This is a genomic window from Haloterrigena gelatinilytica, assembly GCF_013342145.1.
GTDB classification, from domain to species: Archaea; Halobacteriota; Halobacteria; order Halobacteriales; family Natrialbaceae; genus Haloterrigena; species Haloterrigena gelatinilytica.
The window spans coordinates 4,078,691-4,133,368 of sequence record NZ_JABUQZ010000001.1 but is presented as its reverse complement, the minus strand read 5'-3'; the positions used below and the strand labels follow the sequence as shown (position 1 = coordinate 4,133,368).

Genomic DNA, 54,678 nt, shown 5'->3' with positions numbered 1-54,678 from the left:
CAGATCGCGACGTTCGCGCCGCCGGCCGCGAGCGTCTTCGCGATCGATTCCCCGATACCCTGACTCGCGCCGGTGACGATCGCGGTCTTCCCCGCGACGCCGAACTCCGGTTCGTGCATCGTACTCACTCGCGTCGCCTCGAGTCATAGTCGTACCGATCCGACACTTCGCCAATCCGTCGACAGGCTAGCAATCGCTCGATTCCGCCCGTTGAGTGGCGGGTCTCGAGTGTCGACCGCCCGGTTTGTGACACGGTGGCACACGCCAGCGGCGGTCTTTTCGGCGCCGCTCGCCTCGAGTCGGGTATGGACGCGCGACGGAGCTACGCCGTCGCCCGGGAGATCGTCGCGGTCATCGACGAGCACAACGTGACGTTCATGGCGGGTAGCATCGCCCACGCCGCCTTTCTCTCCCTATTGCCCCTCCTACTCCTGCTGTTTCTCGTCGCTGGCGCGGTCGGCAACGAGTACCTGACCGAACAGCTCGTCGCGATGGCTCGCGACCACCTGAGTCCCGCCGGCCAGGGGCTGGTCTACGAGGCGCTGACTCACGCCTCCGAGCGCGGCGGCGCGTCGCTGATCGGACTCGTCTCGCTGCTGTGGGGGATGTTGCGGATCTTTCGCGGCGTCACGACGGCCTTCGACGAACTCTACGCGGACGGCGAGAACTCGTTTCCGGAGAAGGTCGTCAACGGCGCCGTCGTCTTCGCGGTCATCCTGATCGCCACCGTCGGCGCCGGTTTCGGGACGACGACGCTGGCCGCGATCGACCACCCCGTCGTTCAGGCGGCGACGCCGATCGGCCTGTTCGTCGCCCTGTCGGTCGCGTTCTTCCCGATGTACTACGTTTTCCCGGATCCGGACGTCTCTGTTCGCGACGCCCTCCCGGGAACGTTTATCGCCGCGGGGGGCTGGGTCATCCTCGAGACGGTCTTCGGGATCTACGTGGGGCTGGTAAACACCGTCGGGACGTTCGAGACGTTCGGCGCGGTCATCCTGCTGCTGATCTGGCTCTACGGCAACGCGTTAATTCTGCTGGTCGGCGCGGCGGTCAACGTCGTGATCGGGGGCCACCACGCGGTCGATCGCGAGGACGACCGCGACGCCGACGGCGAGAGCGCGCAGGAGACGGTCGGTGCGTGAGTCGACGTCGGTCGATCGCCGTTCGCTCGCGTTCAGTCGTCCAGAAACGACCGGAGCTCGTCTCGCGTGCCGGTCTCGCCCGTCGCGACGTAGTAGGACGCCGCGCAGTTTCCGAGCGCGAGCGCCGTCTCCCAGTCCCAGTTCCGTGCGCGGGCGACGGCGAGGCCCGCACCGAACCGGTCACCGGCGCCCGTCCGCCGTCGGGGGTCGTCGACCGAGACGTTCTCGACGACCGTCGTCTCCGCCCGCGTCGCGACCGCCGCGTGCTCGGTCTCGTGGAGAACGGCAGCCGTGATCCCCGCCATCTCCCGAACACTCTCGAGGCGCTCGAGGTCGGCGTCGACGCCGGACGCATCCGAGTCGGCCCCGATCGCGGCCGCCGTGTACTCGAGTTCCGACCGGTTCACGCTGTAGACGACGGCGGCCGTCTCGTCGAGGTCGCCGAGCGCCTCGAGGAGGTCGGTCACCGCTCCATGAGATCGCGTGCGCACCGGTCCCGGATCGAGGACGAACGTCCCGGCCGCGAGCGAACCCGCGGCGAGCGTCTCGAGCGCGTCGGTCAGTCCGTCGATCGACGCCCAGTTACCACAGCAGACGGCGTCGGCCGCCAGCGCCTCGACGGCGTCGCCGCTCGGCGCCGCGGCCTCGAGGTCGCCCAGCGACCAGTTCGCGACGTCCGACGACCGCTCCGCGAACAGGAGGGCGTCGTCGTCGAACGGGAACACCGAGACGCGGGACGGGTCGCCCATCGACGTCGCCTCGAACGGCAGGGCCTCGAAGACGGGATCCTCGAGGTGGCCGTAGAGCGTCGGGTCGTCGCCCAGGGCGTGGACCTGCCGGGCCGCGTTCACCGCCTGCCCGCCCGGTTCGCGGGCCTCGCGCTCGATCGGAACCGCGTCCGAGTCCCCGCTGGCGATCCGGTCGCCGAACGCCTCGCGCTCAGCGATCCGCTCGCCCGCCGCGTCGAAGGCGGCGTAGTAGTCGTCGACGCTACCGTCCGGAAACGCCGCCACCCGCCGCTCGCGGTCGTCGGCCGCGAGTCGCTCGGCGAGTTCGTCGTAGCTCATATCGGTCCCCCAACGGCCGTTCGGAAAAACCACCCCGCTGCGGTCGCTGCCACCGTCCGTTCGCCGGTCGTTTCCCCGCCGATCGTCAGTCGTCCGCGCGGGGCAGTTCGATCCGGATCGTCGTTCCGTCCGGGCCCGTCTCCTCGATGTCGATCGTCCCGCGGGAGAGGGAGACGATCCAGTGAACGAGCCAGAGCCCCATCCCGAGGCCGTGGTAGAGGGGTTCGACCGCCCCGTCGCCGGTGATGATCCGCCGCTCCTCGTCGGGAAGGCCGGGGCCGTCGTCGGCGATCCGGAGGCGGACCGTCTCGGGTCGCCGCTCGACGCGGAGTTCGACCGACGGCGATTCCCGGTCGCCGTGGGCGACGCCGTTCGCGAGAAGTTCGTGGATCGCCGTCTCGAGGGCCGGAATCCCGACGACGGTGGCGTCCAGGTCGCCCGCGAGCGAGACGTCGGCGTCGGGGTAGTCGGTCCGGACGCTCCGACACGGGCGACGACAGAGCGGCTCGAGCGCGATCGGCTCCGGCGTCGGCCGCTCGCTCAACAGGCGGACGATCGAGCGGTGCTTGTCGGTCAGGCCGAGCAGCTGGTCGGCCTCCTCGACGATCGTCTCCGCGGCGGCCGCGGTCTCGCCGCCGGACCGCTCGGCGAGCTGTTCGGCGGTCCCCCGGATGATGCTCATCTGGTTGGCGAGGTTGTGTCGCAGGACGCGGTGGAGCACGCGGAGCTGTCGCGTCGCCTCCTTGCGCTCGGTGACGTCCTGCTGGAAGCCGACGTAGTTCGCCACGGTTCCGCGCTCGTCGGCCACCGGGGCGACCGTGACTCTGTTCCAGAACTCGCTCCCGTCGGTCCGGTAGTTGCGGAGTTCGACCGTGGTCGATCGCTCGGCGTCGATCGCCGCGCGCAACTCGTCGACCGGCTCGGCCTCGGTTCGCTCGCCCTGGAGGAACCGACAGTTCCGACCGAGGATCTCTTCGCGGGAGTAGCCGGTGATCCGCTCGAACTGGTCGTTGGCGTAGACGAGCGGATTGTCCGGCCGCGTGGCGTCACAGAGCGTGATCCCGATCGGCGCCTCGTCTATCGCCCGCTTTTTCAACTCGAGTTCCTCCTGTCGCGCCTTGCGCTCGGTGACGTCACGGACGAGCCAGAGGCGGCCGTACTGTCGGCCGTCGTCGTCGCGGACCGGCGTCGAGTACAGCTCGAACGCCCGTCCGTCCTCGAGGGCGACCTCCTCGCGGCTCGTTGCCGACGGCTGCTCGGTCAAGTGTTCGACGCGACGGTGGAACGCCGTCGGATCCGCCAGCTGGCGGCTGATCTCCGCGAGGACGGCGTCGCCTCGCGGCGGCTCCAGCTCCTCGGCCGACACGTCCCACAGTTCCCGAAACCGGGAGTTCCAGGAGCGAAGCGAGCCGTCTTCGCCGACGACGAGGACGCCGTCGGGCATCGCCTCCTGCTGGGCCTCGAGGAGCGAGCGACGGAAAGCGAGTTCGCGTCGCCGCTCGGCGCTGCGGTGGTTGCGCAGGGCGCGGTGGACGACGTCCGCGACGTCGCCCGCGAACCGTATTTCGGCGTCGGTCCACTCGCGCGTCCGGCCGATCTGTTCGTGACAGACGACGCCGATCACCTCGCCCGCCGATCGGAGGGTCGCGTCGAGCAGCGAGTCGATCGCCTCCGGCTCGAGGTAGTTCGCTGTCAGTTCGCGGGTTCGCGGATCCGCGCGAGCGTCATCGGCGCTGATCGTCCGGTGGGTCCGCAGCGCCTCGAAATAGGCGGGAGAGGCCGCCGCGGCGAGTTCCGCGCCGTCGCTGTGGGCGTCCGTTCGACGGTCGTAGCGGTCGACGCAGCGGATGCGCTCGCCGTCCTCGTCGAAGAGCCAGATGCCGACGCGGGTCGTTCCGACGATCTCGGCGGCCGTTTCGGTGATCGTGCGCGCGGCCGCCTCGAACCGTCCGTCGACCACGTCCGCGTCGGTCGTGAGCTCGAGGACCGCCTCCTGATAGCGTCGGCGGGAGCCCCGTCGCCGCGCGTCGGACTCGTCGGTCATCGAGATACGTGCTGTTGCGTGACGGACAGAATGAAGCTTTGGGCCCGTTCGGCCGATTCGGGACTGCCCGCCACGGCCGGTCAGCGCTCCGTTTCCTCGAGGCGCTCCTGGAGCTCCTGGACCTCCGTGACCAGTTCGATCGGCGGCGTCGTGTTCACGTCGATCTCCGCGAACTCCTCGAGGACCGCCTTCGCCTCGGGGTCGACCGTCTCGCCCTGTTGGTCCGTTTCGTTCCGCTCCGCCGGCTCACCGCCGTCAGCGTTCGCCGGCCCGCGGAACTCGCCGTCCCCGAGATCGAAGACGGTCTGGACGGGCTCGCTCGAGGTGCCTCCCTTCGCTTCGATCGCCTTCTCCTCGCGCAGGCGCTCGAGGACGTCTCTCGAGCGCTCGACGACGGGATCGGGAACCCCCGCGAGGTCGGCGACGTGGATCCCGTAGGAGCGATCCGTGGGCCCGTCACGAACCGTCCGGAGGAAGGTCACGTCGCCGTCGCGCTCGTCGGCCGCGACGTGGACGTTGGCGACGCGGGGCAGCTTCTCGGCGAGCCCGGTCAGCTCGTGGTAGTGGGTGGCGAAGAGCGTCTTCGCCTGCACCTCGTTGTGCAGATACTCCGTGGCGGCCCACGCGATGGAGATCCCGTCGTAGGTCGCCGTTCCCCGACCGACCTCGTCTAAGATGACCAGCGACTCCTCGGTGGCGGTGTGGAGGATGTTCGAGAGTTCGCTCATCTCGACCATGAACGTCGACCGGCCCTGAGCGAGTTCGTCGAGCGCGCCGACGCGAGTGAAGATGCCGTCGACCAGCCCGATCTCGGCCGACTCGGCGGGGACGAAGCTGCCGATCTGGGCCAGCAGGACGATCCCGGCGACCTGTCGCATGTAGGTCGACTTGCCGGACATGTTGGGTCCCGTCACGACGAGGAATCCGCGTTCCTCGTCCAGCCGGACGTCGTTAGGGACGAACTCCGTCGTCTGCTCGACGACCGGGTGCCGTCCCTGCTCGATGTCGAGGCGGTCGCCCCGGTGTAACTCGGGCTGGATCCAGCGGTTCTCCGCGGCGTGGGTCGCCAGACTCGCCAGCGCGTCGACGGTCGCCAGCGCCCGCCCGACGTCCTGGAGCAGTTCGGCCCGGTCGGCGACCGCCTCGCGTAACTCCTCGAACAGTTCGTACTCGAGGTCGCCCCGCTGTTCCTCGAGTCGGAGGATCTCGCGTTCCTTCTCCTCTAATTCGTCGGTCGTAAAGCGTTTGGAGTTCTTGAGCGTCTTGATCTCCTCGTAGTGGTCGGGGACGCCGTCGGCCGCGGACTTGCCGACCTGAACGTAGTAGCCGTCGGTCTTGTTCCGGTCGACGGTCACGTGGCTCAGGCCGTACTGCTTCTTCTCGCGTTCTGCGAGCGTATCGAGCCACCGCTTGACCTCCTCGTGGCGGTCGATCACCTCGTCCAACTCGTCGTCGTAGCCCCGCTGGAAGAGCCCGCCCTGCGTCACCGTCGACGGCGGCTCGTCCGCGATGGCCTCCTCGAGGGCCTCCCGAAGCTCACTCGCGGCGTCGCGGTCGGGCCGGTCGACGATGTCCGACAGCGGCGACGCCGCGAGGTCGGGGTTCGACTCGATGGTCTCCGCGAGCGCGGGCAGCACCGCGAGCGTCTGCCGTACCGAGAGCAGATCACGCGCGTCGGCGCTGCCGTGGCTCGCCTTCGAGGCCAGCCGCGCCAGGTCGTAGGCCTCGTCCAGCCGGTCCCGTAACTCGTCGCGGGCCAGCGCCGCCGAGGACAGCGCGGCGACGCTCTCCTGGCGGCGCTCGAGGGTCTCGAGCGACCGTCGCGGTCGCTGGAGCCACTCCTTCAACAGGCGGCCGCCCGCGCTGGTCTCGGTGTGGTCGATCGTCGCGAACAGGGAGCCCTCGCGCTCGCCCTGCATGGTTTCGGTCAGCTCGAGGTTGCGCTGGGTGGTCGCGTCCAGCGTGACGTGGTCGTCGCCGTGGTGGGCCTGAATGCGGGTCATCGAGGCGAGCACGCCGGTGCCGGTCTCTTCGACGTAGTCGAGCACCGCGCCGGCGGCCGCGAGGGTCGAGTCGCCGACGGCGAGCCGGTCGACCGTCTCCTCGCCGAACTGCTCCCGAACGGCGTGGGCGGCTCGCTTGGGCGCGAAGGCCTCCGTCTCGTGGAGCGTCAGGGCGGCGTCGATCCGCTCTCGCACGAGGCCCAGCAGGTCGTCGGTTCGCACGTCGGGCCCCGGCAGCACCTCGACGGGATCGAATCGGTACAGTTCCGTCAGCGCGTCGTCGGCGTCCTCGGCGTCGGCCACGAGGAAGCGTCCCGTCGTCACGTCGGCGAAGGCGAGGTCGTAGCCGCCGTCGCCCGGGGAGTCGGTGCCGTCGACCACCGCCGCCAGATACTGCGCGTCGGCGTCGGTCGTCTCGAGCAGCGTCCCCGGGGTGACGACGCGGACGACCTCGCGGGCGTGGCCGGAGTCGGTCTCGTACTGGTCGGCGACGGCGACCCGGTAGCCGCGCTCGACCAGCGCTTTCAGGTAGGGCGTCAGATCGTCGATCGGCACGCCGGCCATCGGATACGACGAGCCGTGCGAGGACTTCTGGGAGACTTTGAGATCGAGTTCCTCGCTGACGATCTCGGCGTCCTCGCCGAAGAACTCGTAGAAATCGCCACACTGCATCGTCAGCAGATCGGCGTCGGTGTCCTCCTTGAGCGAGAAGAACTCCCCGACGATACCCGTCGCCTCGGTCATACGCGGTGACTGTGCCGCCACCGCTAAAACCATGCGGGTTCCGCCGCGGGCGTCGACTCGAGTGCCCGGCGGACGGCGGGACCGCTCGTCCGACCGCCTAGACCTCGTGCTCTTCTTCGACCTCGGTCAACTGTTCGACCAGGTCGACGATCTCCGTGACCAGCGGGTTGGCCTCCGCGTTCGCCTGCGCGAGGTCGTCGGTCTCGGAGGCGACCTTGGTCGCCGTCTCCATGACGGTGTCGGTCATTCCCGCGACTTCCTCGGTGCTGGCGGCCTGATCGTCGGTCGCGGTCGCGACCTCCCGGATACCCGAGGAGGACTCCTTGACCGCGTTCTCGATCTCTTCTAAGTTGTCGACCGTCTCCTCGACGAGTTCGACCCCGTCCTCGATCTCGTTGTTGGCCGTCTCGAGGCTCTCGACCGTGTCGTGGGTGTCCTCCTGGATCTCGGCGATCATCCGCTCGATGTTGGTCGCCTCCTCCTGGGACTCCTCGGCGAGGGACTTGACCTCGTTGGCGACGACGGCGAAGCCGTCGCCGGCCTCGCCGGCCGTCGCGGCCTCGATCGAGGCGTTCAGCGCGAGCAGGTTGGTCTGGTCGGCGATGTCGTTGATCACTTCGACGATCTCGTCGATCCGCTGGACGCCCTCGCGGAGGTTCTCGACGTCGTCGGTGACCTCGTCGGAGGCGTTTTTCACCCGCTCCATCTTGGTGATCGCGTCCTCGGCGGTCTCGGCGGTGTCGACGGCGATCTCCTCGGCGTGTTCGGTGGTCGCGCTGACCTCCTCCGTGTTCGAGGCGATCTCCTCGACGGTCGCGCTGAGCGTCGACATCTCGCTGGCGATCTCCGAGATCGACTCCGACTGCTCCTCGGTGTAGCCGTCGATGTTGTTGATGCCGTCGTTGATCTCGTCGGCCAGCTCCTCGAAGTCGCCGAGGATCCCCTGGAGCTCCTCGTGGACTTGCTCCCGGCGGCGTTCCTGTTCCTCGAGTTCGGCCAGGTAGACGTCGACGCGCGCCTCGATCGCGAGCTGCTGGTCGATGACCGCCGTCCGGAGGAACGCGAGCGATCGTTCGACGGTGGCGTCGACCGCGTCTTCGACCGCGGGCTCAGCGTCCGACTCGTCGTCGGCCGTCTCGAACTCGGCTTTGACGTCGGCGGCGATCTCGTTGAGCATCCGCTCGTAGACGAGCCCGAACGAGCCGACGTACTTGTCGAGCCCCGCCTCGAGGAACGGGTCGATATAGCCGGTCTGCATGCGCCGCTCGAAGAAGGAGTGGTCGTACTCGCCCTGGCCGAACTCGCGGAGATACGTTCGCTGTTCGCGTTCGACCTGATCCGCCGTCACGCCCTCGTTTCCGAACGCCTCGAGGACCTCCGGCTGGGCCTGGACGTTGTTGTAGTACTCCTGGGGGAGGTCGTCGCTGACCCGCTCGAAGATCTCGGACATCGACTCGAGAATCTCCTCGTCCCGGGGGCCCATCCCGACGAACGATTTCACCTGCTCGACGGTCGCTCGGTCGACGGTGAACGACGCCGCTTCGCCTGCGTTCCGGTCGGGCAGCTGTGAGTTCGAGGGCCCACTGTGTTGTGACATGGATACATCAGGGCCCCTGACCGCCATAAGTGTTCTTGCCGGACAATTACCGTTACCTCGAACAATCGTCGTGAATGACTTGGTATATCCCGTCTACCGGCCAAAAATCAACGTGGATGTGAGAGGAGTTCGATATATTATCAGCCATCAAGTATTTATCCGAGATCCGTAATCGCGTCGATCGGTCGGGTGAGAACGCGCTTTCGACTGGCGACCGTCGACCGCGATCGGACGGGCGGGCCGGCCGATCAGTACAGTTGCCCGCCCGTCGGGACTCCCTCGTCCGGCGACACCAGGATCGGATACCCCTCGTCGCTGGGGACGCCGACGGTCAACGCCTCGGAGTTGAAGCCCGCGATCCGGACCGCGCCGAGGTTCGTCGCGCACAGCACCTGCCGGCCCTCGAGTTCCTCGGGGTCGTAGTGGTGATCCAACTGCGCGGCCGACTGGACCTCGCCGTGTTCCCCGCCGAGGTCGATCCACAGCTTGGTCATCTCCGGCTTGTTCGCCTCGGGAAACGATTCCGCCGCGAGTACCTCGCCGACGCGAATGTCGACGTCGAACGGACTCTCGACCATGCGGCGCGGTACTCGATCCTCGAGAATGAGCGTTCGGTTCCCGGAACCGGCGTGTGCTCGTCGTGACAGCCGGTTCCGGGTTCGGGGTCGACCGCGCTCAGCTATCGTTGCCGGGAGCTTCGACTCGCGTTTCGACCGTTCCGGCACCGTCCCCGGCGAGCGAGAGCGCGAGGCCGATACCGACGTTCGCCATCGTTACCGCGACGCCGATGACGAGCAGCCCCAGCGCGAAACCCGTTTCCGAGGACACCGGCAGTTGCGGGCCCATCACGGCGGTCGTCGCGAGCGCCAGCAGTCCGCCGAACGCGCCGGACCAGAGGCGGGCCGTCGTCCCCCACTCCGAGTTACCCCGTAACAGTCCCGGGATCGCGTCCGCGTGATAGGCCGTCAGCCCGACCCCGATCGTCCAGAACGCGCCGACGTACGCGGCGAGCAACGGCACACCGGCGAGCCAGTAGACGCCTCCCGGGGTCGCGAGTCCGAGCGCTATCGCTGGAAGCCACGTTCTCGAGTCGATCATACGTGTCCGTACGCCGGTATCTATTATAACGCTGTTGTTGGGATGAAAACACGAACTCGTCGGGCCGAGAGCGGACGGCTCGAGGCGCCGACCCCCTATTCGAGCAGCTCTCCGGCCAGCAGCTCGAGGCTCTCGTCCCCGTCGTCGGCCGCGTCGGGAACCACGAGCATGACCTCCTCGATGTCCGCGTCCGCGTACGCCGCGAGGCGGTCGCGGACCGCCGCGGGCGTCCCCGTCGGCGCCGTCTCGACGTACCCCGAGAGGAAGAACTCGCGGGGCTCGGACGGTTCGTCGGGGAGGAAGTCGTCGGCGAATCGCTCGCGTTTCGCCTCGGCGTCGTCGGTCGTCTCGCCGACGAAGACGAACAGTTCGGCCGACTTGCGGATCTCGTCGTAGCGTTCCTCGCTCTCGCAGTGCTCGCGCAGCACGTCGAGTTTGTCGGCGAAGCCCTCGGGCTCGAGCGTGCCGAAGTTCCAGCCGTCGGCGAGTTCGGCGGCGTACCGCAGCGTGAACTCCTCGCCCCCGCCGCCGATCCAGATCGGCGGATGCGGGTCCTGTACCGGCCGCGGTTCGCAGAAGGCGTCCTCGAGGTCGACCTCGAGGTGCTCGCCCTCGTGGCTGTACGTTTCGTTCGTCCACAGCCCCTGCAGGATCTCGACCGTCTCGGCGAGCCGGCGGAGCCGCTCCGCGGGCGGGTCCCGGAACTCGTAGCCGAAGCGGTCGTACTCGTCGGCGTACCAGCCCCCGCCGAGGCCCAGTTCGAGGCGGCCGTCGCTGATTCGGTCGACCTGCGCGGCCATCTTCGCCAGCAGCGCGGGATGACGGTAGTCCTGACTCGTCACGAGCGTTCCCAGCCGGATCTCGTCGGTGGCTTCCGCGAGGGCGCTGAGCGTCGTCCAGCACTCGTGGACTCCCCGCCGCGGGTCGCCGATCCACGACTGGAAGTGGTCCTCGAGCCAGACCGCGTCGTAGCCCAGCGACTCGGCCTCGAGGGCGACGTCCCGGACCGTTTCCGTCGCGGTGCCGTACTGCGGGAGGACGAGTCCGACGTCGAGATCGGTCGCGTCGCCGGCGCCGTCGTCGCTCATCGGCTCACCTCGCCCTCGAGCGCCAGCGCTCGTTCGGCCAGCGTCTCCGGGTCGCTCGCGACGAGTTTCACGAGCGGCTCCTTGCCGATCTCGCCGCGGTCGACGACCGCGACTGGAGCGTCGTCGCGCTCCGCGAAGGCCTGTCGGGCCCCCCAGCCCATCGTGCTCCCCTCGGTCGCCGCGACCTCGTCGGGCTGTTCGTCGCGGTCGTACTCGGCGACCGACCACTCGAGGGCCTCGAGCGCGTCCGCGACGTCGTCGTCGAACCGGCAGTTAACCGCGAACCGGAGGTCGGGGAAGAACTCCCGGGCCGCGAGCAGAAAGCGGGCGACGTGGCTCGAGGCGCCAAAGCGAACCCCGCGGTTGGGCCGGGCGCCCGAGAGCGTGCGCGTGATCCGTCCCTCGACGGCCGCGGTCTCCGCGACCGATTCGGCGTAGGGGGTCGCGCCGGCGACGTTCATCCCGACCTCGGGGACCAGCGCCGACACGTCGGCGTCGACGAAGCGGTCGACGACGGCCTGGACCTCTTCGGCGGTCAGTTCGCGGCTGGCCTCGTTTCGCAGCGGGACCATGTGGTTGACCGCGCCGTGACCCTCGCCGACGTCGTAGTAGTAGCGCACCGCGCGGGCGAGGAACTGCGTCGCGCCCTCGACGGCCGTCTCGAGGGGTTCGACCTTCGCGAGGCGGGCCGCGATCGCCGATCCCAGCGTACAGCCCGAGCCGTGGGTCGCCTCGGTGCCGACCCGCGGGTGCTCGAACGTCCGGACGCCGTCCTCGGTGACGAGCGTGTCCCGGACCGTCTCGCCGGGGACGTGACCGCCCTTGACGAGGGCGGCGTCGACGCCCGTCTCGAGGATCGCCTCGCCGGCCGCGACCGCGCTCTCGTCGTCGGTCACCTCGATACCCGTCAGCACCTCGGCCTCGTCGGCGTTGGGCGTCGCCAGCCGCGCCTCGCCGAGCAGGTCCTCGTAGGCGCGCTCGGCCTCGGGCTCGAGCAGCCGATCGCCCGAGGTCGCGACCATCACGGGATCGACGAGCAGCGGGAAGTCGAACTCGCGGGCGTACTCCGCGACGGTCTCGATGACCGGCGTCGTCGCGAGCATCCCCGTCTTCGCCGCGCCGACCGCGAAGTCGCCGGTGACGGCCTCGATCTGGGCCTCGATCTCTCCCGTCGGCAGGACGTGCGAGGACTCGACGCCGCGGGTGTTTTGGGCCGTGACGGCCGTGATCGCGGACGTGCCGAAGACGCCGTGGGCGGCCATCGTCGCGAGGTCGGCCTGGATGCCGGCGCCGCCGCCGGAGTCGCTGCCGGCGATCGTGAGCGCTACCGGGCGCGAATCGGGTGCTGGCGTTCTCATACGTGGCTCGTATTTTCCGGTTGTACAAAGCGGTCATGGTCGACGATCGTGAGAGTCGACTTTCTCTCCATACCAGCTCGATAGGCAGGCGACGGCGGTGGCGCGTGCGGAGCCGCAGTTCGTGCATCACTCACTGCGGCTCGAACCACGCGAGGGATGAGCGAACGAGTTTACGAGTGAGCGAATCGGGTGGGGAGGGTGTGGAAATCCCCGTTGCCACGATAGCAGGAGATCTATTGTATCGCATTTGCTCCAAACAAGCGTCCTGCTCGTACTGGCAACGGTGAATCGCCTTCCCCTCCCCAGCCGATTCGCTCGTTTCATCTGCTCACGGGCGCTTCGGCCCGTTCGCATGGTATGCGGGACCTCCGGTCCCGCACTACTCGCTCATCCCTCGCGTGGGATCGCCTCGCGGTTCGCGTTTCGCTCACCGCGATGCCGCACGCGCCACCGCAGAACGAGATCCGCGAGGCGACTCGAGCGTCGGCCGCGGGACTACGGAACGGAGCAACGTCCCTACTCGGTCGCCGAAGCAGCCAGTTCGGCGTACGCGCGCCACGAGGGATCGACGGTCGGGTGCGCGAGGCGGTCGCCGTCGACGAGCACTTCGCCGTCGTCACTGGCACTGCTGGATTCTACTCGGCCGATTTCGGCGACGACGGTGTCCCGGTCCTCGAGCGTCGCCACCACGTCGTCTACACCCTCGGGATCGACCGCGAGCAACAGCGACCCGCTGCTGGTCGCGGCCCAGGGATCGATCTCGAGGTGTTCGCACACCTCCCGGACGCCGGGGCGCATCGGAACGGCGTCCCGATCGACCGAAAACCGAGCGCCGGCGCCGTCGGCCATCTCGTTCAACGCGCCCGCGAGGCCGCCCTCGGTGACGTCGTGCATCGCCGTCACCGGCCCCGCGGCGGCCGCCGCGAGGGCGTCCCGAACGCAGTAGACCTCCGCGAGTCGCTCCCGCGCGTCGTCGATCACGTTGGGAGACAGTTCCGCCTCGAGTCTGTCGCCGAACAACGTACTCAAAAGCCCCACGGACTCCACGGCGGGCCCGGTCGTCAGGAGCAGCCGATCGCCCGGGCGGGCGCCGTCGGGCCGGACGATAGCGTCGGGGTCGCCGACGGCCATCGCGGTCGCGGCGCCGACCCACGGGTGGGAGGGATCCGAATAACGAGCGGTGTGGCCCGTCACGACGGCCACGCCGAGGTCGGCGCACTCCTCGTGGATGGTCTCCCAGACGGTCGCGAACTCCGCGTCGGTCATCGTCTCGGGGAGGGTGAAACAGATCGAGAGATGCGACGGCGGGATCCCGCTGACGGCGACGTCCGCGAGCACGAGGTCCAGCGCGAACCGGGCCGCGCGCTCGAGTCCCAACTGGGGCATGATCGAGACGGGGTCGGTCGCGGTCACCAGCGCCTGCCCGCCGATCTCGAGGACGCCGAAGTCGACGCCGTGCTGGGGGCCGACGGCGACGTCGTCGCGGTCCGCGCCGAGGTTCGGCGCGACGCGACGGTCGAAGAACTGCCGATCGATCTTGCCGAGGTCGCTCACGGTCGATGCCTCCGAGCGAGCGGTCTTAGCGATAGTGGTTTCGAGGCGACACGAGACGAGGATGCCGGCTCCGGTACACAGCGCTGTGCGGCCACGCCGTACGTGCGGACGCAACGTCCGTGTCCGCGGGGCCTCTAGCGCTCGCGGAGCCCCTCGCGAAAGAGCGCGACGATCCAGCCGATCGTGATCGCGGCGATCGCCAGTCCGGCGATCCCGAACGGGACGTTGCCGTCGGAGACGCCCGTACGGAGCAATCCGAGACCGAACACGGCGGCAAGAGCGAGCAGGACCCCGAGTATCGCGCGGTGTATCGAGGCGACGAACCGATCGGTATCGGTGGTACTGGCAGCCATACGCTACGATACTCTATGCCGACACATAACTATTAGCTCACCGAAACGAACCGATACGCGACGGCGTTTCGCACCGCTCGAGTCGCCCACGGCCGCGAGCGGCGGTCACGACGACCGACTCACTCGAGTTCGAGGCGATCCCAGCGGGGCGCCGACTCCAGTTGCGGCAGCGCCGACTCGAGGTCCTGTTCGGCGGCGCCGTAGAACCGTTCCCGGCCGACGGGCGTCTCGACTCGCATGACGACGGTGTTGCTCGTCACCCGAAAGATCGTCAGCAGCCACGAGCGGCCCGCCCGGGCCCACTCGCTGTGTCGAACGACGTCCTCGCCGTCGACAACGCGCGATCCGAGTTCCCAACTCAGTCGCGATAAGTGCGGCAGATCGAACGGCACCGCGTCGGGCAGGGAGACGCCCGTGCCGGACCCGTCCTGAAAGCCATGGGTAGCCATACCACGCGATTCGACACTCGAGCGGAAAAAGACATTCATCCGAGCTCACTTATAAAAGAACGCCGACCATGGTCGGCGTTCCGACTCGAACGGGGACGAAACCGGAACGACGAGTACGATCTCGAGCGACCGACGGTGAATCGCCGCAAAAACGAATCGCAAGGCCGGCGGACCGCCGCGCTCGGTTAGTCGCCGGGCGAGGAGCCCGACTCGGGACGGTAGCTCCGGCTGATGACCTTCCAGGAGCCGGTCTCGAACCGGTAGTAGGTGACGACGGCCGGAACGAGCGTCTCGAGGACCAGGGCGGCGTAGAGCGCGCCGATGCCCAGCGGCGTCGCGGCCTCGAGACCCGGCACCGGAACGGCGGCGGCGCCGAGGTAGGCGACGGGGATCGCGAAGACGTACAGCCCCAGCGCCTGCCCGTAGAACGGCCAGTTGGTGTCGCCGCTGGCTCGCAGCGGGCCGGTCGCGCCGCCGCTGATCCCGCGGAAGATGACGCTGACGCAGGCGACGGCGATGAACGTCGTCACCAGCGGGAGGATCGACGGATCGTCGACGAAGACGCGGCCGACCTGCTCGGCGAAGACGAAGACGATCGTCGCGCTGATGAGATAGACGCCGGTGCCGAACCAGAGCACCTCGCGGCCGTAGGTGTCAGCGGAGCGCTCGTCGCCGGTGCCCAGTTCCTGTCCGACGAGGCTGCTCGAGGCCAGCGAGAAGCCCCAGCCGGGGGTGTCCATCAGGTCGCGGACGCGGCGGGCGACGACGTAGGCCGCGAGGACGTTCGGACCGAACAGCGCGACGATCGCGAGCATCGGGAACTGGGCGGCCCGGCGGGCGCCGTTCGTAAAGACCAGCGGCGTGCCGATCGAGAGCACGTCGCGGACGTCGGCCCGCGTTACGGGGGGCCACTCGAGGTCGAGCGTGACGGGGAATTCGCCGATAACCGGGAGACGGCCGGTCGTGAAGCCGACGACGAAGGCGGTCAACACGAGGACGTTCGCGACGACCGTTCCGATCGCCGCGCCGACGACGCCCATCTCCAGGACGAAGATCAACACGGCGTTGATCGCGACGTTGACGACGGCGCCGCCGGCCCGGAGCATCATCGGCGTCCACGCGTCGTCGGCGCCGACGAGGGTTCGGCTCCCGATGAGGTTCAGCCCGGCGAACGGGACGCCGAGAGCGAGAACGCGGAGGTAGTCGGTACCGTAGGCGATCGAGGCGGCGTCGTTGCCGACGAGTCCGATCAACCACTCGGGGACCGTCCCGTAGAGGACCCCGAGCGGCAGCATGATCGCGGCGGTGACGAGCGCGCAGGTCGTCACCGCGAGCGAGAGGTCGCGGACGCTCCCCCCGGTGTAGCGCTGGGAGACCAGACTGATCGTGGCGCCGGCGATGCCGCCGCTGATCCCGAAGGCCAGCCCCCAGTAGGGGGTCGCGAGGCCGACGCCCGCGATCGCCGCCGGCCCGAGGGCGATCCCGACCATCGCGACGTCCGCCGCGGACTTCGACATCCGGGCGAGCCCCGTGACGATCCGCGGCCACGCGAGGTCGGTCGTCCGCTCGACGCGCCGGGAGTCGATCACGCCCAGTCGCGCGAGCAGATAGCCCACCGAGAGCAGCAGCCAGCGGAGGGGATTCGGGACGGTACGCAAACGAGAACTCACAGCGATCCGTTCGTGACCGAGCACTAAATGACTTCATATGTTGAGATGTCTAGGGAGGATATCACACATTCAGCAAGTAGTACACCATCATCGTTCATTATCCATACCTCTCGGTTTTGACATCCGGAGCCCGAAAACGGTGACCGACGGGGCGACGGTTTCCGATCGCGCCGACGCGGACCGCTCGAGTCGTCGCCGCGTTCGACCGACGTTTTTACCGCCGGGCCGCCAACTGCGGGTATGGAACGCAAGGAGTTTCGCGATCTCGCGACCCCCGCAGAGGCGCGGGCGGCGATCGACTCGCTGTCGCTCGAGGGCGGACTCGAGCGCGTCTCGCTCGAGGACGCTCGCGGCCGGGTGCTGGCGGCGCGACTCGACGCCGAACTCGACGTACCGGGGTTCGACCGGGCGAGTCTGGACGGCTACGCGCTCCGGGCCCGGGACACGTTCGGCGCCGACGAGGCCGACCCGGCGCGACTCGAGGTGGTCGGCGAGGTCCACGCCGGCGAGGAACCGGATGTCGCGGTCGAAGAGGGGCAGGCGGTCGAGATTTCGACCGGCGCGGTGATGCCCGACGGCGCGGACGCGATGGTGCCCGTGGAACGAACGGATACGGATGCCGACGGAAGCGAGGTGCTCGTGCGCACGTCGGTCGCGCCCGGCGATAACGTGATGTTCGCCGGCGCCGACGTCGCGGCGGGCGAACGGGCGCTCGGCCCGGGGACGCAGGTCACTCCCCGCGACATCGGCCTGCTCTCGGCGCTCGGGATCGACGAGATTCCCGTCCGCGCACCCCCGACGGTCGGCATCGTCTCGACGGGCGACGAACTCGTCCGGCCCGGCGAGGACCTCCACAGCGACCGCGGCGAGATCTACGACGTCAACAGCTACACGATCGCGGCGGGCGTCGAGGACGCCGGCGGCGAGGCCGTGCTCTACCCTCACGCGGGCGACGAACAGGACGAGATGGAACGCATTCTGCGGGAGGCCGCCGAGGAGTGCGACCTCGTGCTCTCCTCGGGGTCGACCAGCGCGAGCGCGGTCGACGTCATCTACCGGGTGATCGAGGAGCAGGGCGAACTGCTCCTCCACGGCGTCAGCGTCAAACCCGGGAAGCCGATGCTCGTCGGCCGCCTCCAGAACTCCGCGTACGTCGGTCTGCCCGGCTACCCCGTCTCCGCGATGATGGTCTTTCGAACCTTCGTCGCGCCCGCGATCCGCGAGGCCGCCGGCGTGCCGGAGCCGCGGGCCGCGACCGTCGCCGGGACGATGGCCCGAGAGGAGCGCTACGAGGAGGGTCGGATGCGGCTGATGCCGGTCGGCCTGATCGAGGATTCGAACGGCGAGACGCTCGTCTACCCCGTCGACAAGGGCAGCGGCGCGACGACCAGCCTCGCCGAGGCCGACGGCGTCGTCGAGGTCGGCCCCGAGACCGACTACCTCGAGGAGGGCGAGTCCGTCACCGTCCGCCTGTTCTCGCCGGACGTCCGGCCGCCCACGCTGCTTGGCGTCGGCGAGGACGACCCGACGCTGAATCGGTTGCTCGACGGCCTCGAGAACCCCCGCTACCTCTCGGTCGGCACCCGGCCCGGGCTGCGACGGCTCCGCGAGGGCGTGCCGGACGTCGCGATCGCGGCGGGGCCGCTCGACCGGGAGATCAGGGCGGCGACAGCCGCCGAATCGGAGCGCGCCAGCGGGCGCGCGATCGACGCCGAGGAACTCGGTCGCTGGGACCACGAGTGGGGGCTGATAACCCGGGCCGGCAACCCCCGCGAGGTGGAGGGACTGGCCGACCTGATCGAGCGCGACCTGCGATTCGTCAACCGGACGAGCGACTCCGGACTGCGCTCGAGCCTCGAGTCGGCCCTCGAGAGCGTCGCAGCCGACCGCGACGCGAGCGCCCGCGACCTCCGCGAGTCGATCGACGGCTTCGACCTGGGCCTGCGGGCCCACGAGAGCCCCGCCCGAAAGGTCATCGCGGGCGAGGCCGACGTCGCCCTCGGACTGCGCGAGACCGCCGATCGACTCGATCTGGGCTTCGTCCCCGTCGACGAGCAGCCGGTCCGCGCCCTCGCGAACCCCGATCGGACGAGCAAGGAGAGCGTGCGGGAACTCGCCGCCGCCCTCGAGGCTGAGTTCGGGACCGAAGCCGACGACTGACGGGGTCCCGATCCCGGATTCGCCGACTGCGGACGAGCCGCGATCGTTGATCGTACCCCGACGGTATCAACGAGAGCAACAGTCATCTCCGTCTGAACAGCGCTTTTTGTTCCAGTAGCGTGTACGAGTGGTAATGTCCACGATCGCCGAGTTCCGCCTTCCGGCTGCGGAGACGACACTGGGGGTCGCCCTCGAGCACGTCCCGAACGCCACGTTCGAACTCGAGTCCTCGGTGTCGAAGACGCGACCGTCCCTGTGGCTCTCCGACGTCGACCGCGAGCGGGCCGAGGCCGCCTTCGAGGCGGACCCGTCGGTCGCGGGGTACGAACTCCTCGTCGAAACCGAGTCCCGGCTGTTGTACGACGTGAACTTCGTGGACGAGACGGTGCGGCTCAGCGACGAACTGCTCGCCGAGGGCGGTTCCCTGCTGGAGATGTGGGGGACCGACGGCTGGTGGCAGGTACGGGTCCGGTTTCGCGACCGCGACGCCCTCGTCGACGCCTACGACCGCCTCGAGGAGGTCGGCATCTCCGCCGACCTGCGCCGGGTCAGCGACGTCACCGGCGTCACGGACGACGAGACGCAGCTCACCCCTCAACAGCAGGAGGCCCTCGAGGCCGCCCTCGAGCACGGCTACTTCGAGATTCCCCGCGGCATCTCGATGGAGGAACTGGCCGACGAACTGGGGATCTCCCATCAGGCGCTGTCCGAGCGGTTCCGGCGAGCCTACGAGACGCTGGTCGACGACGAACTCCAGCCGGCGAGTAGCCGATCGGACCTCGAGTGACGCGAGCGGTCTCGATCGCCCCGCCCGCTACCCGCGGTCGCGCCCGGCGACGAATGCATGGCAAAGGGTTACGCCCTCGAGCGGTGACGATGGCCGTACATGCTCGAACTCTACCAGGCGGAGGGCTGTCCCCACAGCGCCGAGGTCCGGGAGACGCTCACCGATCTCGGCGTCTCGTACGTGATCCACAATCCCCGGCGGCCGGGTGACGAGGGCGGCGACACGCTCAACGAACAAACGCTGCAGGCGATGGAAGCCATTGGCGGCGAGGACGCGATCCCGTTTCTCGTCGACACCGACCGCGGCGAGACGCGCTACGAGAGCGACGAGATCGTCGACTACCTCGAGACGCACTACGAGTGACGGTCGTCGCGTCGCTGTCGGTCGCTCGAGCGCACTAGTAGCGAATCACGACGTACGCGCAGCTGACGGTCGGTAGTCGACAGCTTTCAGAAACTACGATAGCAGCCGCTCTCGAGTGTTGAAGCGACGGGGTAGGTCAAGGCAGGTGAACCCGCGTGGAAACCACGCGGGCTGAAAGGTGACTGCTGACCGTGCCGTCTACCCTCCCTTTCGCCTATCGTCATAAAACACCTCCGGTACGCGACTCCGATAGGGTCGAAACTCAGTCGCTCGAGGGAATCAGATCGTCGACGAAGATTTCGGTGGGTACGTCGGGCAGCCGCGGGGGGACGACGCCGTCGCTCGAGTCGATGGTGTGGCCGGTCTCGACGTGGTGGTCGATCGCCGCACGCGATCGAGTTCGGGCGGACGGTTCGTCGGTCGCGCTCGTGTGCCAGTCGCAGTGCAGACAGTACTTCATCCGTTGCTATCGCTAGCTGCGACCACGGTCCTGAAGCCTTTTCGGTGTCCGACCGGGGGATCAGAACAGTTCGTCGAACGATTCGACGCGGTAATCGCCGCGGACGCACCGGCCCCGGCGCTCGTGACCGACGCGTTCGACGTGAATCGCGTCGAGGCCCGCGTTCCAGGCCGCGCCGACGTCGCTGGCGCCGTCGCCCGCGAGGACGCCCTCGTGTCCGTTCTCGCCGACGCCGAGCTCGTCCATCACGCGATAGACCGGGTTCGGGTCGGGTTTCCACCCGGTTTCGGGGGTACAACAGAGGCGGGCGTCGAACCAGTCGCGGATGCCGAGGTGGTCGAGCACCGGCTCGCAGAGGAACTCCTGGCAGTGGGTCACCAGCCCCACGGGCTCCTCGAGGTCGGCGACGAACGCGGCGTCGTCGTGGAGATACGTCTGCTCGGCCCGCACCAGCGGATCCTCCTCGTCGTGGAAGGCGGTCCAGAACTCGTCGGGATCGATGCCCCACTGCCGGAGCTGTCGGTCCCGGGAGCCGGTCAACCCGCTCCAGAGAATGTCGGCTTCCCGGTCGGTAAACTCGTACTCGAGTCGCTCGCCGACCCGGTCGAACACGTCCCGGGTGTAGGACCACTCGACGTCGACGAGCGTGCCGTCGAGATCGAGCAGCCAGAAGTCGTACTCGCCGTCCATCGGACACTGTGGTACGAGCGTCTCGAGTAAAGATGTATCGCCTGTTCGCACCCGAGCACGGCGGCCCGTCGCGACCGGTAGTGTGACCCGGGCACAAATATCACACTCAGTAGCGGTAAATCGCACGGTCGTCGGGATAGGTACTATCCACAATATATAATCGAGTGGTACCAGTCAATTATACCATGACGAAGAACGACGATAGTAGTCGAAACGAGACAGCGACTCCGACGGACGCGGTCGACGGCGGCGGATCCGATCTCGACGAATTCCTGCGGTTGCTGGGCGAACGGCGGCGGCGCTACGCGCTGTACGTGATGCGCGAACGGAACGTCGAGGAACTATCCGTCCTCGCGAGACGGATCGCCGCGGAACTGGCCGGGGCGACTCCCGACGCCGTCGACGAGACGCGCCGGAAAGAGGTCGAAACGATGCTCGTCCACGCCGACGTCCCGGCGCTGGCGGCCGCGGGCATCGTCTCGTACGATCGGCGAACCGAAACGCTGTCTCTCGAGCACCTCCCGGAATCGCTCGAAACGGTGCTCGACGCGTGTGCGACGATCGACGGTATCGGCTCGGACGAAGGACGGACGCCCGAAGAGACGTCGAACGATTCCGACTGAGCCGAGTCGTCGGCGACGCCCGCGATCGAAACCGGTGCGGTTCCGGGCTAGTCGTCGGTATCCGTCACTCGGATGCTCGAGCCGAGATACTTCGAGAGCACCTCCGACACGTTGTCGGCGTTAAAGAGTTCGAGGTCGTCGGCGATCGCGTCCTTCAGCGCCGCGAAGTACTCCTCGTCGACCTGTAGCTCGCGAAACGAGACGGACTCGACCGGCTCGCCGAGCCACTCCTCGGCGAGTCGGCGGCCGTAGTCGGCGTCGCCCACCTCGCCGCGCCACAGCGTATCCCGGAAGAAGAGCCAGCCCTCCTCGCCCGGCTCCGGGGCCTCGCGGAAGACGGTGACGGTCGTCTCGGTCGTCGACGGCTCGAGTCGGACCTCGGGCTCGTCGGCCTCGAGGCGGAGCTCGGCGCGGAAGACGTACCGGGCGTCCATCCTCAGGCGTCGCGCTCGGACTCGATCAGCTCGGCCATCTCGATGTCCTGCTCCGTGACGCCGCCCTCCTCGTGGGAGGTCAGTCGGATCTCGACTTCCTCGTAGCGGATGACGATCTCGGGGTGGTGGAACTGCGCTTCGGCTATCTCGCCGACCATCTGGGCGAAGTTGACCCCGCGGAGGTAATCGTCGAACTCGTAGGCGCGAACGATCTCGTCGCCCTCGTGGGTCCACTCGTCGGGCAGTTGCGCGTCGATCTCGTCGTCGGACAGTAGGTCGGCCATAGTCGCTCGAACGGAAGCCAATCAGATAATGATTGTGCCACGGCGTATTGGCCGCGACGGGTCTCGAGACCCCCGCGAGCGGATCGAATCGGGATTCGACGACCGTGACGACAACACTCGCGACAGACGATAACGCGCGTCGCGACCGAATCGATAGCCGGAACCGAGGTCGCGGACGGCCGCGGCGCCGACAAGGACTTATCCACGAGCGGAGTACGTGCTGGCAGTGTAATGTGTGACCGGTCAGGCGACTGCGCGAACGACGAGACGTGCCAACTCGTTCTCAAAAACGAACACACCGGGATCGAGACGACCGAGTACTACTGCAAGGCACACCTCGTCCTCAGAATCTGGGAAGTCGAAGCCGACGATGCGCTCGATATCGTCGACGCGACGAAGCTCTGGCACTAACCGTCAGTCGTCGTCGGTCGCCTCGAGCGGCGAGGCGGTGCCGGTGACCGGTGGGGCGACCGGGCCGTCGTCGCCGGCGAAATCGGGATCGAACAGCTGAAGGGCGGTGTTGATCGTGCTCCAGTCGTCTTCGGCCGCCGCCTCGCGGAGGCTCTTGGTGGGCGGCGCGAGCAACTGGTTGACCAGCGCGTCGGCCATCGACTCGACGACCTCCCGCTGTTCCGCGGTGAACTCCTCGTCCTCGAGTCGCGACAGCGCCGTCTCGAGTTCGCGTTCCTTCATGCGCTCGGCGGATTCGTACATCGCGGCGATCACCTCGTCGGCGCGGGCGCGCTTGTACTGGTCACAGAGCAGGTCGAACTCGCGGTCGACCATCGATTCGACCTCGCTTGCCGCGTCCGCGCGCTGTTCGCGGGTCTCCTGGGTGATCGACTCGAGGTCGTCCAGATCGTAGACGGCGACGGTCGAGAGGTCGCCGGCGGCCGGCTCGACGTCGCGGGGCTGTCCGAGGTCGACGACGACGCGGTTCGTCGCGGCGTCGGCGTCGGCGTCGGCGCCGCCGTCGGTCGCGAGGTGATCCGGCTCGAGGATCGGCTCCTCGCTGCCGGTCGCGGTGACGACGACGTCGGCGCCGCCGGCGACGGTGGAAAGCGCCTCCAGCGGGACCGCCTCGGCGTCGAGTTCGGTCGCGAGGTGTTCGGCGTGGGCGACCGTTCGGTTCGCGACGACGATGTCCTCGACGCCGGCGTCGGCGAGGCTGCGGGCCGCGAGACGGCCCATCTCGCCGGCGCCGACGACGAGCGCGGTCGTCCCGTCGAGGGAGAGCTCCCGGTCGGCGAGTTTCGTCGCCGCCGACCCCAGCGAGACGACCCCCTCGTTGATCTCGGTCTCGGTGCGCGCCCGTTCGCCGACGTGGATCGCCTTCGTCACGGCGGTCTCGAGCATCTCGCCGATGCCGCCGGTGGTCCGGGCGTCCTCGTAGGCGGTCCGGACCTGCCCGAGGATCTGATCCTCGCCGAGGACGACCGACTCGAGGCCGGCCGCGACCGACAGCAGGTGGTGTAAGCTCTCGTCGTGGTCGCTGACGACGACCGCGTCGTCGTCGACCGCCGCGAAGAACTCCTCGAGTGCGGCCCGCCCGACGGCGGCGTCGGTGCCGACGACGTAGGCCTCGACGCGGTTGCACGTCGAGAGCACGTACGCCTCCTCGATCTCCGGTACCGAGAGCAGGTCGGCGACGGCGTCGCGTTGGCTCTCGGGACTCGCGTCCGCGAGGTCGTCGACGCTGCCGCTCTCGTGTGTTACGCGCGCAGCCGTGACGACTCCGGCCGAGATCACGGTCGATCACCCCCCGTAGCTAGTTCCTCGCCCAGCACGTCCTCAATCACTTGACGATAGTTGGAAGTACCGGTACGTAAAGCTGTCCAAAGGTCCGGAGAATTGACGACGTCGGTGACGACCTCCCGCCGTCGCTCGGGCGGGACGTCCCGCGATTTCAGTTCCGTCCGCAACTCGGCACAGACCCGCGCCATCTCCCCCGCGCCGGCGAGCGTCTCCTCGAGGTCCTGCCGGAGGTGCTTGCTCAACGCGGGCGCGGTGCCGCCGGTCGAGATCGAGACGACGACGGGATCCTCGCGCACGGTCGCCGGGACGACGACGCTGCCGACGTCGCGCTCGCCCGATCGATCGGCGCGGTTGACCAGCGCGCCGCGCGCTCGAGTCGCCTCCGCGACGGCCTCGTTGAGCGCCGCGTCGTCGGTCGCGGCGACGACCAGCGCGGGATCGGTTCGCTCGAGCCAGTCGTCGACGGCGGCCGGATCGGGCGCGGCGCGAACCAGTTCGGCGCCGCCGAACTCCCGATCGGCGAAGTCGGGGCTGACGACGATCACGTCGGCCTCGCGGGCGAACCGGCGGGCCTTCCGGGCGCCGACCCGCCCGCCGCCGAAGACGAGTACCGTGGTGCCCGTGAAATCGTGCAGGAGCGGGATCATTCTGGTATCGAACGTTCGTCTGTCATCCGTTACTCGGCCTCCGTGTTCGCATCGGCGCGCTCGTCCAAACGAATACCGGTTTTCTTCAATATCTGTGTGGAGTGCAAGGTATCCCAGTCGTCGGCAGTTACGTCCCAGTAGTCGTCCATCCGTTCCCGAACCTGTTCGATTCGCCGCCGGCTCTCGGCCTCGCTGCGACCGTGGGTCATCGCGAAGAAGTTGTATGGCCAGACGCCCTCGTGGCGCGGACGCTCGTAACAGTGGGTGACGAAGGGTAAGGCGGCGATCTCGGGACCGACCTCCTCGACCCGGTCGTCGGGCACGTTCCAGACCGTCATCCCGTTTTCCGTGTACCCCAGCGCGTAGTGGTTCGGCACGACGCCGATCCGCCGGATCTTCCCCTCCCGTTCGAACCGGTTGATCGTCTCGAGGACCCACTCGGTCTCCTGACCGACGGCGTCGGCGACGTCGGCGTAGGGCGTCTCGGTGAGGGGAAGGCCGTCCTGGACCTCGAGGAGCAGGTCTCGCTCGGCCGGTGAAAGCGTCTCGCTGTCGGCCGTCGCCACGTCGGGGCCGAGATCGGTGCAGTCGACGCCGGCGCGCTCGACGTCCCCGTCGCCGTCCAGCGGACCGTCGACGTAGAACTTCGCCTCGACGCGGAACTCCCGCTGTTTCGGCAAGTTGTACGTTTCCTGCCCGGTTTCGTCTTCGATCTCCGCGAGGACTTCGTCGACGCGATCCTCGTCGGCGACGCTCACGACGAACCAGACGTTCAGGTGGGGGTGCTCGCGCTCGTAGTTGTGTGCGACCTCGCGGTGGGCATTGACCTGCTCGACGATCTCGTCGAACCGGTCCTCGGGGGCGTGCATGGCCACCAGCGTCGCCGCGCCGCCGATCTCCTGGGCGTTGACGAGCGGGCCGAACCGGGAGAGCACGCCGCGCTCGTCCAGGTCGTGGATCGTCTCGAGCAACTCGTCCGCCGTGATGTCGACCCCGCGGTCGCGCATCGCGGCCGCGGCCGGCTCGAAGGGCCGTTCGGTGACCGGGAACCCGCCCTGAAAGGCGTTGACGACCGCCCGCTCGCGCTCCGTGAGGTCGACGTCAGTGGTCATATCTGGATCCTCGGGAGTCACGTGGCATAAGGGAACCGGGACGGTCCGCTCGAAGCGACCGTTCGCGCTCCGAGCGAACCCCGATCGCGGTCAGTCGCCCCGAACGCCGGTGACCTCGTGACCGAGCTCGCGGATGTCCTCGAGGATCCCCTCGTGGTCCGCCGTCGCCCGGTAGTAGACGACGATGTCGAAGCTGCCCTCGCGCAGCAGTTGCTGGCACTCCCAGACGAACTCCTCGTCGTCCAGCGTCAGCCCCTGGTGCTGGTTCGAGGAGAAGTCGGGGTCGTCGTTGCCCGAGTAGACGTAGCAGTCCTCGGGATCGTACCCCGAACGCTCGGCGATGACGTCGCCGACGTCGAGGGTCGCCTGCATCATCTGGACGTCCTCCTGGCCGTCGTAGTCGGTGTGGACGATCGCCCCGTTGAGATCGATCTCGCCGGGCTCGAGCAGTGCCTTGGTCCGCTGGTAGAGGTCGTCGTCGATCGCGTCTGCCATTGTCAGAACCGAGCGGGGCCGAACGGATAGCGGTCACGATTTTCTCGAGGAGCCTGCGTTCTCATGCTGATAGATGCCACACAAGACACATAGGGATAGAAGACCTTTACTCCGGCAATGAAGCGGTGGCTCCGTGAACGCGTCGACGCTGCCTACGAGCGGTTGCTCTCGCGAGAGATTTCCGGCGCACCGACCCACGTCGCGGTGATTCAAGACGGGAACCGACGGTACGCCCGCAGTAACGGCGACGACGCTCCCGACGGCCACCGCGAAGGTGCGAAGACGACCGAACGGGTCCTCGAGTGGTGTCAGGACATCGGCGTCGAGGAACTGACGCTGTACACGTTCTCGACCGAGAACTTCAATCGGCCCGACGAGCAAAACGAGGCGCTGTTCGACCTGATCTGCGAGAAACTCCACGAGTTCGCGGACGCCGATCGCGTTCACGAGAACGAGGTCTGTATTCGCGCTATCGGGAAGACGGAACTGCTCCCCGACCGGGTGCAACACGCCATCGAATACGCCGAACGCCGCACACAGGAGTACGACCGGTTCGTGCTCAACATCGCGCTCGCGTACGGCGGTCGGTCGCGGCTGCTCGAGGCCGCCCGCGGGGTCGCCGAGGACGTCGAGCGGGGCGACCTCGACCCGGCGGAAATCGACGTCGAGGACATCGAACGTCGACTTTACGACCGCCCGATCCGGGATGTCGACCTCATCATCCGACCCGCCGGCGAGGAGCGGACCTCGAACTTCCTGCCGTGGCACGCCAACGGCAACGAAGCGGCCGTCTTCTTCTGTACGCCCTACTGGCCGGAGTTCTCCAAGACGGACTTCCTGCGGGGGATCCGGACCTACGAGCACCGCGCCGAGTCCTGGCGGCGGAACCGCGCTCGGCGGGCGCTGGCCCTGCTGGGCGCCGTCAGCGACGCCGAACTCGCGGAGGCGAAGTCGGTCGTCGAGCGGTTCCGCGACTCGCTGCCCACGTCAGAACAGCCCGATCCGGAGGAGTTAGACGCGATCCAAAACGAACAAGGCGACGGCATCGACTCGAGCAGTCGGGCCGCCGACTGATCGGCTGCGACCGCCGACGCACTCGCACTCGCGGTCGCAATAGGGAGCCGCCGCGACCCCAAAAATTTTACCGATATGTGTGGAAAAATAATAACCATGGTAGTAGCTGGCAGCGTCGTCGACATCGAGCGGCTCGCGCAAGTGACGAATTGCTCGATAGAGGCGGCTGCAACCCTGCTCGGGAGTTCGCGGACGCGGATCGCGCTTCGGGTGCTGTCGCGGTGTGACCCGCCGGTCTCGCTCGATCGACTGGCGGCCGACGTCGCCGCGGTCGACGACGAGCGAACCCGGGCGGCGGTCCGCATCACGCTCGTTCACGCGACGCTGCCGAAACTCGAGGACTACGGGCTGCTCGAGTACGATATCCGGTCCGAGACCGTCCATCTGTCGGGCCCCGTCGTCGCGCTCGAGGAGCCGCTGGGAACGCTGCCGGACGGCGACGACCGGCGCCGTTAACGGCCGAACCGACGCGAGCGGTTACAATATTCCCGGACGGCCCGCAGGAAGTCCCGCTTGCGGAAGTCCCGCCAGTTGACGTCCGTGAAGTACAGCTCCGAGTAGACCGACTGCCAGATCATGAAATCCGAGAGCCGCTCGGCGCCGGTCTTGATCACGAGGTCGGGCTCGGAGGGGAAAACGAGGTGATTCTCGACCCGCTCGTCGTCGATCTCCTTGGGCGCCAGTTGCCCGTCCTCGACGTGTTCCGCGAGCGTCCGGACCGCGCTGGTGAACTCGTGTTTCCCGCCCAGACCGATTCCGATGCGAATGGGCGCTTCCGCCGGCGTTCGATCGTCGGGACCGCGGACGGCCACTTCGCGGGGCGCCTCGAGGGTCTCGAGCTCGCGTCGCAGGGCCGGCACCGCCGCGGCGTCGAGGACGCTGACGTAGACGGTCAGCTGGGTGGCGTACTCGAAGGCCCACGCGAAGAAGTCCGTCAGCGTCCCGTAAGCGTCCCGCTCGAGGAGGTCGCGCTCGGTGATGACGAGCGCGATGTGGTCGGGGAGCTCGCCGTCGTGGCGACGGATGCGGAGGCTGAGATACTGTTCGTACAGACCCACGGCAGTGAGTTTCCCGTCCGACCCCATACCGGTTTCGGGTTTTCGCGGGTAGCGATTCCTCGCCCCGGCCGGCGATCGACCCGCCTGTAGCCGACCGGTCGGTCGTCCGAACGGAGAGGTTCCGACGTAACAACCCGGTGAGGCGGGGCAGAACGGCCACAGCGAAGTTCACGAAGGTTCAAGTGAACGCCACAGAAAGGACTCGATATCGTGACAGCACCTGTTCGGCGAGCAGGCGTGTTTGCTGCCCTCTGTACGCTCGCACTCGCCGTTCCGCTCGGCAACCCGCGGGTCGGGGCCGCGATCGCCGCCGTCGCGGTCCTCGGGGCGCTCGCCGTGACCGACGGGCCGCTCTTCGAACTGCTGGCCTATCCGAGCGACTACGAGGCGGGGCGCCTCTACGGCATCGTCACGCTCGTGCTCGCGGGGACCACGCTCGGCCTCATCGCGGTCACGACGTCGATGTCGATCGCGGTCTTCGTCGGGACCGTTCTGCTGGTCGGGTACGGGAACCTCGCCGAGCAACTCGCCCACCAGTGGACCGACCGCGACGTCGTCCACACGGCGGCCTTCTGCGTCGTCGCGACCGTCGCCGCCGTCGTCGGCCAGTCGGCGGCGCGCTCGATCGCCGACGGCGCCGCCTTCGAGTCGCTGTCGCCGGCGCTGCCGACGATGCTCTTCCTCGGAGCCAGCGGCGCGTTGCTGGCGTCGCTGCTCCGGGACATCCTGTTCGCGAACGACGATCCCGTCGTCATGCTCACCGTCGGCCTCCTCGGCTGGCTGCTCGCGGAGCTCGAGCCGGCGCTGGCCCTCACCGGGAGCGAGATCGTCGCCGCGCTCGCGATCACCGTCGCCTTCGGCTACGTCTCCTACGCCCTCGAGACGGCCTCGATCGCGGGGATGCTCACCGGGATCCTACTGGGGCTGTTGACGATCGTCCTCGGCGGCTACGGCTGGTTCGCCGTCCTCATCTCCTTTTTCGCCATCGGCGGCCTCTCCTCGAAGTACCGCTACGAGGAGAAGGCCGAACGCGGCGTCGCCGAGGACAACAACGGCGCCCGTGGCAGCGGGAACGTCCTCGGTAACGCCGCCGTCGCGCTCGGGGCCGTCCTGGGCTACGCGGCCAGTTCGGCGACGCTGTTGCCCGGCGATCCGGAACCGAGCCTGTTTCTGTTCGCCTTCGCCGGCTCCGTCGCCACGGCGATGAGCGACACCCTCTCGAGCGAGATCGGCAGCGTCTTCGAGACGCCGCGGCTGATCACCACCTTAGAGCCCGTCGAACCCGGCACCGACGGCGGCGTCACCTGGCAGGGAGAGATCGCCGGCGTCGCGGGCGCCGCTGTCGTCGCCGGCATCTCCTACGGCCTCTTCGACGCGGTCACGACCGTCGGCGCGGCGATCATCGTCGCCGCCGGCGTCGTCGGCATGACCGTCGACAGCCTGCTGGGCGCGACCCTCGAGGGACGGGTGCTCGGCAACCAGAGCGTCAACTTCCTCGCGACGCTCTCGGGCGCGCTGGTCTGTGCACTGTTGGTCCTGTCGTTTGCCGTGCTCGGCTGAGGAGAACAACGAGCGACGAGAAGCGCGAAAACGAGACGGTCCATCCGCTCGACCGCGACTGACTGGCCTCAGTCGTCGGCGGTACGGAACGAGCGCTCGGCGGTTCTCTCGGTCGACGCCTCGAGGTCGTCGAGCCGACTGTCGGGAACGATGCGGTCGAGTCGGTCGTCGGCGCGCGCCTGCCCGGTGGCGCTGGCAGCGGTCGCCCAGAAGATCGTGAGCATCCAGACGCCGAGCAACGCGAGCGCAGCTGTTACCGGCGGTGCCATTACCGACCGCTCGGCGCTATCGGCATATCAATTACTCGCCTGAGTCCCGTTCGCTGGGAGACTCGCACGGGCCGCGTTAACGGCCACAGGAGTCGCCGCAGCCACGGTCGCCAGTCGACCGTCGAATCCACAGGTAGAGGCCGCTCCCGACGACGACGGCGCCACTCCCGACCAGCAGTCCGGAGACGGTGCCGACGGCCGGAACCGCGACGGGCTCCGGCGGTACGAGCGTGCCGATACCGAGCCCGACGACGACGGCCGCGAGGAACTTCCCGATCCAGAGTGCAGAGACCGACTCGAGCGCTGCTGTCTCCATCTTCTCCGAATTGTCATTCAGTAACACCTTCAGTCTTGGGGACGAGACGGGCGACTCGAGAATCGGGGTCGGACCGCGTCTCGAGGCCGACCGGGGCGACCCGACGGCGGCCGCTACTCCGTGTTCGGCGGTTCGTCCGCGATCTCGTCGATCGCGTGGATCTGAACGCCGGTCGGTCGCTTGGTGAACTGCCCCAGCGAGCGCGCGACGATCCGCTCGACGCCGCGGTCCGCCGCGAGGTCGAGCAGTCGCTGGTCGAGGATCTCGTCGAGGACGATCGTTGCCGGCGCCGTTTCGAGTCCCTCGAGGGTGTCGTAGGCTTCGCTCGCGTCGGCCTCGTCGACGGCGTCGCCGTCGGCGTCGAGAAAGCGGACGCGGCCGGTGTTCCGCCGGACGATCGCCGTCGCGTGACCGTAGACGGTCTCGGGTTCGGCGTCGGCGCCACTGGTATCGTCCCCAGCGGCCGCGTCGGAACCGGTCTCGACCGAGGCCGACGCGTCTGAGACGTCGCGGACGGCACCGTCGTCGACGGTCTCATCCTCGCCGTCCGCGTCGCCCGTCGGCGCCGATGGACTCGCCGTCTCGGGCGGCGACGTCGCGGGACCGTCGATCGCCTGCGACGAGTCGTCGGCGTCGCGGTCGGTCGCCGACTCGGTCGGCGCCGGGGCCGGGGTCGAACTGCCGTCGGTCGCGGCGACGGCCTCGCGGGGCTCGTTCATCCCCGAGACGGTCTCGTAGGGGACCTTGTTCCGCAGGGCGGTGAACAGCTGGTGGTGGTCGAGATCCTCGACGGACTCGCCGGCCGGCGCGAACGCGACGTAGTCGACGTCGCCGACCTGGGAGAGTTCCTCGAGGATGAGGTCGCCGCCCCGGTCCCCGTCGAGGAAGGCAGTGACCGTGCGGTGGTGGGTCAGTTCGGCCACCGCGTCGGGGACGTTGGTTCCCTCGACCGCGATGGCGTTCTTGACGCCGTACTTGAGGAGGGTGAGGACGTCGGCACGGCCCTCGACGACGATGATCGCGTCGCTGTCGGTCACGCGGGGGCCGGCGGGGAGGCCTTCGTACTCGGTGATGTCCTCGACGCGGACGTGCTGGCGGACCTCCGCGAGGATCTCCTCGGAGGACATCACGCTGTCGTCGAACCCCGTCTGGAGCAGTTCCTTCGCGCGGTCGACGACCGCCTTTCGCTTGGCCGCGCGGACGTCCTCGATTTCGGTTACCTCGAGGTCGGCCCGGCAGGGGCCGACCCGATCGATCGTCTCGAGGGCGGCGGCGAGCGTCGCGGTTTCGACCTTGTCGAGGCTGGTCGCGATGGTGAGGTGACCCCGAGACTGGCCGCCCGTGCTGACGATTTCGACGTCGATGCGTCCGACTTTCTGCGATTGGCGGAGGTCGCGGAGATCGAGTTCGTCGCCGAGCAGGCCTTCGGTCTGACCGAAGATCGCGCCGACGACGTCGCTCCGCTGACGACGCCTCGGCCGTAACATCGGCGTGGATGAGATATTTCGACGTGTCTGAGGGCGGCGGCGAGCGTCGCGGTTTCTGACCTTGTCGAGGCTGGTCGCGATGGTGAGGTGACCTGAGACTGGCCGCCCGTGCTGACGATTTCTGACGTCGATGCGTCCGACTTTCTGCGATTGGCGGAGGTCGCGGAGATCGAGTTCGTCGCCGAGCAGGCCTTCGGTCTGACCGAAGATCGCGCCGACGACGTCGCTCCGCTCGACGACGCCCTCGGCCGTAACATCGGCGTGGATGAGATATTTCGACGTGTCTTCCATAGATCTGTCCTCGCTGCGCGGTCCCGCGGTCGGGATCGCGATCGATTTATGTAGGTTTTGGATCGTGACGGGGAAATAGCTGTTGACCTTGCAGAACGCCGAGGATCGAATCGGCCGCCGGCAGAGGTCGACTGGCCGGCGATCGGAACGTCCTCGAGTCGCCTCGAGCGGGACTCAGTACGCCGGGCGATACCAGTACCAGTACCAGTAGGCCGTGACGGCGAGCAAGACGAGCAGGCCGCCGAGGAAGAAGAGCAGTCCGGGCGGCGCGACGTCGAAGATCGCGTCGGCCACGTCCGCGGCGCCGTCGGCCGCCGCGTCGACGGTCTCGTTGTCAGTCGCGTTCTCGCTCGACCCGTTGCCGTCGAGACTCGGCGCGCTGTCGCCGCCGGTCTCGTTGCTGGCGATTCCGAGGTCGTCCGACTGCTCCTCGGCGGCTCCCGTTCCGCCACCGTCTCCGTCCGCGTCCGTTCGGTCGCCGCTCGTTTCGCCGCCGTTCGGTCCGTCGCCCTCGTCCCCGGCAGCGCCCGTCGGCGCCGTCTCGGCGGGCGCGGACTCCGTCACCGACTCGGCCCACCGCGTGAGGGAGTACTGGACGAACAGGCCGCCGGCGGCGAGCAGCGCGACCCCGCCGACGAACCGCGAGAGAGCCTCGCGAAGCCGGCTGGCCGTCGACTCGTCGTTCGTGACGATCAGCGGCCCGTCGGTCGTCGCGTAGACGCTCATCTCGTTGCCCCGCGAGGAGTACCAGGTGTCGACGACCTCGACGAGCCCCGCCTCCTCCAAGTTCTCGAGGTGGTAGCGGACGTTCTGTATCGAGGAGTCGATGGCCTCAGCGACGTCGCTGGGCGTCGCGGGCTCCTCGTCGAGGCGCGCGTAGATCCGGCGGGCCGTCGTCGAGGAGAGCGCGCTGAACACCGCGTCTGCGTCCTCGCCCTCGAGGCCGACGATCCGCGGCTGGCCCTCGGTTTCGGCGGGCTCGGAGCGAAACGGGAACAGCCGGGCCATGTGGTTCGCTTCGTACTCGCGCGGCGATTACTATACGTTTTGTCCTGTCTGAAAGAGCGATTTTACCTTCGGATAACCGGTGACTTGTGCTGTCAAAGAGCGATTTGAGTGCGAAACGGCCGGCGGAGAGCCCTCTCGAGGCGTCGATAACAAAACGTCTTCAATCGCAATGGTTGAAGGGAAACTGTTACCAACGTCGGGCCGAACACTCGGGTATGCGTCGACTGCAACTCCTGGGGTGGACGGCGGTCGGGACCGTCCTCTGTGCGCTGGCGGTCCCGTGGTTCCTCTGGGGCGATTCGACGGTCGTCGCCGGCCTGCCGCTGTGGCTCTGGTGGCACGTCGGCTGGATGGGACTCGCGTCCGTCGTCTTCTGGCTATTCGCCCAGCGAGCGTGGGGCATCGGCATCGAACCCGGACGCGAGGGCGACTCGAGCGACGCGAACGGGTCGGAGACCTCGGGCCTCGAGCACGGAGATCGGTCGTCGCGACCGGCAACGGGAGGTGACCGGCCGTGAGCGTCGCCTTACAGTTGGGGATCATCGTCGGCTACCTGCTACTGGCGCTGGCCGTCGGGCTGGTCGCCTACCGCATGACCGACCGGACTTCATCTGGCGAGATGCTCGGCGATCGATTCGGCTCGAAGCGACTCCGCGGGCTGATCGCCGGCATCAGTTTGTTGTACCTCTTCCCGTACGTGATGCTCCAGCAGGTCGGCGCCGGGACCGCGTTGCAGTCGCTGACCGAAGGCGCGATCCCCTACGCCGCCGGCGCGGGACTGATCACCGCGTTCATGATCCTCTACGTCGTCGTCGCCGGAATGCGCGGGATCGCCTGGACCGACACCTTGCAGGGCGCGTTCATGCTCGTTACCACCTGGGTCGCGACGATCTGGGTGCTATCCGCCGTCGGCGGTCCCGGCGCCGCGACCGAGGCCGTCGCCTCGACGGCAGCGACCGCCGACTTCCTCTCGCTGGGCAGCGACTACTACACGCCACAGTGGATGCTCTCGACGGCGATCACGATCGGCTTCGGGGTCGCGATGTTCCCGCAGGTCAACCAGCGGTTCTTCGCCGCCGGCTCGAAGACGGTGCTCAAGCGCTCCTTCGCGCTGTGGCCGATCCTCTGCGTCCTGCTGTTCGTCCCCTCGTTCATGCTCGGCGCGTGGGCCGCCGGCCTCGAGGTGGCGGTCCCCGAGGGCGAAAACGTCCTCCCGGCCGTCCTCGCGGCGTACACGCCGACCTGGTTCGCCGCGCTGGTCATCGCCGGCGCGATGGCCGCGATGATGTCCTCTTCGGACTCGATGCTGCTGTCGGGGTCGTCGTACTTCACGCGAGACCTCTACCGTCCGTTCGTCGACCGCTCTATCTCGGAGCGCCGCGAAGACTTCCTCGCGCGTTCCGGCGTCGTGATCTTCGCCAGCACCGCGTTCGTCGCGAGTCTGGTCACGCCCGGGACGCTGTTCGAACTCGGCGACGCGGCCTTCAGCGGCTTCGCGCAACTCGCCCTGCCCGTGCTCGTGGCCCTCTACTGGCGTCGGACGACGCGGACCGGCATCACCGCCGGAATCCTGCTCAGCCAGGCGTTCTACCTCGGCAACCTCTTCCTCGAGCCGATCGTCGCCGCCCTCGAGTTCATGACGATCGTCCCGATACTCGGCGAGCTGATCCCGCTCCTGATCGGCCTCCTCACGCTGGTGCTCCGGGGCACGTACATGGGCTGGACGGCCGGCATCGTCGGCATGGGCGTCGGGCTGCTCGTCACCGTCGCCGTCTCGCTGGTCACGACGCCCGCGGCCGACGAGCGACGGGCGATCTACTTCGAGCGGCTGGGCGCGGACTGAACGGCCGGCCGACCCCGTCGCGCCACGACTGACTTCTCGTGGCTCCCTTGCCACTGACACCGGGATTTTGTACCCCGTGGCCGTTGACACGCGCATGGACCTCGAACTCGACGGGAACAGCGCACTGGTGACGGCCTCCTCGAGCGGGCTCGGCTTCGCGAGCGCCGAGGCCCTCGCCGAGGAGGGCGCGAACGTGATGATCTGCGGCCGCGACGAGGAGCGACTCGAGGAAGCCCGCGAGGAACTCGCCGAGGTGGGCGACGGCGAGGTCCGGGCGACGCCGACCGACCTCACGGATCCCGACGAGGTCTCCCACCTCGTCAGCGAGACGGCCGACGCCTTCGGCGGGATCGACCACCTCGTCACCTCCTCGGGCGGTCCGCCGAGCACCACCTTCCTCGAGACCGACGAACAGGACTGGTACCAGGCCTACGATCTGCTGGTGATGAGCGTCGTCTGGACGATCGAGAACGCCCACGAGCACCTCCTCGAGTCCGACTACGGCACGATCACCTGCATCACGTCCCGGACGGTCCGCGAGGTGTCCGACGGGCTCCTGCTGTCGAACTCCGTTCGCCGCGGCGTGATCGGCCTCGTCAAGACCGTCTCGCGGGAGTTCGCGCCCGAGATCCGTGCGAACGCGGTCCTCCCGGGAACGATCGAGACGCCCCGCATCGAGGAACTCATCGAGGCGAACATCGAGCGCGGCGTCTACGAGGACTACGAGGAGGGGCTGGCGGACATGTCGAGCGACATCCCGATGGACCGCCTCGGCGAGCCCCGCGAACTGGGCGACGTCGTGGCGCTGCTCTCGAGTCCCCGCGGGAGTTTCGTCAACGGCGCTTCGGTGCCGATCGACGGCGGGCTGTTGCGGAGCTAATCGCTCGGAGCTTCGTTCGACCGGTTCCGAACAGAACTCGATCAGTAGATCGACGCTGGATACGAGGAATTGTGGGGGCTCCTTGCGATGAGAGCCGTCGCCGAATTCGTTACTCGAACCGGGCCTCGAGCAGCCGTTCGACGTACTTCGCGAGGACGTCGACCTCGAGGTGGACCCGATCGCCGACCGACTTCTCGGAGAGCGTCGTGAGGTCGTAGGTCGTCGGGATGATGGCGACGGTCACCCGTCCCGCGGCCTCGGCGGTTTCACCGCCTCGGTCTCGTTGCGTCGAAGACGCAACGCCTTCGTCTAGATCGGCGACGGTGAGACTGATCCCGTCGAGCGTGATCGATCCCTTCTCGACGACGTACTTCGCGTACCCCTCGGGCAGTTCGAACTCGAAGAACCAGTCCTCTTCCACGGACTCGATTTCCGTCACCGTCGCGACCGCGTCGACGTGGCCCTGGACGACGTGGCCGTCGAACCGGCCGTCGGCCGGCATCGCTCGCTCGAGGTTGACGATATCTCCCTCCTCGAGAGTCCCCAGATAGGTCCGCTCGACCGTCTCGGTCGCAAGGAAGACCTCGAACCACGCGCCCGTCTCGAAGCGTTCGACCGTCAGGCAGACGCCGCTGACGCTGATGCTCTGGCCGTGCTCGAGGCCCGTCGCGACCGCGTCGGCGCCGATGCGGAGCCGGAGGCCGTCGTCGGTCCGCTCGCGGGCGACGATCTCGCCGGTCTCCTCGACGATTCCCGTGAACATACTCGAAGGTCCGAGTCGACGGGTAAAGCCGTTCCGAACTCGGAACTCGTTCCAGTTCTGTGGCGACTCGAGGGTCGCCGACGGCGGTGACGGAGTCGCCGCGCTTTTGACCGCATCGCGCGTACGCCGGGGTAATGGCCGGTATCATCGACACGATCAAACTCGCGGGGACGCTCGTCTTCGCGCTTCCCGCCGCCATGGCCGGAATCCAGTTCCTGATCGACGGGAACACGCTCGTCGGCGCGATCCTGGTCACCCTCGCGGTGTTGCTCGTCGTCATCCAGCATCACATGACGACGCCGTCGGACCTCCCCGAACTGGCCGCCAAACGAGTCGTCGGATCGGTCGTCAGCGAACCGGAATCCGAGGACGAGGACCGCGATATCGTGGACGTGACTCCCGAGGACGAACGGAAGTAGTGTTCATATATCAACAGTTATTCCGCTGGAGCGACTATCGGACCGATAGATGTCGGACCTCGTTCTCGGACTTATTCACGCCGTCAACTTCGTAGTCGAGGGCGTCCTGAGCGTTTACGCTCGAGTAACTAGTTCCGAAGCGGACGCAGACGGCGACGCGACCGACGAGCGCTCGATAACCGACTCCAACGATACCCACTGAGCGCGCCGGTGGCCGCTACTCCTCGAGCAACGCCCGCGGCTCGAGCGAGCGGGATGGCGCCGTCAGATAGGTCGCTCGCTCCCCGGGGTCGCCTTTCGCGAGGAGGTCGGCGATCCGCAGCCATTGGTCCCCCTCGACCCGCACCGCCGACTCGAGTCGCACGACGCTCCCGGGCTCGATCTCGTCCCCGCCCGCGAGCGGTCGCTCGCGAGGCTCGAGCCCGATGCCGCCGACCCGCGTCGCGACGGCGTCTGGGTCCTCGAAGCCGAACGCGCGGACCTCGGCCTCGAGATCGGCCTCGACGGCGGTGACCGATTCGGCGTCGGCGGTCAGCATCGCCGCCGCGGAGCGAAACGACTGGGTCGCGCCGACGTGGGCCCGCCGCTCCCGACCGCCGTCGCCGTCGACGACGAGCGTGCGGACGAGCCCCCCGTGATAGCCGCCCGGACCGCGGGGCGCCGTCTCGAGGACGATCGGCTCGGCGGGGCGGAGCGGTTCGTCGGCCGCGTCGGCGCCGCCAGCGGCGACGGTCGCGTCGCGACTCGAGGGCGCGTGCCCGGGATCGGGATTGACGACGGTGTTGCTCGCGGGAAACGCACCCGCTGCCACGACGCCCTCGTCGATCGCCGTCCGGAGCCGGGACGGAGTCACGGCGTCGCCGTCGGCCACGAGGTGGCCGTCCTCGATCGTCGCGTCCGCGAGCAGTGCGGCCCCTCGACGGATGCCGGCGCCCGCGGCGGTCTGGGCGGCGGCGATCCGCTCGCGTTCGGCCGGCGTCTTCGCCGCGCGAGCGCGTTCGAGGACGTCCGTCGAGGCCGGTTCGAAGCCGGCTTCCTCGAGGTAGAGCGCGGCGTCGTGGGGGAGCCGCGCCGGCGTCAGAACCGTCCCGCCAGTGACGCGATCGGCCAGTTGCGAGGCGAGCGCTCGAGCGGGATGGGTCGACGCGTCGGCGGCCGTGGCCGCGTGCCACTCGCGGGCGTCACCCTCGAACGCGACGGCCGAGAGCAGTTGATTCCGCTCAGCCGGCGGCTGGTCTTCGATTTTTTCGAGCTCCTCGAGCGCCACCTGACAGTACCGGAGCCCCGGATCGCGCGGAAACCCGACGTGAACGAACGCGACGGCGTCGCGGCGCTCGAGGGCGTCGGCGAGACGCGACTCGAGGCGTTCGGCGACGCTGTCGACGGGTGCGGCAGTGTCGACCGCGTCGTTCGCGGTCGAGTCGGCGTCGGTCACGGCGCTTCGGCTTCGACCTCGTTGTCGTCGGACTCGGCGTCCTGGGGCTGCTGGGCCTGCTCGATCAGGTCCTCGAGGGGCATATCGGTCAGCCGGTTGTTGAGCAGGACGTCGATCGGCAGCGTCGGCGCGCCGTCGACTAAGTTCTCGAGGAGGACGAGCCGTTCCCGGGCCCGGGACATGCCGACGTAGAAGACGCGGCGTTCGTTGTCGGTCAGGACGGGGACCGGCGACGTGTTCTTGGTGAACTCCTCGCAGCCGGGGACGTCCTCGGGGTCGTCGACGGTCGCGACCATCTGCTCGACGACCTTCTCGGTGAGGTCGGTGCCGACGATGACGTGGTCGGCCTCGCGACCCTTCGCGGAGTGGATGGTGCCGACGCGGACGCGGTCGGTCTCCATCCCGAGGTACTCGCCGATCGCGAAGTACGAGCGGACGCTCTTCTTCTGGAAGTTAGTCACCTTCCGGACCATGTCAGCCGCCGACGCGGGGCCGGGCATGAACGGCACGTGGTCCGCGACGACGTCGGCGGGGATCATGAGCTCCGCTAAGTCGTCGATGCCGGCCTCCTCCTGGCGGTCGTCGATGGTGTCGAAGAGGTCGTCGCGCTCGTTGGTCCCGAACGCCGACTCCTGGAGCATGTCGGCGAGCCGCCGAGCCTGCAGACCGGTGACGTCCCTGCCTTCGTCGATGGCTTCGACGGCGCGGACGTACTGGGTGAGCCGGTCGGTCCACATCCGCTGGTCGGTCAGCGACGTGAACGGCACGCCCTCGGTGATGAACTCGTCGATGAACTGGAACATCTGGTAGCGCGCCCGGAACAGGATCATGACGGTGCCGTCGGTCTGATCGAGCGTCCGCCGGACGTTCCGGACGACGTCGAGCATCGACGCGTTCGCTCGCGCCTCGACGGCGCCGCCCTCCTTGCGGGGCTTGAGGTCCTTGTCCTGTCGGGTCTCGATGTGACGGATCTCCTTGTTGACCGCGTTGAGGACGTTCGAGGGGAGTCGGTAGGAGTTAGGGAGAATGACGTCCTCGTCGACCTGCTCGTCGAGCAAGAGCGCGGGGTCGGCGCCCTGCCAGGAGTAGACGACCTGGTCGTCGTCGCCGGCGATCAGCACCTGCCGCATGTGGGGTTTCCACTCCTCGTAGACGTCGTACTGCAGCGTGGTGATGTCCTGGAACTCGTCGATCACCAGGAAGTCGACGTTCGGCAGCAGGGAGCGCTGTGCGACCCGCTCGAGCATGTCCGCGAAGCCGATCTTGCCCTCCTCGCCCTTGTAGGAGCGCCAGGCGCGGATCGCCTCGGGAACGTCGATTCGATCGTCGTCGCTGGGCCAGGTCGGGGTGTACTTGTTGCCCTCCTGGGCGTTCGGGTCGATTTCGGGCGGCAGTCGCACTTCTTCGTCGTTCCACTGGAAGGGGACGTCGTACCAGTCGGTGACGTCCCGGCGGGTCCGCTGGAGCCACTGGCTGGTCGCGATGACCTTGTTCCCGATCGTCGTCGATCGGGCGGTTCGGCGACCGGCGCCCGAGTACTCGTCCTCGTACTCGATGCCGTACTCCTCGCAGAACTCCTCCTTGTCGGACTCGCCGATGACGTCGCTTCGGGAGAGGTCCAGCAGCTCGTAGGCCTTCGCGTGCATCGTACAGACGTTGCCCTGCAGTGCGCGGGGACTCTCGCCGAGTCGCTCGGCCAGCCGCTCGCGAACCTCCTGTGCTGCCGCTCGCGTGTACGAGACGACGAGGATATCCCGGAAGGTTACACCCTCCTCCTCGAGGATCTCTTCGACGTGGTCGAGCAGGGCAGTAGTCTTCCCGCTGCCCGGACCACCGAACAACCGGGTCACCTTCGTCTCCGTGGTAGCCATTATCCCTGTTCAGGGTCGCAATACCCATAAGTCACGTGGGTTTTCGTCGGCAAAAATCGACGGCCGTTCGACGACGGAAACGGATCGGTACCGACGGTTAGGGGTTCCGCGGGGAGCGGGCGGTTCGCACGTCGGCTCCGTCGCGGATCTTGTCCTGACAGTCGGGACAGACCCGCGGATCGTCGACGTCGCGCGGCGTGAACACGCGTGCGTAGGCATCCGTTACGAACGCGCCGCAGTTCTGGCATTCCGGCATTGTTCTCAGCGAACTATAGGGTAACCATACGTTATAGTTGTATCGCATATTATGCGTTGAAATTACGGCCAGACGGATGCCTAACTCTCCGTCTTTGGGCCGACGAACGCTGCTCCGTTCGGTTCGACGGACGCGAAAAAACGAGCGACGCGGAGTCGCGTTACGGCGTCGGTTCCCACCCACAGACGGTACAGGTCGTAGCGGACGTGTCGTGCAGGCCGCCACACTCGGGGCACTGCTTCTTGTTATACTCCTGCTCCCACCCGACTCGTTCTACGGTGTGACCGCGGTCCGAGAGGAATTGGTCGATGACGTCGTCACCGCCGTCATTGGGTGAGGTTGCCATAAGTGTGTCAATGGCTGCCACAGTATTAAACGATTGGGTTGGCCCCCACATCTGCCTCGAACGCCGAACACCATCGGTGACCCGACGACGGGGACCGCTCCGATCGGCTCGCCGGCGTTCCAGCCCCACCGGCACGACCCGCGGACTTTTCTCGGTCTCGGCCCAACTAGCCCCCATGAGCGACCTGCGCCTCGATGCGACCCAACTCGATCGCTACTCGAGACACGTCATCATGGACGAGATCGGGCCCGAGGGCCAACAACGGCTGCTCGAGGCCAGCGTCCTCGTCGTCGGGGCGGGCGGTCTGGGCTCGCCGGCGATCCAGTACCTCGCGGCGGCGGGGGTCGGCCGCCTGGGGATCGTCGACGACGACGTCGTCGAGCGGTCGAACCTGCAGCGCCAGATCGTCCACGGCGACGCCGACGTCGGCCGCCCGAAGGTCGAGAGCGCGGCCGACTACGTCGCGGCGTTGAACCCGGACATCGACGTCGAGACCTACGAGACCCGCATCACGGCCGACAACGTCGGCGAACTCGTCGCCGGCTACGACGTCGTCTTAGACGCCAGCGACAACTTCGGCACCCGATACCTGCTCAACGACCACTGCGTCCTCACCGAGACGCCGCTCTCCCACGGCGCGATCTACCGCTTCGAGGGGCAGGTCACGACGTTCACGAACGAGCGCGGGGGAGAAGGCGATTCCCCGCCCTGCTACCGCTGTATCTTCCCCGAGGCGCCCGAGCCGGGTACCGTTCCCGACTGCGCCACGACCGGCGTCCTCGGCGTCCTGCCCGGCACCGTCGGCTGCATTCAGGCCACCGAGGTCGTCAAGTACATCCTCGGCAAAGGAGAGCTCCTCGAGGGGCGCCTGCTCATGTACGACGCGATGGACATGAGCTTCGAGGAGGTGCCGATCCAGTCGAACCCGGCCTGCCCGGTCTGCGGCGACGAGCCCGAGATCGAGTCGGTCGAGGACGTCAGCTACGAGGGGAGCTGCGAGATTTCCGCGGATTGAACGGACACACCGAACTGATCTCTACTCCGGCTACTCCTGCTGAGAACCCGCTGTACAGTGGCGCGCGCTGGATCGCGGTGAGCTATCAGCGAACCGCGAGCCGACATCGTGCGAGGTCTTCGTGAACGGAGTGAACGAAGGCTTGAGAGACGCTCTGTGTCTCTCAGTGGATGAGTGAGTGAGCGGCGTGAACGAACGAATCGGCTGGGGAGGGAGTGGCAATTCCTTATTGCCACGAGAGGCAGAACCTCGCGTTCATCCAAAGCCGTTCGGAAACGCGCCTTGGAATGTCACGGCTGTCTTCACTGAGCGACGTACTGTGAAAAATCGATCCCGCTATTCCGCGTCGTCGGCCAGCCGCTGCTGGCACGCCTCGAGGATCGCGACCTGTCGCTCGAGCAGGTCGCCGGCGATTTCGTCGTTCGCGTCGGCCGTCGCCTCGAGTCGCGCTCGCATCGACCGGAGCAACTCGAGGTGAGACGCGAGCTGCTGCTCGAACTCGTCGGCCGGGAGCTGGGCGTGTGCGTCCTCGAGGTCGCCGATCGACTCCTCCACCGACCGTGACGCTCGACGATCCGCATCGCCGCCACCCAGTAGCGCACCGACGGCGTCGAAGTAGCCGCTGGTCACCGACTGCGTCGCCTCGAGGCCCTGCAGTTGCAGCCGGAGCGGCGCCTCGACCGCGGAGCGGGCGGCGGCCTGCTGGGCGGCGATTCCCTGCTTGACCAGCTCCTGTCCGCCGGTCATCGCGGCCCGCTGTGCCGAAATCATCGCTGCGAGCGGCGAGCCCGATCGATCGTCTCGGCCGCTCGTCTCGGTGTCGGTCTCGGTCTCCGTGTCGCGAAGCCCCGCCTCGTCGACGCGCTCTCTGGCGGCCGCTCCGTCCGCGTGCTCGGCGTCGGTCTCCTGGCCGGCGAGCGCCTCCGGATCGATCTCCGTATCAGAATCTGCGTCCGCGTCGGAGTCGACCGCGGATTCGATGTCGACGTCGGGAACGACGTCCGTCGGCGACGACGACTCGAGTGCGGTCTCGGGCCGGGGGTCGGTCTCGGGACCCGAGCGAGCGTCGACGTCGGGATCCAGTTCCGTCTCCGGGCGGGCGTCGGACCGCGACTCCGCGTCGGCCGTCGCGACCGATTCGATGTCGACGCCCGTATCGACCGCATCGGCGAGGTCCGTCGATTCGGTTCCGCTCGAGGCCGCCTCCCGGTCGTCGTCAGCGGTCGATTCCGCGGCCGACTCGAGGTCGAGGCCGGTGTCGACCGCGTCGGCGACGTCCGCGTCGTCGCTCGAGTCGCTCTCCGTTCGATCCGCGTCGGCGGACCGCTCGTCGTCCTCGGACGCTACCGCGGCTTCGATATCGCTGCCGGCGTCCAGTTCGTCGGCGAGGTCCGTCTCCTCGGTCGACGACTTCGACGCGTCGTCGCTCGAGTCGCTCGATTCCGACTCCGCAGTCGAGTCGGTACCGTCTCCGCCGTCAGCGTCGTCCCCGCGATCGGTGTCGTCCTCGAGGTCGGCATCGGCCGGCGCACCCGTCTCGGCGTGGTCGGGCGCCGACTTGGCCTCGCCGACCGGCGCGTTCTGGACGCCCGCGCGATCCATCTCGCCGGGGGCATCTCCGTCTCGAGTTCCGCTCGTTTCCTCGGGCGACGCCCGTGTATCGGCGGTTTCGGCGTCGAACCCGCTCTCCGTGTCATCCTCGCTCCCCGTGTCAGGCTCGTCGCCGACATCCGGCTCGCGCTCCGTCTCCGACTCCGACTCGTCCCCGCTGCTCGGCTCCTCTTCCGTTCCCAGTTCGTCCGTCTCGAGTGGCTCCACCGTCTCAGTCTCGCCTGCCGTCTCTGACGGATCGCTCCCGTCGGGAGCGTCTATCGAGTCATCCGCCGTCGAGTCGTCGGCCCTACCCATCGGCTCGATCGGGTCGGAGTCGGCGGAAGCGTCCGTCGACTCGTCCAGTTCCGGATCGCCGGACGCGTCTATCGGCTCGCCCATCTCCGGCTCGTCGGGCGTTTCTACCGCCTCGTCGATATCCGGGTCGTCGATCATAGACGGCTCAGCTGGCCGCGTCGTCGTCTCCGACTGCGCGTCGTCGGCTTCGAACGGATCGGGCGCCTCGGTGGGCGTATCGGCGGGCTCGGCGGTCCGTTCGGTTGCGTTCTCCGTCGTATCCTCTCCCTCGTCGGCGGTGTCCCGCTGGGCGGCCCGGCTCATCTCCTCGGCGAGTTCGGTATCGGGGTCGCGCTCCGCAGCGTTCGCGGGTTCGTCGTCCGCTCGAGACACCGGCTCCGCCGCGTCGTCGATCTCCGACGGCGTCGATCCCGCTCTGTCGATGTCCGTTGTCTCGCCCGCCGCGGCCGTCTCGAGGCGGATCGTCTCGCTCGAGATCTCGTCGACGGCCTCCTCGTGGATCGCGACGGCGTCCTCGTGGCCCCCGCTCCAGCCGAGGGCGGCCCTGATCGAGTCGACCAGGCCGGCCCGGGGTTCGACGAGGGCCGTGTCGTCCTCGACGGACGTGACGGTCCCGATCACCTCGCCGGACTCGTTCTCGACGGTTTTCTCGAGATCGTCGTCGGTAAACGTGGCGTTCATGGGAGACTCTCGGGCCGCTCCGAGGCAAGCCACTGCTGCCTGCACCCGCGGGCCGCGTCAGAACCGCCGCCCTGACGGGTCGAGACGGCGGAAACGGTAATCGAGAGAGGGGCGTCAGCGTCCGGGCGGGTCGAACTCGGTCGGTTCCGACTGCGGTTCCGGTCCGGTATCGTCCCTGACGGCCCGGAACGCGCGTCGGTATCTGGCGATCTTCCGGTAGAGGAACGCGCCGATAGCGAGGTCGAACAGGACCACGTAGCCGATAAACGCCGCGCCGAAGGGAAGCGGGGTAGCGCCGGTGATGAGCTCCGGGACGATGCCGACCGTGACGTTGTACGTGCCGTGGATGAACGCGGCGATCAACAGCCCCTTCGTGACGATCGAACCGGCGTGCTCGGGGTTGAACTTCGCGAGTCCGAGGTAGTAGCCCGCGATCGCCGAGTAGATGACGTGACCGGGGCCGACGAGCGCCCGGACGGTCGTCGTTCCGGCGGCGACGGTGAGGAGTCCGCCGTCGGCCGTCGCGATCGCGCCGGAAATGTAGAGGGTGTTCTCGATCGCGGCGAAGCCGAGGCCGGCGACGGCGCCGTAGACCGCGCCGTCGATGACGGCGTCGAACGCCTCGCTCCGATAGGCGAAGAATCGGACCGCGAGCAGTTTCACCGTCTCCTCGACGGGGCCGACGATCAGGTAGAAAAAGAGGATCATCCCGACGGAACCGAGGGCCTGGAGGCTCGGACTGAACAGGGAGTTGACGACGGCAGCGAACGTCGCGAACAACACGGCCAGCACGAAGGTCGCGACGAGCAACGTGAGCGGTTCGTTCGTCGTGATATCCGAGTACCAGATGAAGGCCGCGAGGATCGCCGCCGGAACGACCGAGAGCCCGAAGAAGACGGCGATGAAGATCGATCCCTCCTCGAGGACGAGCAGCGCCGGTTGGACCAGCAACGCGACCGTGATCGCGAACGCGACCGCGAGCACGATCGTCTGCAACCCGTAGTTGATCGCGGTGTAGATCGCGTACGCGAAGCGATCGAGGCGGGATCTCGGCTCCCACGTCGAGACGTCGTACAGATCGGTCGACTCCTCACTGGCTGCTTCGACCGGATCGCGCCTGCGTGCCATATGCGACTGTATACGGGCCGGCCCGGTATAGGTTCGCCACCAGCGACTCCGTGGAGCGTGCCTGCGGTTCCGCCGTCGTCGGGAAAGAACCCGACTCGGAATCCACAAAGGCATCCCCGCCGAACCGACGCGTATGCACTTCGATCAGCGAACCCAGCAGGCGCTTCGCGACGTCGGCCTCGAGACCGACGATCTCCGAGCGGCCTCTGAGGCGGTCGTCGAGGCCGTCGCGGCCGACGCGACGGCGCTCGAGGCGTTCTTCGACGAGCACGACACCGTCTACTCCGACATGGACATGGCTCACTCGGCCTCGGAGTATCCCGAGCACACCGTCGAGTACCTCGACCTGACGACCCACGCCGACGAGATGCGGGGCTGGCTCCGCTTCGACACGTGGGGCGTCTACGTCGAGGACGGCCGCGTGCTGCCCGACGAGTCGGTCGAACTGACGCTCGGCCCGACGATCAACGACCGCGTGCGGTTCGCGCCGGACCGCGAGACGCTGCGGTGATCCCAGTATGGAGTCACCGATGACGACGGGACGCGTCCGCGGCATCTATACTACCGCTATCACGCAGCTGCTCCGCGACCGCGGTCTCGAGGTCGTCCAGGCCTCCGACCCCATTCGGGAGCGGTTCGACGCCTCGTTCGAAGCCGCGCCGGCGGACGTAGCGATCGAGACGACCCGCGACCGACAGGGCGTCGAACTCTCGGGCGAGCCAGACGCGGTCGGAACGGTCGCGAGCGAACTCGAGTCCCTCGCGATCGATAGCTTCCGCTGGGCCGACGCCGTCCCCCGCGGCGCGGTCTTCGACTGCGAGGTCGTCGACGCCGGCGGCGGGGGCGGGGCGACGGTCGACCTCGGCGACGGCCGACGGGGCTACCTCCACTACGACGACGCCGACGGCTACGTCGACTCGGGGAACCGTTACCGCGTCCAGGTCACCGAGCCCGCGCCGCCGTGGACCGACGACGATCCGCGCGTCGAGCCGACCCTCGAAGTCGCGGACGGACTGGTCGCCCTCTCGCGCGATCGGTCCGGCGTTTCAGCGGCACTCCGGGGTGAGCGGGCCGACGAACTCGTCGGCATGACCGACCTCCTGTCGGTCGACGTCCCCGACGGCTGGGGCGTGCGCTGGCAGGGCGCGGCCGCCGACGCCGACCTCGAGGCGATGGGGACCGCCCTCGAGCGGGCGGTCGATCGCGCGCTGGCGCTCGAGGACGCGCTCGCCGACGCGCCCGAGACGCCGGGCGAACCGGGGCGACTCGCCGCGCCGCGGACGACGACGTGGGTCTGGTTCGGCCGCGAGTCGCGGTTCGCGCTGGATCGGATCCGCCGCGAGGTCGAGACGACGATGGCTGGCCACCACCGGACGAAGGCCGCCGACCGGGCCGCGAGCGCGGCCGTCGACTTCGCGGAGGCCGTCTGCGAGTCCCCCGGCGAGAGCGACGACGGCGACGGGTTCCCCTTCGATGCGGTCTCGCGCCAGTTCGGACCGACGACCGGCGACCGTCTCGAGATCGGCCACGGCAAACCCGACGGGCGACTCATCTCGCTCGGCCGCGGCGAGGTGACCGACTGGGACCCCGACGGCTCGGTCACCCTCGAGCGGTCGATGCGCGGCGGCGGCAGCTACGACGCGCTCGGGGTGCCGAAGGAGGAGGGCGATGTCGCCGTCACGAAGTTCCGCGAGGGTCGCTGGTGGTATCCGACGACGTACAGGGACGAAAACGGGACGGCGAAGGGAACGTACGTCAACGTCTGTACGCCCGTCGAACTCTTCCCCGGAACGGCGCGGTACGTCGACCTCTACGTCGACGTGATCCGTCACACCGACGGGACGGTCGAGACGGTCGACGAGGACGAACTCGAGGCCGCGGTCGGCGACGGCCACGTCTCCGAGGAACTGGCCGAGAAAGCGACGAGCGTCGCGGCGGCCGTCGAACGGGCGCTCTCGAAGTGAGGGGTCGGGTGCGGGTCGCCGGAATAGCGCTCAAGCGCCAGAGACGCCGGCTCAGTCAGAGATGCTCGCGATATCGCCTTCGCCGGAGGCCGAGCCAGTCGGCAGCAGGTGAACGTAGTCGTCGAGATCGAGGGCGAACTCGCGGTTCGTCGAGGGCTCGATCCACCGGAACTGGAACTCGGCGCCGTGTTCCTCGCCGCCGTCGGTGACAGTGTGGGTCCAGCGGTCGCGCGGTTCGTGGACCGTCGCGTGGAAGAAGTGCCGGACGTACCGCTTTGGCGGCGACTCGCGGCGCGTCCAGACGTCGGTCGTCAGCTTCGTTGCTCCGTTTAACGTACTGAGACCGCTCTCCTCGAGGACTTCTCTGAACAGCGCCTCTGCGGGCGATTCGCCGGCCTCGAGCGTCCCCTTCGGAATTTGGAGGCCGTCGTGACCCGGCCCCTCGAAGACCAGTAGCTCACCCGACCCGCGAGTGATATATGCGCACGCTTTCTGGACGTACGTTACGTCTGTCATGATGGTAGAAGCCACATCACGTATCCGTAAAAACCCACCACCTGATGTGTTAACGGAGATGAGGGGAATCGGGCGCTCGTCCCGAAATATGGCCAACATCGAAACGCGAACGAGACGATTCCGATTAGTCCGAAACGGTCGCCGCTTCGTCGCCCGCAACGGGGTCGTCGTCATCGAGGTGGGTGAAGAGCGTCGCGAGCGCCGGCCCGGAGACGTTGTGCCAGACGCTGAACAGCGCCGGGATCAGCGCGGCGCCGGCGCTGAAGTGCGCCGTGGCGATGGCTACTGCGAGGCCGCTGTTCTGGAGGCCGACCTCGAACGCGCAGGCCCGCGCTCGATCCTCGGCCATATCGGTCGCGTGGCCGACGGCGTAGCCGGATCCCAGTCCGAGTCCGTTGTGCAGGACGACCGCGAGGAAGACGAGCGCGCCGGCGCCGAGAATCGTCTCGACGTTGAGTCCCACGACGGCCGCGACGATCGCGACGATCGCGACCACGCTGATCGCCGGGAAGACGGAGAGCCCCGCCTTCGCGACGGCCGGCGCGTACCTATCGAGCAAGTGCCGAAGGACCAGCCCGCCGACGACCGGGAGCAGTACGACCTGGACGATCGACTCGGCCATCTCCGCGAACGTGACCGAGATCGACTCCCCGGCCAGCACGACGATCCAGGCCGGCATCACCAGGGGCGCGGCGATCGTCGTCACCGTCGTGATCGACACCGACAGGGCGACGTCGCCCCGTCCGAGGTACGTCATTACGTTCGACGCCGTTCCGCCCGGCGCCGCGCCGAGCAGGATCAATCCGAGGCCGATCTCCCGCGGTAGCCCGAGCGCGACGACGAGGGCGTACGCGATCGTCGGCATCAGAATCCACTGGGCCAGCGCACCGATGGCGACGTCGCGCGGCCGCTCGAAGATCCGCCGGACGTCGTCGGGCGTCAGCGTCAGCCCCATTCCGAGCATGATGATTCCCAGCAGGGGCGTGATATACGGTGCAATCGGCGTGAAGAGATCCGGCTCGTAGAGCGCCAGCGGCGCGGCCATCAGCACCCAGAGAACGAAGTACTTGCTCGTGAACTCACCGACCCGCTCTAGAGAAGACTGCCAGCCCATTTGAATCAGCAATCCGCGTGTCTCGGGCATTAACATTCCGGATTCCGTGTATTTCCGTCTGCCGGACCCGATGCGTCTCGTCAGCCCGAACCATCGACCGTTTCGAGCGCGTCCGTCTCGCTCGGGGAAAACCGGACGCTATCCGTTCGAGATATCGAAACCGCCGTCGAGCGATCGGCGTTCGCAGCGGCGTCAGACGGCGAACTGTTCGCCGGTAACCGATCGACCGCAGATCGGACAGCCGTTCGCCAGCGTCGCCTCGCGCATCGGATCGGTCACCGGAATCGCTCTCTGACAGTCCGGACAGGTGAATTCGTACGTGTTCATGGGCTGTGTCCCTCTCGAGTAGCGGTACGCCAGCGTTCGGGATAGCCACTCAACCCAGATATAGAGGGGTATCAGTAGCTAGTAGCACGGTCTCTTTATTTAGAGTTGGCCGTGAAACTCGCGTTCGGTACAGCACGTTCAGTTATCGGACTTATCTGCTGCCAGGAGGGTGAAAGAAAACGTTGTTCCCTCGTGCGGGTCAGACTCAACCCAGATATCGCCGCCGTGGCGCTTGATAATGCGCTCGCACAGCGCCAGCCCGATTCCTGTCCCCCCGCCTTCTTCTTGTGTGTGGAGGCTCTGGAACACGTTGAAAACACGGTCGGTGTCCGCGGAGTCGATACCGACACCATCATCGCGAACCGATATCGTCCATTCGTCGCCCGTTCGCTCGGACGAGACGTATACTCGTGGTGATTCAGAGCCGCTGTATTCGATGGCGTTGTCTAGCAGATTTTGGAACACCTCCCGGAGTTGGTTGGCGTCGCCTTCGACAGTGGGGAGTGTCTCCGTAACGATCTCAGCGTTCGTCTCCTCAATTTTCAACTGGAGGTCCGCGCGAACGTCTTCGAGAACAGTATCCAACTCAACCGGATCCAAAGGGTCCCCACGCGTGTCGACTCGCGAATATTCGAGCAATCCATCTATCATGTCGCGCATTCGCGTGGCACCATCGACTGCAAACTCGATGAATTCCCGGCCGTCCTCGTCAAGGTCGTTTGCGTACCGCGACTCCACTAACTGGAGATAACTCGTCACCATCCGCAGGGGCTCTTGGAGATCGTGAGAGGCGGCGTAAGCGAACTGCTCCAAGCGCTCGTTAGACTCCTCAAGTTCTTGTTCGTACACCTTGTACTCGAGTTCGTTGCTCACCCAGTTGCTGAGTAGACCGATGAACGAGACCTCCCAATCGGAGAAGGCTTCGGTTTGCGCCTCCATCCCGTAGAAGCAGAACGTCCCGTACACTTCTCCGTGTACGATGACCGGCGTCCCGAGATAGCAGGCGATTCCCCACTCCGGGTCAGCCAATTCGGGAGCCTCAGCCTTCACGTCCTGCAGGACGAGCGTCTCTTCGGTCTCGACGACGCGTGAGCAGTTAGGGAGAGTCTCCAGCGGCGTCGTGTCGCCCGGTTCGAGGTCCACCTCTTCCGGCGCGGCCACGTGTTCGAAGATATACTCCCCGGTATCTTCTTTGACCTGTGAGAGCGTCGCAAACTCAGTGCCGACTGTCGTGCGGACTATTTCAAGGAGCGCCGCTATCTGCTGGGAAAACGGTCGGTCCGGGGCCGCCATCACCTCATTGGCACGCCGGAGAGCGTGCTCACGTTTCTCGAGTTCCTGCTGACGGTTATCCGGGTCGGCGATGTCGCGGACGTACACTGAAAGCCCCGTTTCAGTGGGATAAATACGGACCTCGAACCAACCGTCTTGTGGCGGATAGTGTGTCTCGAATGTGATGGCTTCTTGGGTCTCCATCGCACGTTCGTGCTCCCACTGGAACGTCGAATTGGTGAGCTCGGAAAACTCTTCCCAGATGATTTTCCCGCAGAGTTCCGTTTGGTCTCGCTCAAATAGTGTTGCAGCTTGGTCGTTGCAATACGTGAACTGCCAGTCATCGTTAAGTTCGAAGACAGCGTCGGTTACGCGCTCCAAGACCGCTTCTGGAGAACTTTGATTGGAGGGGTTACTCGACGTCTCCGGGTCCGTCATTGGAACACCTACTGCTTTGAGAGACATGGGTATTACGCAACTCTACATAACGAATCAATCGCTCGGATTCAGTTCCAAGACGGAATAAAGAAACCGTATCATCAACTACAGTTATCAGTAGTCGATCGGTCGTCGCCCGATTCACCTTCCGAGTCTCGACGAACTCGGGACATCTACTTCAGGGTTTCCGGACGAAGGAACGTCACAATGAGTTGTCGAGTACTCTTGACCGGCGCAACCGGGACGCTGGGGACGGCGTTGCGACCGCGCTTGTGCGACGCGGGCCGCGAGGTGGTCGCGGCGAGCCGTTCGCCGCCGACCGACGGCGGGACCGACGTCGAGTGGACCGCGCTGGACCTGGTCGACGGGACGGGAATCCGCGACGCCGTGGCGGACGTCGACGCGGTCGTCCACGCCGCGACCGCACCGCAGGGCGACACCGAGGCGGTCGACGTCCGCGGGACCGAACGACTGCTCGAGGCGGCGGCCGACGCCGGCGTCTCGAACGTCGTCTACGTCTCGATCGTCGGCGTCGACGAGATCCCGTACTCGTACTACGAGCACAAACTGGCGGCCGAACGGGCCGTCGAGGAGAGTCCCGTTCCGTCGACCATCGTGCGGGCGACCCAGTTCCACTCGTTCGTTCACGACATCTTCGAGACGATCGCGCGCGTGCCGATCTGGCCGCTCCCGACCGGGATTCGACTCCAGCCGATCGACGTCGGCGAGGCGGCAGCGGCGATCGCCGACCGCGCGACGCCGGACGCGGCCGGACGGGTGCCCGACGTCGGCGGTCCCGAGATGCTGACCGTCCGCGACCTCGCGGAAACCTATCGCGAGGTTCGGGGCCTCCGACGGCCCATCGTTCGCCTCCCGCTGCCAGGGTCGGTCGCCGCCGGCTTCCGGTCCGGCGCGGCCTGCTGTCCGGATCGAACCGTCGGGACCACGACGTGGGAGACGTGGCTCGAGTCCGCGCATCGCGACCGTCTCGAGGCGGGCGGACGCCGATAGGCGCCGCCGCGCCTGCAATCGTCAGCCTGCTGGTCGTGCTCTACGCACCGATTCCGTTCCTCCCGGAGACGGCGATCGCCGTCCTCGGTCAACTCAGTCAGCTATCGGGGCCGGTCGCGATCCGCTACGCGCTCCGGATGCCCTCCTGACGCCCCGCTGGCTCTCGGCGGGCGACGCGAGTCGAACTATCAAGGTGAAGCGTTAACGTCTCCCACTACCTACGCACACCGATGTCGACGTTAAACGACGAGATGGCCGACGTGCGGTCGGAAGTCGACGACGTCCGCGACCGACTCAGGGAGGACGTCCCCGACCTCTTCGCGTTCGACGTCACGGTCGGCAACATCGCGTACAACGCCAACAGTAACAGCGTCTCGGTCACCGTCGAACCGAGCTCTCGAGCGCGGGAGCAACTCTCGGACGAACTCGGCGGAGTCAACGTGAAGACCGAGGGGCACCTCGAACTCGAGTTCAGGCTGACGAACACCGATCGAGAGTAGTCGCTCCCGCGACGTACTCGAGGGCCGAGAACGCGCTCAGTCAGCTGCCAGCTTGTCGAGGCCGGCCGACTCGATGTCCGCGCCGTCGACGGAGGAGCGAAGCGAGTCCATGCCGTCGTCGCGGTCGATGTCGAAGTCGTTCTCGTACAACTCCTCGACGCGGGCCAGCTCCTCCGCGGAGAGCTTCGGCACGTCGCTGGCGGCGGCCCACTCGTCGATGTCGCCTTTCGTGCGGAACGTCGGGGTCACGGTCGCGACGGGATCGTGGGAGAGCAGCCACGCGATCGACGCCTGGCCCATCGTCCGCTCGCCGTCCCGCTCGAGGAACCGGAGCTTCTCGAGTTTCTCCCAGCCGGTCTCGTACCACTCGTCGGGGCGGAAGCCGCGGTGGTCGCCCTCGCCGAGTTCGGTGTCGGGCGTGACCTGCTCGTTCAAGATCCCCGAGGAGTGGGGGACGCGGGGGATCAGGCTCGTCGACGAGCCCGTCTCTTCGATCGTCTCGAGGAAGTGGTTGCCGACCTCCTGCTCGAGCACGTTCCAGACTAACTGGACGGAGTCGAACTCCTCCTCGATGGCGAGGTCGCCCTCCGCGAGCCAGCCGATCGAGGGGCCAAGCGCGAGGCCGGTCGCGTCGATCAGCCCCTCCTCCTCGAGTTCGTCGAGGAGTTCGAGCACGTCGGGCGTGATCTCGTCGACGTCGGCGTTGTGCAGTTGCAGGACGTCGACGGAGTCGACGCCGAGGCGATCGAGGCTCTGCTCGACGGCGTCCCGGAGGTACTCGGGGTCCATCTCCTTGGGCAGTTCGCCGTGGCCGGCCTGGGGGTTGTTGTAGAAGTCGTAGCCGACCTTGGTGGCGATCGTCACCTCGTCCCGGAACTCCGCGAGGGCCTCGCCGACCAGTTCCTCGCTGCGACCGTGGCCGTAGACGTCGCCGGTGTCGAAGTAGGTGATTCCCTGCTCGACGGCGTACCGGATCATCTCGAGGGCGTCGTCTTCGGAGCGGTCGCCCCACCAGTCGGTGCCGACGACCCACGCGCCGAAGCCGACTTCGCTGACCTCGACGCCGGAGTCGCCGAGTTCCTGGTATTGCATAGTCGTCCGTTCGTATCGAGGGAACTTATGGGATGCGGAATATCGCTTTCCTATTCCCGAAATATGATGGGGGTTGCGTAATCCGTCGACTCGGTCCAGTCGCGGCGCCGCTCCGGATCCAAACGACTCATGGGAGTCGACTGACAATCGACGGTATGGACACGCAGTGGGACCGACGCCTCGAGTACGCCGCGTTGCTACTCGCATTCGTCGTCGTCCCCATCGCAGCGGTCGTCATCCTCAGAGTCACTGCGATCCCGCGATTCGACCCGAGTCGCATCACGAACTGGGCGGTCGGCGGCGGCGTCCTCCTCGCGGTCGCGGCGATCGCGCTTCCGGCCCTCCTGCTCTCGAGGTGGCAATCGGCGCGGCGGTCGACGGGCGAGGAACCGCCGCGGGAGCGCCGTCGACCGTAGTCGGCGGCTCGAAAAGGGGCCCGCTTCCGAACTGAAACGGTATCCGCCTCCGAACGGTCTCCGCGCCCGCACGGACGGTCCGCGAACGGTGTGGGCTCGACTCGAGTTACTGATCTGGATTTCGACTCGAGTTACTCGTCTTCGTCGTCGCCGTCTTCGGTCGCCTCGTCCTCGTCCGTGCTGTCGGCTTCCTCGCCCGGGTCGACCTTCATGTCCGAGGCGTCCTCCTCGGGGGTCTCTTCGGGTTCGGTCGCGTCGGTCTGAGTGGGCTGGGCCTGTTCGGGATCGGGACCCGTCGCCTCGCTGGTCTCCTCGGCCATGGCGGTGTCGGAGACGTCGACCTCGACCGTCTCGTCGTCGTCGGTGTCCCGGCGCGGATCCTCCTCGTCGCCCACGTGGTCCGGTTTGGTGCGCGTCTCTTCTTCGTCCGTCTCGTCGGAGAA

58 protein-coding genes and 2 pseudogenes (2 of these 60 only partly in view) are annotated in these 54,678 nt (G+C 67.5%); 20 read left to right on the top strand and 40 right to left on the bottom strand.

The features are described 5' to 3' along the window. Positions 1-119 carry the start of an SDR family NAD(P)-dependent oxidoreductase gene (locus tag HTZ84_RS20475; RefSeq protein ID WP_174682357.1) on the bottom strand. It extends 679 nt beyond the left edge of the window, so 119 of the gene's 798 nt are visible here — the first part of the coding sequence; its start codon is at positions 117-119; its stop codon lies off the left edge, out of view. A 186-nt stretch (positions 120-305) separates the two neighbouring features. On the opposite strand from HTZ84_RS20475, the gene HTZ84_RS20470 reads away from it, so the two are divergent. Next, a complete protein-coding gene (locus tag HTZ84_RS20470) occupies positions 306-1,142 on the top strand; it encodes a YihY/virulence factor BrkB family protein (protein ID WP_174682356.1) in 837 nt (278 codons plus the stop codon). A gap of 32 nt (positions 1,143-1,174) precedes the next feature. Here the strand turns inward: HTZ84_RS20470 and HTZ84_RS20465 are convergent, their stop codons facing one another. The 12 genes from HTZ84_RS20465 to HTZ84_RS20410 form a co-directional block, all read right to left on the bottom strand. Next, a complete protein-coding gene (locus tag HTZ84_RS20465; RefSeq protein ID WP_174682355.1) occupies positions 1,175-2,209 on the bottom strand; it encodes a PfkB family carbohydrate kinase in 1,035 nt (344 codons plus the stop codon). Positions 2,210-2,294: 85 nt separating this feature from the next. Continuing rightward, positions 2,295-4,253: a PAS domain S-box protein gene (locus HTZ84_RS20460; protein ID WP_174682354.1), complete on the bottom strand. Its 1,959-nt coding sequence runs from the start codon at positions 4,251-4,253 to the stop codon at positions 2,295-2,297. 80 nt (positions 4,254-4,333) lie between these two features. Beyond that, positions 4,334-7,000: a DNA mismatch repair protein MutS gene (gene mutS, locus HTZ84_RS20455; protein ID WP_174682353.1), complete on the bottom strand. Its 2,667-nt coding sequence runs from the start codon at positions 6,998-7,000 to the stop codon at positions 4,334-4,336. Positions 7,001-7,097: 97 nt separating this feature from the next. Then, a complete protein-coding gene (locus tag HTZ84_RS20450) occupies positions 7,098-8,597 on the bottom strand; it encodes a globin-coupled sensor protein (RefSeq protein WP_174682352.1) in 1,500 nt (499 codons plus the stop codon). Between the two features lie 248 nt (positions 8,598-8,845). Then, positions 8,846-9,175: a tRNA-binding protein gene (locus HTZ84_RS20445; RefSeq protein WP_174682351.1), complete on the bottom strand. Its 330-nt coding sequence runs from the start codon at positions 9,173-9,175 to the stop codon at positions 8,846-8,848. Between the two features lie 97 nt (positions 9,176-9,272). Then, positions 9,273-9,695, bottom strand: coding sequence for a hypothetical protein (locus HTZ84_RS20440; protein ID WP_174682350.1), 423 nt, complete (start codon positions 9,693-9,695; stop codon positions 9,273-9,275). 95 nt (positions 9,696-9,790) lie between these two features. After that, complete coding sequence (locus HTZ84_RS20435) at positions 9,791-10,783, bottom strand: TIGR03560 family F420-dependent LLM class oxidoreductase (protein ID WP_174682349.1); 993 nt, start codon at positions 10,781-10,783, stop codon at positions 9,791-9,793. Beyond that, a complete protein-coding gene (gene thiD / locus HTZ84_RS20430; protein WP_174682348.1) occupies positions 10,780-12,141 on the bottom strand; it encodes a bifunctional hydroxymethylpyrimidine kinase/phosphomethylpyrimidine kinase in 1,362 nt (453 codons plus the stop codon). Before thiD ends, HTZ84_RS20435 begins: the two co-directional genes overlap by 4 nt. A gap of 516 nt (positions 12,142-12,657) precedes the next feature. Then, complete coding sequence (locus HTZ84_RS20425; RefSeq protein ID WP_174682347.1) at positions 12,658-13,695, bottom strand: AIR synthase family protein; 1,038 nt, start codon at positions 13,693-13,695, stop codon at positions 12,658-12,660. Positions 13,696-13,829: 134 nt separating this feature from the next. Then, positions 13,830-14,048 carry a hypothetical protein gene (locus HTZ84_RS20420; protein WP_174682346.1) on the bottom strand — a complete coding sequence of 73 codons (219 nt, stop codon included), beginning with the start codon at positions 14,046-14,048 and terminating at the stop codon, positions 13,830-13,832. A 119-nt stretch (positions 14,049-14,167) separates the two neighbouring features. Further along, the gene (locus tag HTZ84_RS20415) at positions 14,168-14,497 is read right to left on the bottom strand and encodes a hypothetical protein (protein WP_174682345.1); all 330 of its coding nucleotides are present in this window, start codon (positions 14,495-14,497) and stop codon (positions 14,168-14,170) included. A 185-nt stretch (positions 14,498-14,682) separates the two neighbouring features. Further along, positions 14,683-16,167 carry an MATE family efflux transporter gene (locus HTZ84_RS20410; RefSeq protein WP_174682344.1) on the bottom strand — a complete coding sequence of 495 codons (1,485 nt, stop codon included), beginning with the start codon at positions 16,165-16,167 and terminating at the stop codon, positions 14,683-14,685. Between the two features lie 240 nt (positions 16,168-16,407). Here HTZ84_RS20410 and HTZ84_RS20405 point away from each other — a divergent pair, with 240 nt between their 5' ends. The 3 genes from HTZ84_RS20405 (at position 16,408) to HTZ84_RS20395 (ending at position 19,477) form a co-directional block, all read left to right on the top strand. Beyond that, on the top strand, positions 16,408-18,327 hold the full coding sequence (locus HTZ84_RS20405; RefSeq protein WP_174682343.1) for a molybdopterin biosynthesis protein: 1,920 nt from the start codon (positions 16,408-16,410) through the stop codon (positions 18,325-18,327). A 133-nt stretch (positions 18,328-18,460) separates the two neighbouring features. Continuing rightward, positions 18,461-19,114, top strand: a complete 654-nt coding sequence (locus HTZ84_RS20400) for a helix-turn-helix domain-containing protein (RefSeq protein ID WP_174682342.1) — start codon at positions 18,461-18,463, stop codon at positions 19,112-19,114. Positions 19,115-19,213: 99 nt separating this feature from the next. Continuing rightward, positions 19,214-19,477 (top strand): glutathione S-transferase N-terminal domain-containing protein, encoded by a 264-nt coding sequence (locus HTZ84_RS20395; protein WP_174682341.1) that lies wholly within the window; start codon positions 19,214-19,216, stop codon positions 19,475-19,477. Positions 19,478-19,739: 262 nt separating this feature from the next. On the opposite strand, the gene HTZ84_RS20390 is transcribed toward HTZ84_RS20395, so the two are convergent. Together HTZ84_RS20390 and HTZ84_RS20385 are read right to left on the bottom strand one after the other, a co-directional pair. Continuing rightward, positions 19,740-19,937 (bottom strand): hypothetical protein, encoded by a 198-nt coding sequence (locus HTZ84_RS20390; RefSeq protein WP_008893862.1) that lies wholly within the window; start codon positions 19,935-19,937, stop codon positions 19,740-19,742. A 60-nt stretch (positions 19,938-19,997) separates the two neighbouring features. Continuing rightward, entirely contained in the window at positions 19,998-20,627 is a 630-nt protein-coding gene (locus HTZ84_RS20385; protein ID WP_174682340.1) for an HAD family hydrolase, read from the bottom strand. Positions 20,628-20,812: 185 nt separating this feature from the next. Between HTZ84_RS20385 and HTZ84_RS20380 the strand changes: the two genes are divergently transcribed. After that, positions 20,813-21,250 (top strand): DUF7344 domain-containing protein, encoded by a 438-nt coding sequence (locus tag HTZ84_RS20380; RefSeq protein WP_174682339.1) that lies wholly within the window; start codon positions 20,813-20,815, stop codon positions 21,248-21,250. A gap of 47 nt (positions 21,251-21,297) precedes the next feature. Here the strand turns inward: HTZ84_RS20380 and lwrS are convergent, their stop codons facing one another. After that, the gene (gene lwrS / locus HTZ84_RS20375) at positions 21,298-21,684 is read right to left on the bottom strand and encodes an LWR-salt protein (protein ID WP_174682338.1); all 387 of its coding nucleotides are present in this window, start codon (positions 21,682-21,684) and stop codon (positions 21,298-21,300) included. Positions 21,685-21,686: 2 nt separating this feature from the next. Next, positions 21,687-21,968, bottom strand: a complete 282-nt coding sequence (locus tag HTZ84_RS20370) for a 4a-hydroxytetrahydrobiopterin dehydratase (protein ID WP_174682337.1) — start codon at positions 21,966-21,968, stop codon at positions 21,687-21,689. A gap of 231 nt (positions 21,969-22,199) precedes the next feature. Between HTZ84_RS20370 and HTZ84_RS20365 the strand changes: the two genes are divergently transcribed. Then, a complete protein-coding gene (locus tag HTZ84_RS20365; RefSeq protein WP_008893856.1) occupies positions 22,200-22,379 on the top strand; it encodes a hypothetical protein in 180 nt (59 codons plus the stop codon). Between the two features lie 3 nt (positions 22,380-22,382). Here the strand turns inward: HTZ84_RS20365 and hemA are convergent, their stop codons facing one another. The 4 genes from hemA to HTZ84_RS20345 all read right to left on the bottom strand — a co-directional run bounded on the left by hemA (position 22,383) and on the right by HTZ84_RS20345 (position 25,977). Then, positions 22,383-23,717 carry a glutamyl-tRNA reductase gene (hemA, locus tag HTZ84_RS20360; protein ID WP_174682336.1) on the bottom strand — a complete coding sequence of 445 codons (1,335 nt, stop codon included), beginning with the start codon at positions 23,715-23,717 and terminating at the stop codon, positions 22,383-22,385. After that, entirely contained in the window at positions 23,714-24,370 is a 657-nt protein-coding gene (locus tag HTZ84_RS20355; RefSeq protein WP_174682335.1) for a precorrin-2 dehydrogenase/sirohydrochlorin ferrochelatase family protein, read from the bottom strand. The genes hemA and HTZ84_RS20355 overlap by 4 nt, the downstream gene beginning before the upstream one ends. Before the next feature lie 29 nt (positions 24,371-24,399). Further along, positions 24,400-25,482 (bottom strand): siroheme decarboxylase subunit beta, encoded by a 1,083-nt coding sequence (gene ahbB / locus HTZ84_RS20350; RefSeq protein ID WP_174682334.1) that lies wholly within the window; start codon positions 25,480-25,482, stop codon positions 24,400-24,402. 90 nt (positions 25,483-25,572) lie between these two features. After that, positions 25,573-25,977: a DUF5778 family protein gene (locus HTZ84_RS20345; RefSeq protein ID WP_174682333.1), complete on the bottom strand. Its 405-nt coding sequence runs from the start codon at positions 25,975-25,977 to the stop codon at positions 25,573-25,575. A gap of 117 nt (positions 25,978-26,094) precedes the next feature. On the opposite strand from HTZ84_RS20345, the gene uppS reads away from it, so the two are divergent. Continuing rightward, positions 26,095-27,051: a polyprenyl diphosphate synthase gene (gene uppS / locus HTZ84_RS20340; RefSeq protein ID WP_174682332.1), complete on the top strand. Its 957-nt coding sequence runs from the start codon at positions 26,095-26,097 to the stop codon at positions 27,049-27,051. A gap of 96 nt (positions 27,052-27,147) precedes the next feature. Then, positions 27,148-27,507 (top strand): DUF7344 domain-containing protein, encoded by a 360-nt coding sequence (locus HTZ84_RS20335; RefSeq protein WP_174682331.1) that lies wholly within the window; start codon positions 27,148-27,150, stop codon positions 27,505-27,507. On the opposite strand, the gene HTZ84_RS20330 is transcribed toward HTZ84_RS20335, so the two are convergent. Further along, positions 27,504-28,109 (bottom strand): undecaprenyl diphosphate synthase family protein, encoded by a 606-nt coding sequence (locus tag HTZ84_RS20330; RefSeq protein WP_174682330.1) that lies wholly within the window; start codon positions 28,107-28,109, stop codon positions 27,504-27,506. The two genes, HTZ84_RS20335 and HTZ84_RS20330, sit on opposite strands and share 4 nt — an antisense overlap. Before the next feature lie 210 nt (positions 28,110-28,319). Here HTZ84_RS20330 and HTZ84_RS20325 point away from each other — a divergent pair, with 210 nt between their 5' ends. Beyond that, positions 28,320-29,669, top strand: coding sequence for a DUF92 domain-containing protein (locus HTZ84_RS20325; RefSeq protein ID WP_174682329.1), 1,350 nt, complete (start codon positions 28,320-28,322; stop codon positions 29,667-29,669). A 68-nt stretch (positions 29,670-29,737) separates the two neighbouring features. Here HTZ84_RS20325 and HTZ84_RS20320 read toward each other — a convergent pair whose 3' ends face one another. From HTZ84_RS20320 to HTZ84_RS20300, 5 genes and pseudogenes are all read right to left on the bottom strand, one after another. Beyond that, complete coding sequence (locus tag HTZ84_RS20320) at positions 29,738-29,938, bottom strand: hypothetical protein (protein WP_174682328.1); 201 nt, start codon at positions 29,936-29,938, stop codon at positions 29,738-29,740. 76 nt (positions 29,939-30,014) lie between these two features. Next, entirely contained in the window at positions 30,015-30,254 is a 240-nt protein-coding gene (locus HTZ84_RS20315) for a hypothetical protein (RefSeq protein ID WP_174682327.1), read from the bottom strand. Positions 30,255-30,367: 113 nt separating this feature from the next. Beyond that, positions 30,368-31,751 (bottom strand): annotated as a pseudogene (dnaG, locus tag HTZ84_RS20310) (DNA primase DnaG). Positions 31,752-31,770: 19 nt separating this feature from the next. Then, positions 31,771-32,032 (bottom strand): annotated as a pseudogene (locus tag HTZ84_RS23300) (DNA primase DnaG); the annotation flags it as partial. 174 nt (positions 32,033-32,206) lie between these two features. After that, complete coding sequence (locus HTZ84_RS20300) at positions 32,207-33,040, bottom strand: ArsR/SmtB family transcription factor (RefSeq protein ID WP_174682326.1); 834 nt, start codon at positions 33,038-33,040, stop codon at positions 32,207-32,209. A 215-nt stretch (positions 33,041-33,255) separates the two neighbouring features. On the opposite strand from HTZ84_RS20300, the gene HTZ84_RS20295 reads away from it, so the two are divergent. The 3 genes from HTZ84_RS20295 to HTZ84_RS20285 all read left to right on the top strand — a co-directional run bounded on the left by HTZ84_RS20295 (position 33,256) and on the right by HTZ84_RS20285 (position 35,763). After that, positions 33,256-33,558: a DUF3311 domain-containing protein gene (locus HTZ84_RS20295; RefSeq protein ID WP_174682325.1), complete on the top strand. Its 303-nt coding sequence runs from the start codon at positions 33,256-33,258 to the stop codon at positions 33,556-33,558. Further along, a complete protein-coding gene (locus HTZ84_RS20290; protein ID WP_174682324.1) occupies positions 33,555-34,883 on the top strand; it encodes a sodium:solute symporter family protein in 1,329 nt (442 codons plus the stop codon). The genes HTZ84_RS20295 and HTZ84_RS20290 overlap by 4 nt, the downstream gene beginning before the upstream one ends. 94 nt (positions 34,884-34,977) lie before the next feature. Next, the gene (locus HTZ84_RS20285; RefSeq protein WP_174682323.1) at positions 34,978-35,763 is read left to right on the top strand and encodes an SDR family oxidoreductase; all 786 of its coding nucleotides are present in this window, start codon (positions 34,978-34,980) and stop codon (positions 35,761-35,763) included. A 109-nt stretch (positions 35,764-35,872) separates the two neighbouring features. On the opposite strand, the gene HTZ84_RS20280 is transcribed toward HTZ84_RS20285, so the two are convergent. Then, positions 35,873-36,526: a riboflavin synthase gene (locus HTZ84_RS20280; protein ID WP_174682322.1), complete on the bottom strand. Its 654-nt coding sequence runs from the start codon at positions 36,524-36,526 to the stop codon at positions 35,873-35,875. 134 nt (positions 36,527-36,660) lie between these two features. Between HTZ84_RS20280 and HTZ84_RS20275 the strand changes: the two genes are divergently transcribed. Together HTZ84_RS20275 and HTZ84_RS20270 are read left to right on the top strand one after the other, a co-directional pair. After that, positions 36,661-36,945, top strand: a complete 285-nt coding sequence (locus HTZ84_RS20275; protein WP_174682321.1) for a DUF7533 family protein — start codon at positions 36,661-36,663, stop codon at positions 36,943-36,945. 49 nt (positions 36,946-36,994) lie between these two features. Further along, on the top strand, positions 36,995-37,147 hold the full coding sequence (locus tag HTZ84_RS20270; RefSeq protein WP_174682320.1) for a hypothetical protein: 153 nt from the start codon (positions 36,995-36,997) through the stop codon (positions 37,145-37,147). Positions 37,148-37,162: 15 nt separating this feature from the next. Here HTZ84_RS20270 and HTZ84_RS20265 read toward each other — a convergent pair whose 3' ends face one another. The 4 genes from HTZ84_RS20265 to HTZ84_RS20250 all read right to left on the bottom strand — a co-directional run bounded on the left by HTZ84_RS20265 (position 37,163) and on the right by HTZ84_RS20250 (position 40,853). Next, a complete protein-coding gene (locus HTZ84_RS20265) occupies positions 37,163-38,380 on the bottom strand; it encodes a M24 family metallopeptidase (protein ID WP_174682319.1) in 1,218 nt (405 codons plus the stop codon). Beyond that, positions 38,377-40,251, bottom strand: a complete 1,875-nt coding sequence (locus tag HTZ84_RS20260) for a UvrD-helicase domain-containing protein (RefSeq protein WP_174682318.1) — start codon at positions 40,249-40,251, stop codon at positions 38,377-38,379. Before HTZ84_RS20260 ends, HTZ84_RS20265 begins: the two co-directional genes overlap by 4 nt. 97 nt (positions 40,252-40,348) lie before the next feature. Next, entirely contained in the window at positions 40,349-40,507 is a 159-nt protein-coding gene (locus HTZ84_RS20255) for a DUF7563 family protein (RefSeq protein ID WP_007260282.1), read from the bottom strand. Positions 40,508-40,667: 160 nt separating this feature from the next. Then, positions 40,668-40,853 carry an HVO_0416 family zinc finger protein gene (locus HTZ84_RS20250; RefSeq protein ID WP_174682317.1) on the bottom strand — a complete coding sequence of 62 codons (186 nt, stop codon included), beginning with the start codon at positions 40,851-40,853 and terminating at the stop codon, positions 40,668-40,670. A gap of 175 nt (positions 40,854-41,028) precedes the next feature. On the opposite strand from HTZ84_RS20250, the gene ubaA reads away from it, so the two are divergent. Continuing rightward, complete coding sequence (gene ubaA, locus HTZ84_RS20245) at positions 41,029-41,868, top strand: SAMP-activating enzyme E1 (protein ID WP_174682316.1); 840 nt, start codon at positions 41,029-41,031, stop codon at positions 41,866-41,868. A 336-nt stretch (positions 41,869-42,204) separates the two neighbouring features. On the opposite strand, the gene HTZ84_RS20240 is transcribed toward ubaA, so the two are convergent. Both HTZ84_RS20240 and HTZ84_RS20235 read right to left on the bottom strand, forming a co-directional pair. Next, positions 42,205-44,457, bottom strand: a complete 2,253-nt coding sequence (locus tag HTZ84_RS20240; protein WP_174682315.1) for an AAA family ATPase — start codon at positions 44,455-44,457, stop codon at positions 42,205-42,207. A gap of 114 nt (positions 44,458-44,571) precedes the next feature. Next, positions 44,572-45,585 carry a PrsW family intramembrane metalloprotease gene (locus tag HTZ84_RS20235; protein WP_174682314.1) on the bottom strand — a complete coding sequence of 338 codons (1,014 nt, stop codon included), beginning with the start codon at positions 45,583-45,585 and terminating at the stop codon, positions 44,572-44,574. A gap of 133 nt (positions 45,586-45,718) precedes the next feature. Between HTZ84_RS20235 and HTZ84_RS20230 the strand changes: the two genes are divergently transcribed. Next, positions 45,719-46,096 carry a DUF7532 family protein gene (locus HTZ84_RS20230; RefSeq protein WP_174682313.1) on the top strand — a complete coding sequence of 126 codons (378 nt, stop codon included), beginning with the start codon at positions 45,719-45,721 and terminating at the stop codon, positions 46,094-46,096. Positions 46,097-46,115: 19 nt separating this feature from the next. Further along, positions 46,116-47,549 (top strand): DUF402 domain-containing protein, encoded by a 1,434-nt coding sequence (locus tag HTZ84_RS20225; protein WP_174682638.1) that lies wholly within the window; start codon positions 46,116-46,118, stop codon positions 47,547-47,549. Positions 47,550-47,600: 51 nt separating this feature from the next. Here HTZ84_RS20225 and HTZ84_RS20220 read toward each other — a convergent pair whose 3' ends face one another. The 4 genes from HTZ84_RS20220 to HTZ84_RS20205 form a co-directional block, all read right to left on the bottom strand. Further along, complete coding sequence (locus tag HTZ84_RS20220) at positions 47,601-48,065, bottom strand: NUDIX hydrolase (protein ID WP_174682312.1); 465 nt, start codon at positions 48,063-48,065, stop codon at positions 47,601-47,603. A 124-nt stretch (positions 48,066-48,189) separates the two neighbouring features. Continuing rightward, the gene (locus tag HTZ84_RS20215) at positions 48,190-49,179 is read right to left on the bottom strand and encodes a bile acid:sodium symporter family protein (protein WP_174682311.1); all 990 of its coding nucleotides are present in this window, start codon (positions 49,177-49,179) and stop codon (positions 48,190-48,192) included. 192 nt (positions 49,180-49,371) lie between these two features. Then, entirely contained in the window at positions 49,372-49,506 is a 135-nt protein-coding gene (locus HTZ84_RS20210; RefSeq protein WP_174682310.1) for a DUF7560 family zinc ribbon protein, read from the bottom strand. 138 nt (positions 49,507-49,644) lie between these two features. Then, positions 49,645-51,216 (bottom strand): ATP-binding protein, encoded by a 1,572-nt coding sequence (locus HTZ84_RS20205; RefSeq protein WP_174682309.1) that lies wholly within the window; start codon positions 51,214-51,216, stop codon positions 49,645-49,647. A 207-nt stretch (positions 51,217-51,423) separates the two neighbouring features. Here HTZ84_RS20205 and HTZ84_RS20200 point away from each other — a divergent pair, with 207 nt between their 5' ends. Beyond that, positions 51,424-52,227, top strand: a complete 804-nt coding sequence (locus tag HTZ84_RS20200; protein WP_174682308.1) for an SDR family oxidoreductase — start codon at positions 51,424-51,426, stop codon at positions 52,225-52,227. 230 nt (positions 52,228-52,457) lie between these two features. Next, positions 52,458-52,727: a hypothetical protein gene (locus HTZ84_RS20195; protein WP_008893821.1), complete on the top strand. Its 270-nt coding sequence runs from the start codon at positions 52,458-52,460 to the stop codon at positions 52,725-52,727. Between the two features lie 36 nt (positions 52,728-52,763). Here the strand turns inward: HTZ84_RS20195 and HTZ84_RS20190 are convergent, their stop codons facing one another. Beyond that, a complete protein-coding gene (locus tag HTZ84_RS20190) occupies positions 52,764-53,819 on the bottom strand; it encodes an aldo/keto reductase (RefSeq protein ID WP_174682307.1) in 1,056 nt (351 codons plus the stop codon). 155 nt (positions 53,820-53,974) lie between these two features. On the opposite strand from HTZ84_RS20190, the gene HTZ84_RS20185 reads away from it, so the two are divergent. Continuing rightward, positions 53,975-54,235 carry a hypothetical protein gene (locus tag HTZ84_RS20185; protein WP_174682306.1) on the top strand — a complete coding sequence of 87 codons (261 nt, stop codon included), beginning with the start codon at positions 53,975-53,977 and terminating at the stop codon, positions 54,233-54,235. A 131-nt stretch (positions 54,236-54,366) separates the two neighbouring features. On the opposite strand, the gene HTZ84_RS20180 is transcribed toward HTZ84_RS20185, so the two are convergent. Next, positions 54,367-54,678 carry the 3' portion of a hypothetical protein gene (locus HTZ84_RS20180; protein WP_174682305.1) on the bottom strand. 456 nt of this gene lie beyond the right edge of the window, so 312 of the gene's 768 nt are visible here — the last part of the coding sequence; its start codon lies off the right edge, out of view; its stop codon occupies positions 54,367-54,369.

Coding starts and splice junctions, on each gene's coding strand:
- HTZ84_RS20470 (WP_174682356.1), top strand. CDS start 306: ATGGACGCGCGACGGAGCTACGCCGTCGCCCGGGAGATCGTCGCGGTC.
- HTZ84_RS20465 (WP_174682355.1), bottom strand. CDS start 2,209: ATGAGCTACGACGAACTCGCCGAGCGACTCGCGGCCGACGACCGCGAG.
- HTZ84_RS20460 (WP_174682354.1), bottom strand. CDS start 4,253: ATGACCGACGAGTCCGACGCGCGGCGACGGGGCTCCCGCCGACGCTAT.
- mutS (WP_174682353.1), bottom strand. CDS start 7,000: ATGACCGAGGCGACGGGTATCGTCGGGGAGTTCTTCTCGCTCAAGGAG.
- HTZ84_RS20450 (WP_174682352.1), bottom strand. CDS start 8,597: ATGTCACAACACAGTGGGCCCTCGAACTCACAGCTGCCCGACCGGAAC.
- HTZ84_RS20445 (WP_174682351.1), bottom strand. CDS start 9,175: ATGGTCGAGAGTCCGTTCGACGTCGACATTCGCGTCGGCGAGGTACTC.
- HTZ84_RS20440 (WP_174682350.1), bottom strand. CDS start 9,695: ATGATCGACTCGAGAACGTGGCTTCCAGCGATAGCGCTCGGACTCGCG.
- HTZ84_RS20435 (WP_174682349.1), bottom strand. CDS start 10,783: ATGAGCGACGACGGCGCCGGCGACGCGACCGATCTCGACGTCGGACTC.
- thiD (WP_174682348.1), bottom strand. CDS start 12,141: ATGAGAACGCCAGCACCCGATTCGCGCCCGGTAGCGCTCACGATCGCC.
- HTZ84_RS20420 (WP_174682346.1), bottom strand. CDS start 14,048: ATGGCTGCCAGTACCACCGATACCGATCGGTTCGTCGCCTCGATACAC.
- HTZ84_RS20415 (WP_174682345.1), bottom strand. CDS start 14,497: ATGGCTACCCATGGCTTTCAGGACGGGTCCGGCACGGGCGTCTCCCTG.
- HTZ84_RS20405 (WP_174682343.1), top strand. CDS start 16,408: ATGGAACGCAAGGAGTTTCGCGATCTCGCGACCCCCGCAGAGGCGCGG.
- HTZ84_RS20400 (WP_174682342.1), top strand. CDS start 18,461: ATGTCCACGATCGCCGAGTTCCGCCTTCCGGCTGCGGAGACGACACTG.
- HTZ84_RS20395 (WP_174682341.1), top strand. CDS start 19,214: ATGCTCGAACTCTACCAGGCGGAGGGCTGTCCCCACAGCGCCGAGGTC.
- HTZ84_RS20390 (WP_008893862.1), bottom strand. CDS start 19,937: ATGAAGTACTGTCTGCACTGCGACTGGCACACGAGCGCGACCGACGAA.
- HTZ84_RS20385 (WP_174682340.1), bottom strand. CDS start 20,627: ATGGACGGCGAGTACGACTTCTGGCTGCTCGATCTCGACGGCACGCTC.
- HTZ84_RS20380 (WP_174682339.1), top strand. CDS start 20,813: ATGACGAAGAACGACGATAGTAGTCGAAACGAGACAGCGACTCCGACG.
- lwrS (WP_174682338.1), bottom strand. CDS start 21,684: ATGGACGCCCGGTACGTCTTCCGCGCCGAGCTCCGCCTCGAGGCCGAC.
- HTZ84_RS20370 (WP_174682337.1), bottom strand. CDS start 21,968: ATGGCCGACCTACTGTCCGACGACGAGATCGACGCGCAACTGCCCGAC.
- HTZ84_RS20365 (WP_008893856.1), top strand. CDS start 22,200: ATGTGTGACCGGTCAGGCGACTGCGCGAACGACGAGACGTGCCAACTC.
- HTZ84_RS20355 (WP_174682335.1), bottom strand. CDS start 24,370: ATGATCCCGCTCCTGCACGATTTCACGGGCACCACGGTACTCGTCTTC.
- ahbB (WP_174682334.1), bottom strand. CDS start 25,482: ATGACCACTGACGTCGACCTCACGGAGCGCGAGCGGGCGGTCGTCAAC.
- HTZ84_RS20345 (WP_174682333.1), bottom strand. CDS start 25,977: ATGGCAGACGCGATCGACGACGACCTCTACCAGCGGACCAAGGCACTG.
- uppS (WP_174682332.1), top strand. CDS start 26,095: ATGAAGCGGTGGCTCCGTGAACGCGTCGACGCTGCCTACGAGCGGTTG.
- HTZ84_RS20335 (WP_174682331.1), top strand. CDS start 27,148: ATGGTAGTAGCTGGCAGCGTCGTCGACATCGAGCGGCTCGCGCAAGTG.
- HTZ84_RS20320 (WP_174682328.1), bottom strand. CDS start 29,938: ATGGCACCGCCGGTAACAGCTGCGCTCGCGTTGCTCGGCGTCTGGATG.
- HTZ84_RS20315 (WP_174682327.1), bottom strand. CDS start 30,254: ATGGAGACAGCAGCGCTCGAGTCGGTCTCTGCACTCTGGATCGGGAAG.
- HTZ84_RS20300 (WP_174682326.1), bottom strand. CDS start 33,040: ATGGCCCGGCTGTTCCCGTTTCGCTCCGAGCCCGCCGAAACCGAGGGC.
- HTZ84_RS20295 (WP_174682325.1), top strand. CDS start 33,256: ATGCGTCGACTGCAACTCCTGGGGTGGACGGCGGTCGGGACCGTCCTC.
- HTZ84_RS20285 (WP_174682323.1), top strand. CDS start 34,978: ATGGACCTCGAACTCGACGGGAACAGCGCACTGGTGACGGCCTCCTCG.
- HTZ84_RS20280 (WP_174682322.1), bottom strand. CDS start 36,526: ATGTTCACGGGAATCGTCGAGGAGACCGGCGAGATCGTCGCCCGCGAG.
- HTZ84_RS20275 (WP_174682321.1), top strand. CDS start 36,661: ATGGCCGGTATCATCGACACGATCAAACTCGCGGGGACGCTCGTCTTC.
- HTZ84_RS20270 (WP_174682320.1), top strand. CDS start 36,995: ATGTCGGACCTCGTTCTCGGACTTATTCACGCCGTCAACTTCGTAGTC.
- HTZ84_RS20260 (WP_174682318.1), bottom strand. CDS start 40,251: ATGGCTACCACGGAGACGAAGGTGACCCGGTTGTTCGGTGGTCCGGGC.
- HTZ84_RS20255 (WP_007260282.1), bottom strand. CDS start 40,507: ATGCCGGAATGCCAGAACTGCGGCGCGTTCGTAACGGATGCCTACGCA.
- HTZ84_RS20250 (WP_174682317.1), bottom strand. CDS start 40,853: ATGGCAACCTCACCCAATGACGGCGGTGACGACGTCATCGACCAATTC.
- ubaA (WP_174682316.1), top strand. CDS start 41,029: ATGAGCGACCTGCGCCTCGATGCGACCCAACTCGATCGCTACTCGAGA.
- HTZ84_RS20240 (WP_174682315.1), bottom strand. CDS start 44,457: ATGAACGCCACGTTTACCGACGACGATCTCGAGAAAACCGTCGAGAAC.
- HTZ84_RS20235 (WP_174682314.1), bottom strand. CDS start 45,585: ATGGCACGCAGGCGCGATCCGGTCGAAGCAGCCAGTGAGGAGTCGACC.
- HTZ84_RS20230 (WP_174682313.1), top strand. CDS start 45,719: ATGCACTTCGATCAGCGAACCCAGCAGGCGCTTCGCGACGTCGGCCTC.
- HTZ84_RS20225 (WP_174682638.1), top strand. CDS start 46,116: ATGACGACGGGACGCGTCCGCGGCATCTATACTACCGCTATCACGCAG.
- HTZ84_RS20220 (WP_174682312.1), bottom strand. CDS start 48,065: ATGACAGACGTAACGTACGTCCAGAAAGCGTGCGCATATATCACTCGC.
- HTZ84_RS20215 (WP_174682311.1), bottom strand. CDS start 49,179: ATGGGCTGGCAGTCTTCTCTAGAGCGGGTCGGTGAGTTCACGAGCAAG.
- HTZ84_RS20210 (WP_174682310.1), bottom strand. CDS start 49,506: ATGAACACGTACGAATTCACCTGTCCGGACTGTCAGAGAGCGATTCCG.
- HTZ84_RS20205 (WP_174682309.1), bottom strand. CDS start 51,216: ATGACGGACCCGGAGACGTCGAGTAACCCCTCCAATCAAAGTTCTCCA.
- HTZ84_RS20200 (WP_174682308.1), top strand. CDS start 51,424: ATGAGTTGTCGAGTACTCTTGACCGGCGCAACCGGGACGCTGGGGACG.
- HTZ84_RS20195 (WP_008893821.1), top strand. CDS start 52,458: ATGTCGACGTTAAACGACGAGATGGCCGACGTGCGGTCGGAAGTCGAC.
- HTZ84_RS20190 (WP_174682307.1), bottom strand. CDS start 53,819: ATGCAATACCAGGAACTCGGCGACTCCGGCGTCGAGGTCAGCGAAGTC.
- HTZ84_RS20185 (WP_174682306.1), top strand. CDS start 53,975: ATGGACACGCAGTGGGACCGACGCCTCGAGTACGCCGCGTTGCTACTC.